58 protein-coding genes, 1 tRNA gene and 1 pseudogene (2 of these 60 running past the window's edge) are annotated in these 55,165 nt (G+C 55.1%); 29 read left to right on the plus strand and 31 right to left on the minus strand.

From position 1 onward, the window contains the following. The 3 genes from A3OW_RS0116820 to A3OW_RS29140 all read left to right on the plus strand — a co-directional run. Nucleotides 1–1,004: the 3' portion of a DUF3987 domain-containing protein gene (locus tag A3OW_RS0116820; protein WP_020564617.1), read on the plus strand. The gene continues 463 nt to the left of window position 1, outside the view; the window shows 1,004 of its 1,467 coding nt (coding positions 464–1,467); its start codon lies beyond the left edge, outside the window; it ends in the stop codon at nt 1,002–1,004. After that, nucleotides 997–1,422, plus strand: coding sequence for a hypothetical protein (locus A3OW_RS25340; RefSeq protein ID WP_020564618.1), 426 nt, complete (start codon nt 997–999; stop codon nt 1,420–1,422). Before A3OW_RS0116820 ends, A3OW_RS25340 begins: the two co-directional genes overlap by 8 nt. A 664-nt stretch (nt 1,423–2,086) precedes the next feature. Then, the gene (locus A3OW_RS29140; protein WP_083918238.1) at nt 2,087–2,398 is read left to right on the plus strand and encodes an HGGxSTG domain-containing protein; all 312 of its coding nucleotides are present in this window, start codon (nt 2,087–2,089) and stop codon (nt 2,396–2,398) included. Nucleotides 2,399–2,798: 400 nt separating this feature from the next. On the opposite strand, the gene A3OW_RS0116845 is transcribed toward A3OW_RS29140, so the two are convergent. The 6 genes from A3OW_RS0116845 to A3OW_RS0116870 all read right to left on the minus strand — a co-directional run bounded on the left by A3OW_RS0116845 (nt 2,799) and on the right by A3OW_RS0116870 (nt 7,355). Then, nucleotides 2,799–2,874, minus strand: a tRNA-Lys gene (locus A3OW_RS0116845). Nucleotides 2,875–3,384: 510 nt separating this feature from the next. Continuing rightward, nucleotides 3,385–5,487: an AAA family ATPase gene (locus tag A3OW_RS0116850; RefSeq protein WP_020564621.1), complete on the minus strand. Its 2,103-nt coding sequence runs from the start codon at nt 5,485–5,487 to the stop codon at nt 3,385–3,387. Between the two features lie 444 nt (nt 5,488–5,931). Beyond that, nucleotides 5,932–6,411: a GNAT family N-acetyltransferase gene (locus tag A3OW_RS0116855; protein ID WP_026223676.1), complete on the minus strand. Its 480-nt coding sequence runs from the start codon at nt 6,409–6,411 to the stop codon at nt 5,932–5,934. A 31-nt stretch (nt 6,412–6,442) separates the two neighbouring features. After that, entirely contained in the window at nt 6,443–6,721 is a 279-nt protein-coding gene (locus A3OW_RS25345; protein ID WP_020564623.1) for a DUF2442 domain-containing protein, read from the minus strand. A 9-nt stretch (nt 6,722–6,730) separates the two neighbouring features. Continuing rightward, nucleotides 6,731–7,015 carry a type II toxin-antitoxin system toxin DhiT gene (dhiT, locus tag A3OW_RS0116865; protein WP_020564624.1) on the minus strand — a complete coding sequence of 95 codons (285 nt, stop codon included), beginning with the start codon at nt 7,013–7,015 and terminating at the stop codon, nt 6,731–6,733. 58 nt (nt 7,016–7,073) lie between these two features. Then, the gene (locus A3OW_RS0116870) at nt 7,074–7,355 is read right to left on the minus strand and encodes an antibiotic biosynthesis monooxygenase (protein WP_020564625.1); all 282 of its coding nucleotides are present in this window, start codon (nt 7,353–7,355) and stop codon (nt 7,074–7,076) included. A gap of 510 nt (nt 7,356–7,865) precedes the next feature. On the opposite strand from A3OW_RS0116870, the gene A3OW_RS0116880 reads away from it, so the two are divergent. Beyond that, complete coding sequence (locus tag A3OW_RS0116880) at nt 7,866–8,774, plus strand: sulfotransferase domain-containing protein (protein ID WP_020564627.1); 909 nt, start codon at nt 7,866–7,868, stop codon at nt 8,772–8,774. 72 nt (nt 8,775–8,846) lie between these two features. On the opposite strand, the gene A3OW_RS0116885 is transcribed toward A3OW_RS0116880, so the two are convergent. Continuing rightward, entirely contained in the window at nt 8,847–9,611 is a 765-nt protein-coding gene (locus A3OW_RS0116885; protein WP_020564628.1) for a slipin family protein, read from the minus strand. After that, entirely contained in the window at nt 9,604–11,010 is a 1,407-nt protein-coding gene (locus A3OW_RS0116890; RefSeq protein ID WP_020564629.1) for an NfeD family protein, read from the minus strand. The genes A3OW_RS0116885 and A3OW_RS0116890 overlap by 8 nt, the downstream gene beginning before the upstream one ends. A 167-nt stretch (nt 11,011–11,177) precedes the next feature. Here A3OW_RS0116890 and A3OW_RS0116895 point away from each other — a divergent pair, with 167 nt between their 5' ends. Next, nucleotides 11,178–13,805: an MMPL family transporter gene (locus A3OW_RS0116895; protein WP_020564630.1), complete on the plus strand. Its 2,628-nt coding sequence runs from the start codon at nt 11,178–11,180 to the stop codon at nt 13,803–13,805. 190 nt (nt 13,806–13,995) lie between these two features. Here A3OW_RS0116895 and A3OW_RS0116900 read toward each other — a convergent pair whose 3' ends face one another. From A3OW_RS0116900 to A3OW_RS0116910, 3 genes are all read right to left on the minus strand, one after another. Beyond that, the gene (locus A3OW_RS0116900) at nt 13,996–14,274 is read right to left on the minus strand and encodes an Lpp/OprI family alanine-zipper lipoprotein (RefSeq protein ID WP_020564631.1); all 279 of its coding nucleotides are present in this window, start codon (nt 14,272–14,274) and stop codon (nt 13,996–13,998) included. A 386-nt stretch (nt 14,275–14,660) separates the two neighbouring features. After that, nucleotides 14,661–14,933, minus strand: a complete 273-nt coding sequence (locus A3OW_RS0116905; protein WP_026223678.1) for a BrnA antitoxin family protein — start codon at nt 14,931–14,933, stop codon at nt 14,661–14,663. Further along, entirely contained in the window at nt 14,908–15,186 is a 279-nt protein-coding gene (locus tag A3OW_RS0116910; RefSeq protein ID WP_020564633.1) for a BrnT family toxin, read from the minus strand. Before A3OW_RS0116910 ends, A3OW_RS0116905 begins: the two co-directional genes overlap by 26 nt. 129 nt (nt 15,187–15,315) lie before the next feature. On the opposite strand from A3OW_RS0116910, the pseudogene A3OW_RS29145 reads away from it, so the two are divergent. Beyond that, nucleotides 15,316–15,796 (plus strand): annotated as a pseudogene (locus tag A3OW_RS29145) (REP-associated tyrosine transposase). Between the two features lie 66 nt (nt 15,797–15,862). Here A3OW_RS29145 and rlmN read toward each other — a convergent pair. Continuing rightward, nucleotides 15,863–16,918, minus strand: a complete 1,056-nt coding sequence (gene rlmN, locus A3OW_RS0116920) for a 23S rRNA (adenine(2503)-C(2))-methyltransferase RlmN (protein WP_020564634.1) — start codon at nt 16,916–16,918, stop codon at nt 15,863–15,865. 298 nt (nt 16,919–17,216) lie between these two features. On the opposite strand from rlmN, the gene A3OW_RS27995 reads away from it, so the two are divergent. The 4 genes from A3OW_RS27995 to A3OW_RS29150 all read left to right on the plus strand — a co-directional run bounded on the left by A3OW_RS27995 (nt 17,217) and on the right by A3OW_RS29150 (nt 18,392). Beyond that, complete coding sequence (locus A3OW_RS27995) at nt 17,217–17,453, plus strand: hypothetical protein (protein WP_157385930.1); 237 nt, start codon at nt 17,217–17,219, stop codon at nt 17,451–17,453. Nucleotides 17,454–17,475: 22 nt separating this feature from the next. Next, on the plus strand, nt 17,476–17,808 hold the full coding sequence (locus A3OW_RS0116925) for a hypothetical protein (RefSeq protein WP_020564635.1): 333 nt from the start codon (nt 17,476–17,478) through the stop codon (nt 17,806–17,808). Nucleotides 17,809–17,956: 148 nt separating this feature from the next. Next, the gene (locus A3OW_RS0116930) at nt 17,957–18,178 is read left to right on the plus strand and encodes a type II toxin-antitoxin system HicB family antitoxin (protein WP_020564636.1); all 222 of its coding nucleotides are present in this window, start codon (nt 17,957–17,959) and stop codon (nt 18,176–18,178) included. After that, entirely contained in the window at nt 18,171–18,392 is a 222-nt protein-coding gene (locus A3OW_RS29150; protein WP_083918239.1) for a type II toxin-antitoxin system HicA family toxin, read from the plus strand. Before A3OW_RS0116930 ends, A3OW_RS29150 begins: the two co-directional genes overlap by 8 nt. Nucleotides 18,393–18,546: 154 nt before the next feature. On the opposite strand, the gene uvrD is transcribed toward A3OW_RS29150, so the two are convergent. Then, nucleotides 18,547–20,712: a DNA helicase II gene (gene uvrD, locus A3OW_RS0116935; protein ID WP_020564637.1), complete on the minus strand. Its 2,166-nt coding sequence runs from the start codon at nt 20,710–20,712 to the stop codon at nt 18,547–18,549. A gap of 112 nt (nt 20,713–20,824) precedes the next feature. On the opposite strand from uvrD, the gene A3OW_RS0116940 reads away from it, so the two are divergent. After that, nucleotides 20,825–21,064 (plus strand): YgaP family membrane protein, encoded by a 240-nt coding sequence (locus tag A3OW_RS0116940; RefSeq protein ID WP_020564638.1) that lies wholly within the window; start codon nt 20,825–20,827, stop codon nt 21,062–21,064. Nucleotides 21,065–21,120: 56 nt separating this feature from the next. On the opposite strand, the gene A3OW_RS0116945 is transcribed toward A3OW_RS0116940, so the two are convergent. Further along, nucleotides 21,121–21,558 (minus strand): FxsA family protein, encoded by a 438-nt coding sequence (locus A3OW_RS0116945; protein ID WP_020564639.1) that lies wholly within the window; start codon nt 21,556–21,558, stop codon nt 21,121–21,123. A gap of 98 nt (nt 21,559–21,656) precedes the next feature. On the opposite strand from A3OW_RS0116945, the gene cutA reads away from it, so the two are divergent. From cutA to A3OW_RS0116960, 3 genes are read left to right on the plus strand one after another with little or no spacing between them, the layout of a single operon-like run. After that, the gene (gene cutA, locus A3OW_RS0116950; protein ID WP_020564640.1) at nt 21,657–21,983 is read left to right on the plus strand and encodes a divalent-cation tolerance protein CutA; all 327 of its coding nucleotides are present in this window, start codon (nt 21,657–21,659) and stop codon (nt 21,981–21,983) included. Next, nucleotides 21,965–24,190 carry a protein-disulfide reductase DsbD gene (gene dsbD, locus A3OW_RS0116955; RefSeq protein ID WP_020564641.1) on the plus strand — a complete coding sequence of 742 codons (2,226 nt, stop codon included), beginning with the start codon at nt 21,965–21,967 and terminating at the stop codon, nt 24,188–24,190. The genes cutA and dsbD overlap by 19 nt, the downstream gene beginning before the upstream one ends. After that, nucleotides 24,187–24,699 (plus strand): TlpA family protein disulfide reductase, encoded by a 513-nt coding sequence (locus A3OW_RS0116960; protein WP_020564642.1) that lies wholly within the window; start codon nt 24,187–24,189, stop codon nt 24,697–24,699. The genes dsbD and A3OW_RS0116960 overlap by 4 nt, the downstream gene beginning before the upstream one ends. Here A3OW_RS0116960 and A3OW_RS0116965 read toward each other — a convergent pair. Next, nucleotides 24,680–25,372, minus strand: a complete 693-nt coding sequence (locus tag A3OW_RS0116965) for a response regulator (RefSeq protein ID WP_020564643.1) — start codon at nt 25,370–25,372, stop codon at nt 24,680–24,682. The two genes, A3OW_RS0116960 and A3OW_RS0116965, sit on opposite strands and share 20 nt — an antisense overlap. Next, nucleotides 25,369–26,730, minus strand: a complete 1,362-nt coding sequence (locus tag A3OW_RS0116970; RefSeq protein WP_020564644.1) for a sensor histidine kinase — start codon at nt 26,728–26,730, stop codon at nt 25,369–25,371. Before A3OW_RS0116970 ends, A3OW_RS0116965 begins: the two co-directional genes overlap by 4 nt. A gap of 224 nt (nt 26,731–26,954) precedes the next feature. On the opposite strand from A3OW_RS0116970, the gene A3OW_RS0116975 reads away from it, so the two are divergent. The 3 genes from A3OW_RS0116975 to A3OW_RS0116985 are packed head-to-tail and all read left to right on the plus strand — an operon-like array spanning nt 26,955 to nt 28,478. Next, complete coding sequence (locus A3OW_RS0116975; RefSeq protein WP_020564645.1) at nt 26,955–27,422, plus strand: cupin domain-containing protein; 468 nt, start codon at nt 26,955–26,957, stop codon at nt 27,420–27,422. After that, nucleotides 27,419–27,928 carry a DUF2380 domain-containing protein gene (locus tag A3OW_RS0116980; protein ID WP_020564646.1) on the plus strand — a complete coding sequence of 170 codons (510 nt, stop codon included), beginning with the start codon at nt 27,419–27,421 and terminating at the stop codon, nt 27,926–27,928. The genes A3OW_RS0116975 and A3OW_RS0116980 overlap by 4 nt, the downstream gene beginning before the upstream one ends. Nucleotides 27,929–27,986: 58 nt before the next feature. After that, nucleotides 27,987–28,478, plus strand: coding sequence for an inorganic diphosphatase (locus A3OW_RS0116985; RefSeq protein WP_020564647.1), 492 nt, complete (start codon nt 27,987–27,989; stop codon nt 28,476–28,478). Nucleotides 28,479–28,501: 23 nt separating this feature from the next. Here the strand turns inward: A3OW_RS0116985 and A3OW_RS0116990 are convergent, their stop codons facing one another. Continuing rightward, nucleotides 28,502–29,701: a PA0069 family radical SAM protein gene (locus tag A3OW_RS0116990; RefSeq protein ID WP_232422397.1), complete on the minus strand. Its 1,200-nt coding sequence runs from the start codon at nt 29,699–29,701 to the stop codon at nt 28,502–28,504. A gap of 264 nt (nt 29,702–29,965) precedes the next feature. Then, nucleotides 29,966–30,622: a cAMP-activated global transcriptional regulator CRP gene (crp, locus tag A3OW_RS0116995; protein ID WP_020564649.1), complete on the minus strand. Its 657-nt coding sequence runs from the start codon at nt 30,620–30,622 to the stop codon at nt 29,966–29,968. Nucleotides 30,623–30,761: 139 nt separating this feature from the next. On the opposite strand from crp, the gene A3OW_RS0117000 reads away from it, so the two are divergent. After that, nucleotides 30,762–31,181 (plus strand): OsmC family protein, encoded by a 420-nt coding sequence (locus A3OW_RS0117000; protein ID WP_020564650.1) that lies wholly within the window; start codon nt 30,762–30,764, stop codon nt 31,179–31,181. Nucleotides 31,182–31,185: 4 nt separating this feature from the next. Continuing rightward, nucleotides 31,186–31,992, plus strand: coding sequence for an adenosylmethionine decarboxylase (gene speD, locus A3OW_RS0117005; RefSeq protein ID WP_020564651.1), 807 nt, complete (start codon nt 31,186–31,188; stop codon nt 31,990–31,992). A gap of 202 nt (nt 31,993–32,194) precedes the next feature. On the opposite strand, the gene A3OW_RS0117010 is transcribed toward speD, so the two are convergent. From A3OW_RS0117010 to dnaA, 10 genes are all read right to left on the minus strand, one after another. Continuing rightward, complete coding sequence (locus A3OW_RS0117010; RefSeq protein ID WP_033411776.1) at nt 32,195–33,130, minus strand: glycerophosphodiester phosphodiesterase; 936 nt, start codon at nt 33,128–33,130, stop codon at nt 32,195–32,197. Nucleotides 33,131–33,184: 54 nt separating this feature from the next. Further along, nucleotides 33,185–33,838, minus strand: coding sequence for a c-type cytochrome (locus A3OW_RS0117015; RefSeq protein ID WP_033412783.1), 654 nt, complete (start codon nt 33,836–33,838; stop codon nt 33,185–33,187). A gap of 2 nt (nt 33,839–33,840) precedes the next feature. Continuing rightward, the gene (locus A3OW_RS0117020; RefSeq protein ID WP_020564654.1) at nt 33,841–35,466 is read right to left on the minus strand and encodes a b(o/a)3-type cytochrome-c oxidase subunit 1; all 1,626 of its coding nucleotides are present in this window, start codon (nt 35,464–35,466) and stop codon (nt 33,841–33,843) included. Next, complete coding sequence (locus A3OW_RS0117025; protein WP_020564655.1) at nt 35,459–36,061, minus strand: cupredoxin domain-containing protein; 603 nt, start codon at nt 36,059–36,061, stop codon at nt 35,459–35,461. Before A3OW_RS0117025 ends, A3OW_RS0117020 begins: the two co-directional genes overlap by 8 nt. Nucleotides 36,062–36,070: 9 nt before the next feature. After that, nucleotides 36,071–36,223 carry a hypothetical protein gene (locus A3OW_RS28335; RefSeq protein ID WP_020564656.1) on the minus strand — a complete coding sequence of 51 codons (153 nt, stop codon included), beginning with the start codon at nt 36,221–36,223 and terminating at the stop codon, nt 36,071–36,073. A 226-nt stretch (nt 36,224–36,449) separates the two neighbouring features. Then, the gene (locus A3OW_RS26080) at nt 36,450–36,605 is read right to left on the minus strand and encodes a DUF2442 domain-containing protein (protein ID WP_332309815.1); all 156 of its coding nucleotides are present in this window, start codon (nt 36,603–36,605) and stop codon (nt 36,450–36,452) included. A gap of 193 nt (nt 36,606–36,798) precedes the next feature. Further along, nucleotides 36,799–39,231, minus strand: coding sequence for a DNA topoisomerase (ATP-hydrolyzing) subunit B (gene gyrB / locus A3OW_RS0117040; RefSeq protein ID WP_020564658.1), 2,433 nt, complete (start codon nt 39,229–39,231; stop codon nt 36,799–36,801). Between the two features lie 46 nt (nt 39,232–39,277). After that, nucleotides 39,278–40,354: a DNA replication/repair protein RecF gene (recF, locus tag A3OW_RS0117045; protein WP_020564659.1), complete on the minus strand. Its 1,077-nt coding sequence runs from the start codon at nt 40,352–40,354 to the stop codon at nt 39,278–39,280. Between the two features lie 10 nt (nt 40,355–40,364). Continuing rightward, nucleotides 40,365–41,465 (minus strand): DNA polymerase III subunit beta, encoded by a 1,101-nt coding sequence (gene dnaN / locus A3OW_RS0117050; protein ID WP_020564660.1) that lies wholly within the window; start codon nt 41,463–41,465, stop codon nt 40,365–40,367. Between the two features lie 92 nt (nt 41,466–41,557). Then, complete coding sequence (gene dnaA, locus A3OW_RS0117055) at nt 41,558–42,874, minus strand: chromosomal replication initiator protein DnaA (protein ID WP_020564661.1); 1,317 nt, start codon at nt 42,872–42,874, stop codon at nt 41,558–41,560. A 167-nt stretch (nt 42,875–43,041) separates the two neighbouring features. On the opposite strand from dnaA, the gene rpmH reads away from it, so the two are divergent. From rpmH to A3OW_RS25370, 8 genes are all read left to right on the plus strand, one after another. Next, nucleotides 43,042–43,176 carry a 50S ribosomal protein L34 gene (gene rpmH / locus A3OW_RS0117060; RefSeq protein ID WP_020564662.1) on the plus strand — a complete coding sequence of 45 codons (135 nt, stop codon included), beginning with the start codon at nt 43,042–43,044 and terminating at the stop codon, nt 43,174–43,176. 11 nt (nt 43,177–43,187) lie between these two features. After that, on the plus strand, nt 43,188–43,556 hold the full coding sequence (gene rnpA / locus A3OW_RS0117065; protein ID WP_026223681.1) for a ribonuclease P protein component: 369 nt from the start codon (nt 43,188–43,190) through the stop codon (nt 43,554–43,556). Further along, nucleotides 43,538–43,771 (plus strand): membrane protein insertion efficiency factor YidD, encoded by a 234-nt coding sequence (gene yidD, locus A3OW_RS27320; RefSeq protein ID WP_083918240.1) that lies wholly within the window; start codon nt 43,538–43,540, stop codon nt 43,769–43,771. Before rnpA ends, yidD begins: the two co-directional genes overlap by 19 nt. Then, the gene (yidC, locus tag A3OW_RS0117070) at nt 43,764–45,485 is read left to right on the plus strand and encodes a membrane protein insertase YidC (protein WP_026223682.1); all 1,722 of its coding nucleotides are present in this window, start codon (nt 43,764–43,766) and stop codon (nt 45,483–45,485) included. The genes yidD and yidC overlap by 8 nt, the downstream gene beginning before the upstream one ends. A gap of 9 nt (nt 45,486–45,494) precedes the next feature. Continuing rightward, nucleotides 45,495–46,841, plus strand: a complete 1,347-nt coding sequence (mnmE, locus tag A3OW_RS0117075) for a tRNA uridine-5-carboxymethylaminomethyl(34) synthesis GTPase MnmE (protein ID WP_020564665.1) — start codon at nt 45,495–45,497, stop codon at nt 46,839–46,841. A gap of 292 nt (nt 46,842–47,133) precedes the next feature. Then, nucleotides 47,134–47,661 (plus strand): hypothetical protein, encoded by a 528-nt coding sequence (locus tag A3OW_RS25365; protein ID WP_157385932.1) that lies wholly within the window; start codon nt 47,134–47,136, stop codon nt 47,659–47,661. A 63-nt stretch (nt 47,662–47,724) separates the two neighbouring features. After that, nucleotides 47,725–48,141, plus strand: coding sequence for a hypothetical protein (locus A3OW_RS0117085; protein ID WP_157385933.1), 417 nt, complete (start codon nt 47,725–47,727; stop codon nt 48,139–48,141). Nucleotides 48,142–48,395: 254 nt separating this feature from the next. After that, nucleotides 48,396–48,734: a hypothetical protein gene (locus A3OW_RS25370; protein WP_157385934.1), complete on the plus strand. Its 339-nt coding sequence runs from the start codon at nt 48,396–48,398 to the stop codon at nt 48,732–48,734. Between the two features lie 98 nt (nt 48,735–48,832). Here the strand turns inward: A3OW_RS25370 and A3OW_RS0117095 are convergent, their stop codons facing one another. Genes A3OW_RS0117095 through A3OW_RS0117105 form a run of 3 tightly spaced genes read right to left on the minus strand, consistent with a single transcriptional unit; the run spans nt 48,833 to nt 52,747 of the window. Then, on the minus strand, nt 48,833–51,292 hold the full coding sequence (locus tag A3OW_RS0117095; RefSeq protein ID WP_020564669.1) for a spermine/spermidine synthase domain-containing protein: 2,460 nt from the start codon (nt 51,290–51,292) through the stop codon (nt 48,833–48,835). After that, nucleotides 51,289–52,032 carry a protein-L-isoaspartate(D-aspartate) O-methyltransferase gene (locus A3OW_RS0117100; RefSeq protein WP_020564670.1) on the minus strand — a complete coding sequence of 248 codons (744 nt, stop codon included), beginning with the start codon at nt 52,030–52,032 and terminating at the stop codon, nt 51,289–51,291. The genes A3OW_RS0117095 and A3OW_RS0117100 overlap by 4 nt, the downstream gene beginning before the upstream one ends. Nucleotides 52,033–52,084: 52 nt before the next feature. Beyond that, nucleotides 52,085–52,747: a protein-L-isoaspartate(D-aspartate) O-methyltransferase gene (locus tag A3OW_RS0117105; protein ID WP_020564671.1), complete on the minus strand. Its 663-nt coding sequence runs from the start codon at nt 52,745–52,747 to the stop codon at nt 52,085–52,087. Nucleotides 52,748–53,083: 336 nt separating this feature from the next. On the opposite strand from A3OW_RS0117105, the gene gap reads away from it, so the two are divergent. Together gap and pyk are read left to right on the plus strand one after the other, a co-directional pair. Then, on the plus strand, nt 53,084–54,097 hold the full coding sequence (gene gap / locus A3OW_RS0117110; RefSeq protein ID WP_020564672.1) for a type I glyceraldehyde-3-phosphate dehydrogenase: 1,014 nt from the start codon (nt 53,084–53,086) through the stop codon (nt 54,095–54,097). A 15-nt stretch (nt 54,098–54,112) separates the two neighbouring features. Continuing rightward, nucleotides 54,113–55,165, plus strand: the 5' portion of a protein-coding gene (gene pyk, locus A3OW_RS0117115; protein ID WP_020564673.1) for a pyruvate kinase. 393 nt of this gene lie beyond the right edge of the window; 1,053 of the gene's 1,446 nt are visible here — the first part of the coding sequence; the start codon lies at nt 54,113–54,115; the stop codon falls past the right edge of the window.

Raw genomic sequence — 55,165 nt, forward strand, 5'->3', positions numbered from 1 at the left:
AACCCCTGAAGGAACAGACAANCGAGCGGGAACCCTATCTACTCGCTTCCGATGCTACGGTTCAAGGCATCATCAAGGGCTTCCTGACCGGCTGGCCGAGCCAGGGCATCTTCACCGCCGAGGGCGCCACGATGTTATGCGGCTGGGGCATGGCCGCCGAGCAGAGAGCCAACACATCGGCGAATCTGAACAAGCTATGGGATGGGGAAGCGGTGTCGGTTCAGCGCGGCATGAGCGGGCGAATTCAGCTTTATAACCGCCGTTTTTGCGCTCACTGGATGATCCAACCGGATGTCGCACAAGAAGCGTTAACTGACCCGGCTTTATCCAGTATCGGACTCTGGCCGAGGTTCATGGTGAGCTGGCCGGAGCCCTTGCCGCCAAGGAGATACCGCCGTTACGAATTCTGGAATGACCCCTACGTTAAAGCGTTCTGGGACCGGTGCAAGGCCATGCTTCGAGCACAAGTCATTACCGACGACGGCGAATGTGGCGAGTTCCGCACGATCCGCCTGAGCGATGAGGCGCGACAGCTCTTAGTCGAAACGTTCGAGCGGATGGAACAGGCCCGTGACCCGGCAAACCCACTGCATTGCATCAAGCCATTTGCGGTCCGACTGTGTGAGCTGGCTTGCCGGAATGCCGGCGTCCTGGCCGCCTATGCGGATGAGAACATCATCAGCGCCGAACGGATGAAAAACGGAATCGCGCTGGCCGGGTATTCGCTCGACACCTGGCGCGGCATCTTCGGGCAGCGGGAGGATTTGACTCATGATCGATGGGCGCGGGAACTCTATGCCTGGCTGCTAAAGCGGCCGAATCGACGCGCCAGCGAGACCGACATTCTGAAAACGGCGACGCCCAAGCACTTACGGAACAAGCACAAGCGAGATACCGCCTTATCGATCTTGCGTGAGTGCAGCCTGATTCAGAAAGCCGTCGATGTGGTGAACGGAGAAGTCCGAATTGCTTCCGCCGAATGGGAGGTAATGCCCAATGCTTGACGGCATCCTTGATGACATTCTGGGCGATTCGCCCAAACGGGGCGAAATTCGCCCCGATTCGCCCTTTTTTCGCCCGGCTCAAACCCGCGTCAATACTGGGCTTTCGCCCGATTCGCCTAATTCGCCTAATTCGCCTACCACCCATGACAAAACCGCCATCCTGGCCTGGCTTCATTTCATTGGCGAAACCGATCAAGCCATGATTGACGACGTGCTCGACTATTGCGCCGGCAACCCGGATGCCCTGGCCTATTACCTGGAGCGGGCCGAAGAAGTACCATTGCCGGACGACCGACATCATTGTCGTGAATGCCGGAACCTGAACAGCCGGGGCTACTGCATCCGGCAGCGGTTCCGGCCGGTGGACGACCTACCGCGGCGCTGTGAAGACTTCAATGATTCAAGGATTCAACAATGACGCATTTTGAAAAGCATACACTCCCACAATATGACGTTCGCCTTTCCCGCGGGCCGAACCATCTGCAAGTCCTGAAAATCTGCTATGTATGCCGGAAAGGATTCTGCAAACGCAAAGGCCGGGCGAAAGCCTTGGAAGTCGCCAACGCGCCGGGGCGATGGGTTTGCATCCAATGTGCGAAGAAACACCCCGGGCAAATTATAAACCCTGAGTTTATAATACCCACCGTAAAGCCGCTTAGGAGGGCGTAAAAATGGCGAATCAATATCCCGTAGAGATTGACGGTGTAACCGGCGAAGTCGAGCCTATACCCCATCAGAAAGGCCAGCGTTACCGATGCAAGCTGGGAGATATTGATCGTGGCATTGTGAACGCTGGAACTCAGTACAAGCAAGGGCTGGCGGCTCATCGTGAGCAACAGGACAGACTTTAGGAGATATAAAAGCGTTACAAACCGTGCTCTGACGGTTATTTGTTGAGACAGGAATTGTCACAACTGATCTTAGATAAGACAAGGATTGAGTCAGAAATTGTCACACTGGGAGATATTGAGTGTGACATCGTGAGCGCTGGAGTTCAATACAAGCAAGAGCTGGCGGCTCAGCGCCAAACGTAGCAAAGCCCATGTATACGGCAACATTACAGCAACATTCGAGAAAATAGAGTGAGTACGCAGGAACAACGCAAACGCCTTAAAGCCTATTACAAAAGAAGCTCTGCCGCATTCGAGGAATGGCGGGAACGAGGTTATCAATATCCCCCGCCGAAGAGTGAGCCATTGCCGCCCGATTTAGTCGGCTTGCAATGTGGCGCAAAAACCAGAGCCGGGACACCTTGCAAACTCAAAGCCATTTACGCCAATGGCCGGTGCAAATGGCATGGCGGCGAAAGTACGGGCCCCAAGACCCCGGAAGGTAAACGGCGCTCAGCAATGAATGGATTCTGTCCCAAGAAAAAGCGAAGCCATACAGACTGATAAAATACGAATTTCAAATGAAAAAATCAAGGCCGGGGCAACCCGGCTTTTTTGTGCCTGGCGGTTTTATCGGCATTGCAGTGATGTGTTACTTTCAGGAAACAATACCCATATCAAGAATCATGCCGTCCTGTAATGCACGAATGGCGCGGATTTCAGAGAGTTGGCATGGAATCATGCTAGGGAATTGATTGTGTTCCGAATAGGAAACAATCGACCGGGCCACTGCACGAGGGAATGCCGGAAACGGTAGGTTTTTCGGGAGCGGGATCGATGGCGGCAATTTGGGCGGGGAAATCCAAATTTTTTAAAAATGCGTAGCACCGGCGTAGCACCGGAAACCGTGAAAGAAAAAGAGATTAACAGCGGTCGTGTAAGTCTTTGAAAATAAGAGGAAATTTGGTGGGGGGTCAGGGACTCGAACCCTGGACCTATGGATTAAGAGTCCACTGCTCTACCAACTGAGCTAACCCCCCCGTTATGAAAATCGATTAAGAGCTCGATTAAAATAATAAGATCAAATTTTATAGGATTTTAAAGGTAAAGCCAACCCTAATGGCATAAAATGAACGAAAGCAGAAAAAACACTTGCCGATCTTGGGCAGAACCAGGAGCTGTGTATAAAGATATCGAATAAAAAATCCGAACTCGGTCCGATCCTATCAAAAGTAAGTTTAAATGCGAATTAAGAGCATGGCGCCCGTACATAGGGAGCCTTAAACTGTTGAGAAAGATGCGGCTCCCCTCATGAGCAGATTCCCTATGCATTGACAGGATCATCTCGACATTAGCAAATACTATCAACAAAACCTCTGGACGCATTGCCAACGGACGAACGCTTACGCCGATCTGAGTTTTAGCGACGAAGAAGCCAATACAGGGAACGGCAACCGAGCGCCGTGAGCGGCCAGTTTGCAGTCCGAACCAGGGTCAGCGAAATAGACTCCGTCAGCCTTTGAGCGAATTTTTATGTGACGCGGCAAGAGTCAAGCCCTGTTGACCTCAGCCTCAATCCGAAATTCCTGACCAATACAACAGGCCGCCTCGAAGTTGCGGATCTCGAGCAGCGCTTCACTCAGGCTCATTTCATCGGCTTCAAGGAGCTTCTCTACCAGATGCTCGGTCAGCGGCTTCAGTCGGGCCAGCACGGCCTTGGTTTCGCCGTACAGACGTTCGCTCTGCGCTTCCATGATGCTCCGCGTTTCCTCGTCCACTTCAGGGCTTTCGCGGGACAGCGCACCGAAGTTAAGGCGGGTCTTGCGGTACATGCCCATCTCGCCGACGGCGTGGTGCAGCAGTTTCGTCACGCGGGTGATGTCGTTGTGCGCGCCGTTGGTCGTGCCTTCCTCGCCAAAGAACAGTTCCTCGTTGGCCATTCCGCCCAGCAGCACGCGCACGTCGTGTTCGATGTCGCCCTTGGTCTTGAGCAGGTTGATTCCCTGCTTGTGAAAGACAAAGCCCAAGGCGTTGGTGCGCGGGTTGGCCTTGAGCGAAATCTTGATGGTCTTCATGTCGTCCAAGATCTGCTCCCAGTTGTCGTGGGTCAGTTGGCGTTCGTGCGTGAGATCCACCAGGAAGTGGCCCCATTCGTGCACGGCGATGATGCGGCGGTCGCGCTCGCGTTCCTTCGTGGCGTTGGTGTTGACGTTGCCCACCAGCACGCGCTCGGCGGCCTGCATCAGGGTATCGGCGCCGATCATCCCGCCCGTCTGCACGGCCGTGATGCCCGCCTGGTTGACGATGGTTTCCAGGTCGGCCGGGCTGCGGCCTTCGGTCACCTCCACCAGATGGCGCAGGTCCAGGCCGGGCAGCACTTTGTCGGCTCGCTGGCTCAGATAGTGACCGAAGATAGCCAGCCGCTCTGTCCGGTTGGGCATGCGGAAATCCACCTTCATTTGGAAGCGGCGCAGCATGGCCTCGTCCATCTCCATGGTTTCGCTGTTGAAGTTGCTGGCCACGATCCAGATGATCTCGGCTTCGTTCTGGCTGCGCACCCCATCCAGCACGGACAGCAACGTGTTGGCGGTGTCGTCGTCAAATTTGCGGCGGCCGCCGCGCTTCATGAACAGATCCTGTGCCTCGTCCAGGAAGACGATGCAGCGCTTGCGCCGCTTGGCCATGGCCACGATGCGGCTGAGCGTGTTCGAACCGCCGGCTACGAAGCCCGTTTCCAGGTTGGCGGCGGAATGGAACAGGATGGGCAGCCGCAGTTCCTTGGCCAGGTAGCTGGCCAGTTTGGTCTTGCCGGTACCCGCCGGGCCGCTGAACATCACGTTGAAGGGCTTGAATATGCCGTACTCGGCGTATTCCGTGCGGCGCTCATAGTGATCCTTGATCTGCGCCACCTCGGCCTTGACGTCGTCCATGCCCACCAGGTCGTCGATGGAGCCGTGCACTTGTGACGGCTCGATGAACGTGAGCGACTTGTGCTGGCTCTTGAACTGGAAGTACAGGAAGCCCAGCACGCCGAGCGTCAGCGCGCCCGATATCACGCCGCTGACGCCGGCCTTCCAGTTGTCTTTCTCGATCTGCGGGCGGGCACTGGCAAAGCGCTGGTCCAGAAGTTCGAACAATTCAAGGCTGCCGGGACTGAGCTCTCCGCGCGGGATGAAGGCAAGCTTGCTGCCCCACGACGCAGTGACGGCCTTGTCGGCGAAGATCTTGGCCTCCATGTCGCTTGGGTAATACGCATGCAGTTTGCCCTGCGATTCGACCAGGATGATGCGCTCCGATACATCCCACAGCAACGGTTCGAAGACCACGGTGATGCGCTCGACCGGGTTCGTTTCCAGGAAGCTCAATACCGAACCGGTACCGAACACCACAGGCTGCTTGCCGTCGATTGCCCCTGCCTCCCCGCGTGCCGACATGGTCTTGATCTGCTCCGCCATGGCGGCCTGCTTCTGCATGAGCATGAACGAATAGATGCTGGTGGCCGGGATCAGTAGGGCAACGGCCAATACCGTCAGCTTGACGGCCATTGATTGAATCACAAACCAGTCCTGTAGACGGCCGGCAGCCTTCTTGACGGCGAGCTTAAAACGCCTTGTGGCCGGAGCCGCATCGCTGGGTTTCAACAAATTAGACATGAAAGTTTCTCAACGCGATCGCTGATCATGTTCCGGAGGGAGCATGATCATACTGAACAAAAACCCAATTAGACCTTGATTTAAGTTCGAGGTTCCGTTTGCTTGATGTGAGCCCGGAAAAGCCGGACCCTAAAAAGAAGAAGAAACGTTGGCGGGCGGTAAACAGGATTGCTTCACGATCAGTGCAAACAGGGAGCGTGGCATCACGGGAAATCTTCGTACTGCTCCTATTGCGGATCTTCTTAAATTCTCTTTCGGGAAGTTTTTGAGGCGGCAATTATTCTGACAGAGGGGACTCTTGAGTGCTTCCCATGCTGCGTCTGCTGAGGGAGGCCAGCAGGTGTTACAACCAAAAGTATTAGATGTTGTGTTCATGGTCATTTTCTCTTGTCACTCAACACAAAGGTAAGGGGCGCGTAGCGAAGCGTCCCATTGAACGACGTGTTAGATGACATGTTCCTTTGCCATTGGAATCTCGATTTCATATCCACTTTCCGAGATAGTTGAGCCACATGGCCTAAAGCCCTGCCGCGCATAGAAATCACGGGCGGTGATTGTGCTTAACGTCGTGAGTCTTTGAATTCCCCATTCAAGGGCTTGCATCTCCAACGCCTCCAAAATGCTTCGCCCAACGCCCCGACCCAAGTATTCGGGAATGACGTAACAGAGAAGAACCTCGCCAGCTCGGCTTAGGCTCCCAACCCCAGCCACTATGTCTGAATTGCAAGCACGAGCAATTATGAAATATGCCGCAGGATTTTCAATCCAAATAGCTACGTTCTCCGGAGTCTTATTCTTCAGCCAATTCTCGACGAAGCCCTCAATATGAGAGTAATCGGAACCACAAACTTCCGCTATTGATCGTCTCAAAGCTACGCATACAGCTGGCGCATCTGCCAATTTTGCCCTTACCACTTCGATCATTACTGTGCTCTGCATAAGTGACATCTAACGATTAGCTCAGCAGCGTAGCATTAGCGGAGTCTTCTGGAGCGCTTTGTTGGGCATTTTGAATATCCCAGATAATGGTATCTGAACTGAAATCTTGTTCATGTGGCCATGCAATGCCATGACGTATAGGACGCACCAGGCGAAAATATGATTCATTAGCAAGCTCTTTAAATGCACTCCCTCCTAAGTAAGGCTTGACATCAAAGATGCCGGAAATACCGCTAGTTGTCTGAATCTCAATTCGATAATTATCGAGGGGAATAGCTTTTACAATCTTGTCCACGGAAAACTCCTATCGCAATGGGTCTATTTTGAAGACGGGTTCGCCAGCAACGGCCAGCTTCCAATCTGCCATTAAATCTTCTCGGTGTATTTCTATCCAAGCTTGTACCAATTTCATTTTTGCTGACGGCAAGCTGCCTCCGAGAACAGAACCATCCTCAATGGCTATGGTAGCTTCGTATTCCCCATGCTCAGCATGAATATGGGGAACGCTATGTTTCTTATTGTCATAGAAATACATCAAGATTAGGATTCCGTAGAACATCGAAATTGTAGGCATACTAAACTCTTTCATTTGTTTGTCCAACGTTAAGTTGAGGGGCGGGCGGCTTTTTGCGCGTCCCTCTCTAGTGCTATAGCACACCACGCTCTATCTCTTGCAGATAAATGAAGTCTGGCGCTTTTACACCAGCCTTTTTCCGGATTTCTACCAGTTCAGGAGACTCGAAGAAACGTCTGGCATTGTCCAGCGAGGACCATTCCGAGAAATGGACGATATTATTTGCATCATTGTCGTAGCGCAGCAATTGGTAACTGATTTCCCCTGCACGTTTTCTAATGTCCGCTGCTTGGTCAAAAATTGCCTTCCATGCCGGATAAGCTTCGACCTCATGAATGATTAAAACATGTTGCATGCGAGTGCCTTTGTGAATAGCCCTAACAAGTAATTATATTTTCTGCATATCTTCCCGTACCGGATGATATACGGTTTTCTATCTTGATGATAGTCAGGCGTGTACAACCAATCGGCCGGTCAAATTTTTGTTGTAAGGGACAGATAGGGGGCGAACTCAGCCTGCCGATGTTGGATTCCAAAGAGACTGATGTAGAATGCGGTCAGACCCAATCCCATTTTACTCATTGTCCGTTTTTTCCGGGAAGGGATGGCCTAGCAATCGAAGTAAGGAGCGGGCAAAGGCTGAGCTCTGCTCGCGCTCTTTTAGGATAGGGCTGGAACTCATTTTCTCGCCCAAGACCTGCCGGGGTTTTAAAGACCTGGCAGGTCTTTGTTGGCCATGCGGAAAATGTTTTTGACCGCATTCTTAGCCGATATTTTGTCAGTCTCCGCGGATCTGAAATGAAGGGCGTTTGAATGGGTTTGGGCTGGCCCGATCGCTAAAACTTTTCCATAAATAAGGATGCCCATGAACAAGACCATCCAGTGGCCCAAGAAGAGGCGCGAACTCCACAACCATCACTTCGATTCCACCGTTTGGAACGATTTCGAGTTCCGCAACGACGACGTCGTCATTGCCACCTACGGCAAATCCGGAACGACCTGGATGCAGCAGATCGTCGGCCAATTGATCTTCGGCGGTCGTCCCGAACTTCAGGTGGCCGAGTTGTCTCCGTGGCTCGATCTCAGGGTGCCCCCGAAAGCGGAGAAACTGGCCGCCGTTGCGGCGCAAAGCCACCGGCGCTTTCTGAAGACGCATTTGCCGGTCGATGCGCTGGTGTTTTCACCCAAGGCCAAATACATCTACATCGGACGCGACGGGCGCGACGTGGTCTGGAGCCTGTACAACCATCATGCGAACGCCAACCAAGCCTGGTTCGATGCGCTGAACGAAACGCCCGGCCGGGTGGGGCCTCCGATCGAGCCGGCCGATCCCGACATCCTGCGTTATTGGCGCGGCTGGCTCGACCGGGACGGTCATCCTTTCTGGCCGTTCTGGCATCATATCCGCAGTTGGTGGGAAATCCGGCAGCTTCCGAACGTGCTGCTGGTGCATTTTGCCGACCTGAAGCGGGACGGGCCGGTGCAGATGCGCCGGATCGCCGACTTTCTGGACATCACAGTCGACGAATTGAAATGGCCGGCCATCGTCGACTACTGTTCGTTCGACTGGATGAAACGGCATGCGCCGCAATGCGCGCCTTTGGGCGGTGTATTCTGGGACGGCGGCGCGGAGGTTTTCATCAACAAAGGCACCAACGGCCGCTGGCGGGAGGTGCTGGGCGAAGACGACACGCGCGCCTACGAAGCACGGGCCGTCGCCGAGCTGGGCGAGGACTGTGCGCGCTGGCTGGCTTCGGGCGGCGAAGTTCGCTGAAGCTCGCTGAAGCTCGCCGGTTCGGACACGGTAACCACTCCCTTAGGACCGACCGATTCCGGGCAAAGCGATTCATTCTTTCGGCACGAGCCGGCGCTTGCCGGGGAACTCGTGCAGCATGTCGATCGGCAGCGGGAACACGATCGTCGATGACCGCTCCCCGGCGATTTCAGTCAAGGTCTGCAAATAGCGAAGCTGAATCGCCTGCGGTTGGCGGGCCAGAATTTCGGCCGCCTGCGATAGTTTTTCCGAAGCCTGCATCTCGCCTTCGGCGTGGATGATCTTGGCGCGGCGGGTCCGTTCCGCTTCCGCCTGTTTGGCGATCGCTCGGATCATGCTCTCGTCCAGATCGACGTGTTTGATTTCGACGTTGGCGACCTTGATCCCCCAGGCGTCGGTCTGCTGATCGAGTATCGTCTGTATGTCGATGTTCAGCTTGTCGCGCTCCGCCAGCATTTCGTCCAGTTCGTGCTGGCCGAGCACCGAGCGCAGCGTCGTTTGCGCCAGTTGGCTGGTGGCTTCGAAAAAATTTTTCACCTGGATGATGGCCTTGTCCGGATCGATGACCCGGAAGTAAACGACCGCGTTGACCTTGACCGAAACATTGTCGCGCGAAATGACGTCCTGAGGCGGCACGTCCATTACGATGGTGCGCAGATCGACCCTTTCCATCTGCTGGATCAGAGGGATGACCAGGATCAGGCCCGGACCTTTGATTTTGTAATAACGCCCGAGCATGAAGATCACGCCGCGCTCGTATTCGAGCAGGATTCTGAAGGCGCTGGCCAATAATAAAAACACGAGCGCGCCGAAGACGATACCGAAATATTCAAACATGGCTTTTCTCCTTATCCGCAAAGGCGGTCACCCGCAGCGTCAGGCCATCCCTGCCGACGACCCGGATGCGTTGATTCTTGTGCAGGGTTTCGGCCGCGTGCGCCTGCCAGATTTCGCTATGCACGCGGACCAGACCGGTGCCGGTGAAATCTTCGATCACGGTTCCGCTCTGGCCGAGCAGTTCTTCCGCACCGGTAACGACCTTGTGCCGCCGCGACCGGATCGCCATGCCCAGGATCACCATGAAAAAGACCGCACTGCTCAATGCGACCGCGCCGATCAGGGCCGGATGGATGCCGAAGCCCGGCGCGTCGGTATCGATCAGGATGATCGAGCCGATAATGAACGCGGTCAGTCCGCCGAAGCCGAGGATACCGAAGCCGGGCGCGAACGCTTCGGCGATCATCAAGGCCACTCCCAGCAGAATCAGCGCCATGCCGGCGTAATTGACCGGCAGGATCTGAAAACCGTATAAAGCCAGGAGCAGACAAATGCCTCCGATGGTTCCGGGAATGACGGTGCCGGGGTTGGAAAATTCGAAAATCAGGCCGTAAATGCCGGCGAGCATCAGGATGTAGGCGATGTTGGGATTCGTGATGACCGCCAGCAATTCGCTGCGCCAGTCCGGCCGGATCGGTTTGAGCAGGGCGTTTTTCGTATTCAGCATCGTCTCCCGCCCCGGCAGGCGGATTTTTCGCTGGTCGAGCTGCCGCAGCAGATCGGCCGTGTCGGCCGCCACGATATCGATGACGTTTTTCTTTAAGGCTTGTTCGGCGCTGAGGCTGACGGCCTCGCGGACCGCCTGTTCCGCCCAGTCGGCGTTTCTGCCGCGCATCTCGGCCAGGCTTCGGATATAGGCCACGGCGTCGTTGACCGCTTTTTGCGCCATCGCATTTTTCGGAGCCGGGGCTTCGTTGGAAGGAGCGGATGGATCCGGCTTCTTGCCGGGTTTTCTCTCCGGTTCGTCGGAACCGATGATCTGCACCGGCGTTGCGGCGCCCAGATTGGTGCCGGGCGTCATCGCGGCAATATGGCTGGCATAGAGGATGTAGGTGCCGGCGCTGGCCGCTCTGGCGCCTCCCGGGGTCACGTAAGCGATCACCGGAATCGGCGATGCGATGATTTTCTTGATAATCCGGCGCATCGACGTGTCCAGTCCGCCCGGCGTATCCAGGGTGATCAGAATGGCGTCGGCGCCGGATTCGACGGCTTTTTCCATGCTTCGCTCCAGGTAATCGCTGGTGGCGGGACCGATCGCGTCCTGGATCGCAAGCTGAACGATCACCGCCGGCGGCCGAGAAACCGCTCCGGCGTCCTCCGTCCGCGCGTGGCTCTGAACAACTGGCAGGAGTGCAAGCGAGAGAAGAACCGGCCAGCGTAAACGGATTGTCGTGAGCATAGTTTCAGGCCCTGGGCGCACCGGGACAAAGCCGAACTTTACGACTGCCCCGCGGGTCATTGAAAGAGGGTAATAGAATGACTCATTTTCCGCCGCCAGAGTTCCAAGTTCCGCTTGGCCGTGCCGGAAAGGCGGCCAGTGACCGAAAGCAAAGACATAGGTGACGCATGAAAAAAATTTCTGATGCAACCGGTTCTTTTTTCGCTGCCTTGACGGCCCCGCTGCTGCGTTTTCCCAAAACTTACGTTTTGCTGATGTGCGTGCTTTGTGGGCTGAGTCTTTATTACACCGTCCGCAATCTCGGGATCGATACGGACACGACCAAAATACTGTCCCAGGATCTGCCTTTTTTGCAGGACCGCGCCCGCTTTCTCGAGGCGTTTCCCCAGGACGATGCCTCGATTCTGGTAGTGGTCGACGCTCCGACTCCGGAAAAAGCCGCCCGGGCGCTTGCCTATCTGGCAGCGAAATTCAACGAGGGCAAAGACTATATCGAGTCCGTCCACGTTCCGGGGGAAGGCGAATTCTTCGATCGCCACGCCCTGCTTTATCTCGATCTTGACGACCTGAACGAACTGGCCGGGAAGATGGCCGAGGTGCAGCCGTTCGTCGGCACCCTGATGCGGGACAACAGCCTGAAAAACCTGCTGTCGATCGTGGGGCTGGCCGTCTCCGGAGAAGAGCGCGAGTTGCCGGTGGATCTGAAACCGCTGCTGGACAGGGTTCGGGAGGTCACCGAAACTTTTTTGGACGGAAAAAACCGGCAGTTGTCATGGCAACGCCTGATGTTGGGCGAGCAACCGGACCTGCTTGCCACTCAGCGTTTCATTCTGCTTAAGCCGGTACTGGATTTCAGCGCGTTGGTGCCCTCCGAAAAGGCGCTGCAGGACGTTCGGCGGCGGGTCGAAAAAGCCAAACAGGCGCTGCCCGGCGTCGGGATTCGGCTGACCGGCGAAGTCGTGCTGGAGCACGACGAACTCGTCAACGTCCAGGAGAGCACGAACGCGGCCACGATCGCGTCGATAATCCTGGTCTGTGTGGCTTTGCTGGCGGGGTTCCGCTCGTGGAAGCTGATGCTGGTCACGCTGGCCTCGATGCTGATGGGCTTGTCTCTCGCCCTGGGTTTTGCCACCTGGGCGGTCGGCCATCTCAACCTGATTTCGATCGCCTTTGCGGTGCTTTACATCGGCGTCGGCGACGACTATGCGATACAGCTCAATCTTCGCTACCGGGAGCTGCTGCAGCAACAACTTCCGCAACAAGAGGCGTTGCTCCGGGCGGTGCGCGACATCGGGCCGTCGATCGCTCTGTGCGCGATCACGACGTCCCTGGGATTTTTTTCCTTTATCCCGACCGATTACGTGGGCGTCGCGGAGCTGGGCGTCATTGCCGGCGGCGGCATCCTTATCGCCTTGTTCATTTCGATCACGGTGATACCGGCGCTGCTGAGACTGTTTCCGTTGCGTGCCGGCGAGCAATCGTTCGGTGGGTCCTTTCCGGCCTGGGTTTACGATTTTCCCATGCGTCATGCGCTGTTCATCAAGTGGACCGCGCTCGGCGTAACGCTTGCGGGCATCGGTCTTTTGACCCAGGTCCGGTTCGATTTCAACCCGCTCAATTTGCGCAATCCCGAAAGCGAGTCCGTGGCGACGTTTCGCGAACTGTTGAAGACCAAAACAAGTTCTCCGATGACGCTGTCGATCTTGGCGGACGGCCGGGAGGAAGCGCAAACCGTAGCGCAGCGGCTGGAAAAATTGAAAACGGTGGAAGAGACGGTCACCATTTTCGATTTCATCCCGACGCAGCAGGAGCCCAAGCTGGAGGTGATTCAGGAGCTGGCTCTGGTGATGGGCTTGCGTTTTGGCGAATTTCCGCCGCCGATGCCGGACAGCATTGAAAACCATCGGGCGGCGCTGACCCAATTCATCGATACCGCCAACCGGCATCTGAAAAAGAATCCGGGCAGCGATTTGGCCGAGCCGTTGCAGCGGCTGCAAAAAGTACTGAGCCGTCTTTTGACCTTCATCGAATCGAAACCTCCGGACGATCAGGAAGCCTTGCTCAATCGATTGCAGCGGAATTTGTTGGGCGCCCTGCCTTGGAGCATGAACAAGTTATGGAAAGGATTCGAGGCCGATCGGGTGACGCTGGAGGGGTTGCCGAAAGAGCTGTCCGAACGCTGGCTCAGTAAAGACGGAATCTACCGGATTCAGGCGTTTCCGAGCAAGGATCTCAACGAGCGCGACAACCTGAAGGCGTTCGTGAAGGAAGTCCGCAAGATTGCGCCCCACGCGACCGACCTGCCGGTGATTTATCTGGAATCGGCAGATGCTGTGGTCCGCTCGTTTCTTCAGGCATTGCTGTTCACGCTGGCGGCCATCGTAACGGTCTTGTCGATCGTGACGCGCAGCATAAAAGACACTTTGTTGATTCTGTTGCCGCTCCTGATGACGGCGATACTGACCGGGGCCGCCACGGTCGTGCTCGATACGCCGTTCAATTTCGCCAACATCATTGTGATACCGCTGCTGTTGGGCCTCGGCGTCGACAGCGGCATCTACATCGTCAGCCGCCTTCGGGCTTTGCCCGACCAGCAGCAAAACGTATTGCGGACCAGCACCGCCAGAGGCGTCGTGTTCAGTTGTCTGACCACGGTGGGCAGCCTGGTCAGCATGGCGTTTACTTCGCATCCGGGACTGGCGAGCATGGGGCTGCTGCTGTCCGTGGGCTTGACGCTGGTGATCGTCTGCACGATCGTCGTGCTTCCGGCTTATGCGTATAAAGTACGCGGCTGACGAGGTCTTGTCTGTCCACGTCTGGAGTTTTCCGCCGACGCGTGGGATCAATGATGAAGATGGTATCGAAAGGCCTGGAGAAACTCCGATTCATTCCCTTTCTCTGCGGGAGAGAAGAAGCGATTAATTCAGAATTTCTCCAGGAACTGCCTGCCAGGCGGTTTTCCGCCCTTGATAGGCCAACAAGCGTTTATTTCATCATCGACCGCTTGAATTTTTGATTCAATTTGCTGTTGGTGTCTTCGGACAGTTCAGCCGCCCTATTGGCTGCGGCTTCCGCCGCTTCCGCCTTGGCCGCCGCATCGGCCGCTGCCGTTTGCGCGCTGGCGGCATCGGCCGATGCCTGCTTGACGGAGGTATTCAGACCGTCAACCTGGGATTGTAAATTTTCAACATCCGAAGTCGTCGCGCATGCCGCAACCAGGCTGAAAGCCGATGCAATCGTTGCCAGTTTGATCATTTTTTTCATAGTATTTTCCTTGCTGAAGATGATTAATAAAAACTTTTTAATGTTTGTCGCTGCCGGTTCCTATTCTTACCGACTTGTCTTATCGAATCATTAAGAGCCCTATTCCGGTGATTTCCCTAGGTCAATTTTGACGCTCTTGATACAGCCATTAGGATAGTGGCCGGGCTTAACCAATAAATGTTAACCCTTATCAATAACTCGGTGATGCAATGCTTGAGTTATTCGGTGTATTTTCTTCGTAAAACCTTAATGAGAGCTGAATCCGGTGCTTATCATAAAAGACAACTTGATTTTCTGCTGACGGAAAGGAATAACCGATCAACGCCGATTCGCATAGCCATTCGGGCTATTATTCCAGCGATTTCGTTGAGTTTCAATTTATGCGACTATTGCGGCCTATGCTCCTTCAGCCATTCCTTCAGCGCTTCGTTCATGCGTCTTTGCCAGCCTTTACCGGTGGCTTTGAAAGCCGCCAGCACCTCGGCGTCGAAACGCACCGTGGTGGATATCTTGGTCGGCGCTTTCTGCTTGCCGCGTCCGCGCAGGACGCTTTTCAACTCTTCGGGCAGCCCGGAAAACGGCACGGCTTTTTTAAAGTCATCCCGGGTCAATTCACGGACTTCGCCGTCCGAATCAGTTAAGGGTGATGGGTTTGCCATATCTTTTAGCCTCTCTGTGATTGGCTTTGCGAAAACTGATGACACGGATGCCGCCGGCAATAAACACAAAGCACAGAACGTGCAATCTGCCGTCCAAATAGCCTACGCCGATGCGGCGGACTTCGGCGTAATCGCGCTGGTCGTCTGTCATAAAAACAGCGGTTTCGAAGTCGAAATCGGCCGCCCGTTCAAAACTCAGCCCGCGTTCGCGGATGTTTTTTAAGTTTTTGGCAGGGTCGAATTCGATGATCATCTGCAAATCGTAGTAACAATTTAATGATGGGTCAACTATTAAATTGCTACTGCAATGCGACAGGGCACGTAGGGCGCCAATAGGCGAAGCCGTATTGCGCCGAAAGAAATTCCATTCCATACTCTCCCAATGCCAAGCTATCGGCGCGTATGGTATCCGGGAGGAACTTGCTTTTTTACCGTTAATTTACTGGAGCGAAGAGACAATGATCTTCTCGTTCGCCATATTCATTTGTTACGAGAAACTATTCGTCCGGTCAAACAAAGCCATCCATTCAAAATTCATGGATGGGTTGTCTTGCCGAATCCTATGCATTGTGTCATCGAATTGCCGAAAGACGATGTGGATTTCCCGTTGCGATGGCGATTAATAAAGATGGGATTTTCAAAATCGTTACCTAAGGAGGAATACCGGTCAAGTGTTAGACTGCGGCGAGGCGAACGAGGGTCGATATCGGGAACATTTAATCACCGATGATGCCGATGACCAGGCCCATAGGGATTATGTTCATATAAACCCGGTGAAACACGGTTTGGTTGCCAGGGTAGCCGACTGGCCGTATTCCACCTTTCATCGTTTGGTCGAGGAAAATGTTTATCCGTTGAATTGAGCAGGAGGAACGGAAACGGTATTAGGTTTATAAGGATTAATTCTCATTCGTTGCAATACCCGTTGGTTATTGCGCCCTACGGACCTGATTATTGGAATTGAGTTGTCCGCAGGCGGCTAATACGTCATCGCCTTTGACACCCCTTATCAAAGTCGGGATTTTAAACCCATCCAAAACTTCCTTGAAATTTTCAACCTGATCCAAATCCGGCCGCTTGTAACGTGATCCCGGGAATGAATTAAAAGGAATTAAATTGATATACGCGCTTTTGCCGGCCAGCATCATCCCCAGTTTTTTAGCATCATCCGGAGAGTCGTTAAAATCCTTTATCAAAATATATTCATAAGTAACAAATTGCTTTTTATTTAAAGGTATCTTGTCAATATGGGCCAACACCTCGTCGAGAGGATATTTTTTGTTGATAGGAATCAGTTCATTTCGCTTTTCCTCAAACGGCGAATGAAGAGATAGCGCAAGGTTCACGCCGGGAATTTCCTGACTCCATCTTTTAAGCCCGGGAATATAACCCGCCGTTGAGACAGTAATTTTTTGAACGCCAATTGAAGTTCCGTGTTGAGACAAAAAGATTTCACACGCTTTTTTAACCGCATCAAAATTATGTAAAGGCTCGCCTTGTCCCATAAAAACAATATTTAAAATCCTCTCTTCTCCGGGCCTATGGGTTGCCAGCCAACGCCAAGCCTGTAGAAATTGCCCGACAATTTCACTCGTAGCCAAATTTCTTTTAAGCCCTTGCTCTCCGGTAAAGCAAAAAGAACACTTCATCGCGCAGCCAACCTGGGATGAGAGGCAAATAGAATATTTATTGCTAAACGGAATAAGGACGGTTTCAACCTTGTGATTGTCTTTGAGCTTAAAAAGAAATTTTACCGATCGATCTTTTTGCGACTCATGAACAATCTCGATTTCGGGTAGAGTAAAGTCAAAATTTTTTTCAAAAAAAGCCAATGCGGATTTAGAAATTTTATTATGGCACTGAGTGTTTTCTTTTTTCTTGTAATACCAGTTAAAAAGGACGGTCGCTACCGAGGAGTTTAAGTTATTTTGATTTACGACCGCCTCTAAATCGGAATAATTGAGATCATAAAAAGATTGTTTCAAACGTTTCTCCTGTTGATACCGGCTTTTTGCCGATATCGATTCGTTTTAATAGTAGGGGACTCGAATTTTATTCCAACCCGGCTTAATTTTCATGCAACAATCGTCCTTCGAGCAGTAAGGGCTTGGATAATTACCGCGAATGATACCCTCTGGGACACAAGTAGGCTTTCTTCGGCAGCCCATCCTTATATCTTGATTCAGGTTTTATCTGCTGAGTACGAGTGTTAAAATCGAATGCGTTTCTTGCCGAAGAGATGAACAAGATAATTTTTAGGCTTGAGTTTTTAGGAATTGACCTATGAAAAGAACATTTGCTCAGAGTGTATTATCAACGCAGAAAAGAAGACAAAGTTATTTTTATTGTAGAAATCTTATTGCTGGGGGATGTGGTCTTTTTGCTTATGTAAAGCTTAGCGCATCCCTGGGTATGACTATCGGAGCAATAGTCGGATTTACGGCAATGATTGCCTCTTACTTAACAATAGCTCCCCTCATAGCTTTATTGCTTTGCTTATTTGAGCAAATGCTTTCATAGCAAATAACCAGATAATTGAATTATGACAATAATAATATTCATCATCAGCGCATTCATTTCATTAAAAATCTTAGGGGCAATAGTTAGAAAAGTACAAAGGGACTCACGAAGGAAGTTTTTAGTAAAAAAGTATGAGAATGCTCATATTGCCGAGAAAATTTTAGATGGCTATATCTGGCAAGGGCAAACGTCCGAGCAACTGTTTGATTCACGTGGAGGTCCTAATGACATCGAAAGAAAAGTACTTAAGTCAAAAACCAAGGAAACATGGAAATATCATCAGGTTAGAAAAGGCCAGTTTAGGATCCGAATTTTTTTAGAAAACGACATTGTTGTCGGGTGGGAAGAAAAATAGAACCATATTGCGCCGAAGGAAATTCCATACCATACTCTCCCAATGCCAAACTATCGCGTAAGTTCGACAAGGGATAATTGGCTCATACAAGTAACAAGCCTTGGTTAGCGGAACCGAGAAATGACGATTAGACATTGGAGTAGATATTATGCAGAAGCAATTTACAGCGTTTATTGAGCGCGAAGGGGATGGCTATGTATCGCTTTGCCCGGAGCTCGATATCGCCAGTCAGGGCGATACCATCGAAGAATCCCGCGAGAATCTTCGGGAAGCATTAGAACTGTTTTTCGAAACAGCCTCTCCCGAGGAGATTCAGGCGCGCTTGCATGAGGAAGTCTATGTGACCCGACTGGAGATTGCCGTTGGGTAAGCTCGGTGTTCTCTCCGGGAATCAAGTTTGTGCGATCCTCGCGCGCCATGGGTTTCTTGAGGTGCGGCGACGCGGCAGCCATATCGTGATGCAGAGGCACCTGTCTGATGCAACGGTTACCGTACCGGTTCCAAACCATGCCGAAGTGCGGATTGGCACACTTCAATCCATCATCCGCCAGTCCGGGATACCCAGAAGCGAGTTCGAATCTTGAGCGTTGGCCCACGGCGCTCCAGCTAGTAGCACGGATGGAGCTTTGCGGAATCCGGGGCAATCGGGACTTCGATTATCCCGGATTCCACTGCGTTTCATTCGGGCTACTTACTGCCGAATAAGACGAGAGAGGTTAAGAACAACCCGCCAGAAACTCACAAAACTTCCAATTGCGCATACGCCAGCATCAGCCATTTGGTGCCGGTGTTCCTGAAATTGATCTGCGCTCTTTCCTGCGCGCCTTCGCCTTCGATTTGCAGCACGACGCCCTCGCCGAATTTGGCGTGGCTGACCCGCTGCCCCAGCCGGTACCGGCTTTCCGCGGCGGGCGTTTTCGGATTTGCCGGCGCGGCCGCGACAGGGCGGCTGAAGGTGCCGCGCATCCGGACTTCCTGAAGGCATTCGGCGGGAATTTCGCGCAGAAAGCGAGAGGGCCTGGGGTAGCTGTCGCGTCCGTACAAGCGCCGGGATTCGGCGTAAGTCAGATACAAGCTGCGCATCGCCCGGGTCATGCCGACGTAGCACAGGCGGCGTTCTTCTTCGAGGCGGCCCGGATCCTCGACCGATTGCAGCGACGGAAACAGGCCTTCTTCCAGGCCGACCATAAACACCAGCTTGAATTCCAGTCCTTTCGCCGAATGCAGCGTCATCAACTGCACGCAGTCGTCGAAATCCTCGCCCTGCATCTCGCCCGCTTCCAGCGCCGCATGCGCCAGAAAGAGCTCCAGCTCGCCCAGGTTTTCTTCGTTGTCGGCGTTGTAATCGAACAGGCGCGCGGCGTTCACCAGCTCTTCCAGGTTTTCGACCTTTTCTTCGCCGTTTTCCGCCTTGTCCTTGCGGTACAGGTCGAGCAGGCCGCTTGTTTCGACGGCCTTCCGGACTTTTTCGTAAAGCTCCAGTCCTTCGGAGTCCTCGCCGAGGCGCTCGATCAACGCCATGAATCCGGCCAGCGCGTTGCCGGCCCGGGCGGAAATCCGTCCTTGCCGGATCATCGTGTCCGCCGCCTGCCACAGCGAAACACTCCGGTCGCGGGCGAGCAGGCGAATCTCGTCCACCGTTTTGGCACCGATGCCCCGGGCCGGCGTATTGACCACGCGCTCGAAGGAAACGTCGTCGTGACGGTTGGCGATCAGCCGGAGATACGCCAGCGCGTTTTTGATCTCCGCCCGGTCGAAGAAGCGCAGGCCGCCGTAGACCCGGTAAGGAATGCCCGAAGCCACCAGCTTTTCCTCGAACTGGCGCGACTGCGCGTTGGAGCGGTACAGGATGGCCGCGTCGCTGCGCAGGCCGCCTTCGTTGATCCAGGCTTTGATCCTTTCGACGACGAAATAGGCTTCGTCCAGTTCGTTGAAGGCGGCATAGACCGAAATCGGCTCGCCTTCGCCGGACTCGGTCCAAAGTTCCTTGCCGAGCCGGCCGTCGTTGTGGGCAATGACCTCGTTGGCGGCTTTCAGAATGTTGCCGGTCGAACGGTAATTCTGTTCCAGTTTGATCAGTTGATGCGTCGGATAATGTTTCTGGAAGCTGTAAATGTTTTCGATCTTGGCGCCGCGCCAGCCGTAAATGGACTGATCGTCGTCGCCGACGACGAACAGATTGTCCAGTCCTTCGGTCAACAAGCGGAGCCAGGCATACTGGATGGTGTTGGTGTCCTGAAACTCGTCGACGTGCACGTGCCGGAACCGCTGCCGGTAAAACGCCAGCACCTCGGGATTGTCGCGCAACAGCTCGTGCGCCCTGAGCAGCAGTTCGGCGAAATCGACCAGGCCGGAACGCTCGCAGAGCTCTTCGTAGGCCCGGTAAATCGCAATCATCTGGCGGGCAAAGAGATCGCCTGTGTCCGGCAGGTGCCGGGCCCGGACGCCTTCGTCCTTTTGCGCGTTGATGTACCATTGCACCTGTTTCGGCGGCCACCGGGCCTCGTCCAGGTTCATGCCGCTCAACAGGCGTTTGATGACTCTGAGCTGGTCGGCCGAATCCATGACCTGAAAGGTGGGCGGCAATCTCGCCTGTTCGGCATGACGCCTGAGCAGGCGATGGGCGAGGCCGTGAAACGTGCCGATCCACATGGCGTTAGCCGGGATCTTCAGCAGTTCTTCGATTCGGCTGCGCATTTCCCGCGCCGCCTTGTTGGTGAAGGTCACTGCCAGGATGCTGTGCGGGGACAGCCCTTCCACCCGGATCTGCCAGGCGATGCGGTGAACCAGGACGCGGGTCTTGCCGCTGCCGGCCCCGGCCAGAACCAGAAGCGGCTGCGAAGGCGCGGTGACGGCCTGGCGCTGCTCCGCGTTGAGAGGTTCGATAATCGAGGTAATGTCCATTATTTTATCGCTTGCAGATTTCGTGCATCTGTGTATATTTGCTCAGTTTGGGTAACGGCAAATTGAAATGAGGTTTTGCCGAATAATAATCAATGCACATAGAGGAATGAAGATGAAGTTCGATTATAAACGTATGTTCAAGTATGAAAACAATGTCGGGGGCAAGGAAAAGCAATACCGTATCTACGGCGGCTCGGCCATGGTGGTCATTTCCGTTTTCACCGCTTCGATTTTCTTTTTGCTGGTGGGTTCCATCCTGATCGCCACCGGATTTTTCGGCTTCTGCCCGATCAATGCGGGTCTTTGCCGAAGCACCGGCGATGTGCCCGGCGGCGAGGCGCCGTCGGCTTGATCGGGCAAGGCTCGGGGCAGGGGTTGTTGCCGCCTTGAGCCTTCGTCTTTCGCCGGTCAGTCCTCCTTTCGAAACTCTCCTTCCAGGACGTCTTTTTCGGCAGGCCACGGCTTTGGCATGGGGCCGTCCATTCGAGTAACGACATTCTCAATGATATAGCGGGCTATTTTTTTGCGCAATTGAGGAACCAGGCAGGCAAAGCCGAGCAGGTCGGTAATGAATCCCGGCGTCAGCAAGAGCGCGCCTCCGGCCAGAATGATTGGGCCTTCGATCATTTCATAAGCGGGCACGATGCCTTGAGCGAGGCTCGCCTGGAAGCGCTGAAAGGTCGCAAGGCCCTGCTGCTTCAATAGCCAGGCGCCGAGCGCGGCGGTAAAAACCACCAGGAAAACGGTCGGCGCTGCGCCGATGACGCCGCCGACCGCAATCAGCAAGTAGATTTCCAGAAAAGGGACAATCAGGACCAGAAGAAACAACCATTGAAAAATTTTCATCGAACCACTCTGTTTCAAAATACTGTCCACACAATATAAAGGCAATTTGGGTCAAATTCTAGGATAATATCGCTCCGGGAATTCCATACCTCTTAAATATGTCAAAAGCTGTTCAAATTATTCTGTGCACCTGTCCCGATCAAGAAACGGCCGAAAACATCGCGCGTCTGCTGATTGAAAGGAATCTGGCCGCGTGCGTGAACATTTTGCCCGGACTGACTTCTTATTACCGATGGCAGGGGCAGATCGAATCGGCGCAAGAGCTTCTGCTGTTGATAAAATCGAGTGGCGCCCGCTATTCGGCGGTGGAAGCGGCCATTCTCGAGAATCACCCTTACGAGCTGCCGGAAATCGTCGCCGTTCCCGTCGAGCAAGGTTTACCCGATTATCTGCATTGGATTGATTCATGTTTATCCGCAAACTGATTTTATTCTGTTTACTCCAACTTGTCGCTCATCCGCTCCTCGCTCAGACTCAGGACGAACTGCTGCCGCCCGAACAGGCTTTCAAGCTGACGGCGAAAGCGCTGCCTGGGAATCGGCTCGAATTCGACTGGAAAGTGGCCGAAGGCTATTCCCTCTACCGCAACAACATGCATTTCGAGTCGAAAACCGACGGCATCCAATTGGCCTCACCGGTTTTTCCCGCCGGTAAAATCAAGCACGACGACATTCTGGGCGATATCGTCCATTATCGGGATCAATTGACCGTTCCGGTCGGGTTTACCGGCGGCAACGGCGTTTCGTCCATGCAGGTGCAGGTCCGCTATCAGGGCTGCGCCGACTGGGGCGTCTGCTATCCGCCTCAGAAAAAGACGATGGAGATCGGCCTGGCCGGAAACGTCTCGGCCGCGAGCGTCAATCCTTTAACCCAACTGGTGCAAGGCATTTCGGGCCTGTTGCCGAAATCCGCCGACGACGCTTTGTTGCCGCCGGACCGGGCTTTTCAATTTTTTGCTTCGGTCAAGGACGGCAATACGCTGCACGTGAACTGGCTGATCGCGGACGGTTATTATCTCTATCGGGATAAAACCGAGCTGGCCCCGGTGAACTCGGGAGCCGTCCGGTTGGGCGGGTTTTCGGTTCCCCGGGGCGAGCCCAAAGAGGATCCCGAGTTCGGCCAGGTGGAAGTCTTTCACAACGAGTTGAGCTTCGACGTGCCTCTTGTCCGGAAGGACAAGGGGCCGGCCACCCTTTCCTTGCAGGCCAAATTCCAGGGCTGCGCCGACCGGGGCGTCTGCTATCCGCCGATGGAAAAGACGGTGGCTCTGGAATTGCCTGCGGTGACCGAGGTTTCGGCCTCCGGCGGCTTCGAGCCGACGGAAGCGGCGGTTTCCGAACAGGACCGGATCGTCCGGTCGCTGCGGCAGGACAGCCTGGGCATGACGCTGCTCAGCTTTTTCGGATTCGGGCTGCTGTTGTCGTTTACTCCCTGCATTTTTCCGATGATTCCGATCCTGTCCGGAATCATTGTCGGGCACCGTCACATCACCACGCTTCGGGCCTTTTTGCTTTCCTTGAGCTATGTCGTGGCCTCGGCTTTAACCTATACGGTTTTCGGCATCCTCGCCGCGCTGTTCGGCAGCAATCTGCAAACCACGTTCCAGCAGCCGTGGATCATCGGTCTGTTCAGTGCGGTATTCGTCGGCTTGTCGCTGTCGATGTTCGGCTTCTATCATCTGGAATTGCCGAAGTCGTGGCAGCTCAAATTGCATAATTCCGGAGAGAGGCATCGCGACGGGTCGCTGATGGGCGCGGCCATCATGGGCGCCCTGTCGTCCCTCATCGTCGGCCCCTGCGTGGCCGCGCCGCTGGCGGCCGCGCTGATTTACATCGGCCAGACCGGCGATGCTGTGCTGGGCGGCAGCGCCTTGTTCACGATGGGCCTGGGCATGGGCGTGCCGTTGTTGCTGCTCGGCGCTTCGGCGGGAAAACTGCTGCCCAGGGCCGGCGACTGGCTGAACTCGACCAAGGCGGTGTTCGGGGTGATCATGCTGGCCGTTGCGGTCTGGATGCTCGGCCGCATTCTGCCGCCGGCGGTCACGATGCTGCTGTGGGCCGCCTTGCTGATCGTTCCGGCCGTTTATCTGAGCGCGCTCGATCCTTTGCCGCACGGCAGCTCCGGCTGGCGCAAGCTGTGGAAGGGGACCGGCCTGATGATGCTGGCCTACGGCCTGTTGTTGTTGATCGGCTTCAGCGGCGGCAACACCAATCCGCTGCAGCCGCTTCAGGGCATCGCCGTCGGCAAGGCGGCCCCGGTCGAAGCGGGCCTGCCCTTCGAACCGGTCGCCAGTCTTGTCGAGCTGGAATCCAGGCTCCGGCAGGCCGGCGCCGAGCATCGGGTCGTCATGCTGGATTTTTACGCGGACTGGTGCATCTCCTGCAAGGAAATGGAAGCCTATACCTTTACCGACCCGAAAGTGAAATCGGCCCTGGCCGGAATGCTGCTGCTGCGGGCGGACGTGACCCGGAATTCGGATGAGGACAAAGCGTTGCTGGCCCGGTTCAATCTGATCGGCCCTCCCGCGATTCTGTTTTTCGGCGAAGGGGGGCATGAAAAATCCTCGCTGCGCGTTATCGGCTACCAGGACAGCGAAACCTTTATCAAATCATTGCAACGGGTAAAATCATGAAACGAACCTTCCTGATCTTGGGAGTTGCCCTGGCGGCGCTGGTCTTGGGCGTTGTTTCCCGGCAACTGTTGACTCCACTTTTTTCGGCGCCGTCCTCGTCGCTGCCCGAGTTCGGCTTTCCCGATCTGTCGGACCGGCAACGCAGCGTGTCCGAATGGCGGGGCAAGGTTCTGGTGCTGAATTTCTGGGCGACCTGGTGTCCGCCGTGCCGCGAAGAGATGCCGGAACTGATCGCGCTGCAAAAGCAATATTCGGAAAAAGGCCTGCAAGTCGTCGGCATTGCCATAGAGGACAAGGAGCCGGTCAGCGAATTTCTCGACTTCGTCGACATGAATTACCCGATTCTGATCGCCGGCGATGCCGGGCTCCCTCTGGCCCGGCAACTGGGCAATACGATGGGCGCGGTCCCTTATACGCTGGTGGTCGACCGGCAGGGACGGATCGTCTACAGCCAGCCGGGGCAAGTCACTAAAGACAAGATGCAGCCAATCATCGAGCCGTTGTTGTAACCGAGCCGCCGTCGCCCGACAACTCCAGAAGATCGATCACGTTCAGCCGGATCGCCAGCCGGGTCAGTTCGATGTCGCTGGCCACGCCGAGCTTGCGTTTGATCAGATAGTGGCAGTTGCATACCGTTTTCGGGCTGATGTTCAGCGTCCGGGCGATGTCGTCCGGGGTTCGGGCTTCGACCAGAAGACGCAATATCTCGAATTCTCTTATCGTCAGCGACTCCAGCGCCAGGTGGCTTCCGCCCAGTTTTTCCAGTGCCAGCGCCTGGGCGATGTCGGGGCTCAGCACAGGACGGCCCGCATGGACGTCCCGGATCGCGCGCAGCAGCATCTCCGGCGGGCTGCTTTTGGTGACATAGCCCAGGGCGCCGGCGCGGCCGGCCTGCACGGCGAAACCGGGATTCTGGTGCATGCTGAACACCAGAATTTTTGCCTCGGCGCACCGCTGTTTGATGCGGCGGATAAGTTCCAGTCCTCCGGCGCCGGGCAGGGACAAGTCGGTAATCACCAGGTCCGGAGTGCATTGCTTGAACTGCCGGTAAGCCTGGGCACCCTCCGCCGCTTCCGCGACCACTTCCAAATCCGGCTGTTTCGCCAGCAAGGCGCGATAGCCTTCCCTGACGATCGCATGATCGTCCACCAGCAGGATTCGGATCAGAGAGGCCGGCGTCATGACGGCGCGTTACTCCCTGGCCGAACCGGCAACTCCACGGCGACAATCAAACCGTGAGGTTCTGCGATGGCCAGCGTCAGGCTCCCCTGCAACGCGTCGACTCGTTCGCGGAGGCCGAGCAGGCCGATGCCGGAGCTTTCGGCGAAAGGCAGACGGGAGGCGATGCCGTCGTCCCGGATCGTTAACGTGACTTTGTCTTCGGTAACCGCGAGCGCCACCTCGGCATTCGCCGCTCTCGAGTGTTTGGCGATGTTGGTCAGGCATTCCTGAACAATCCGGAACAGCGTGATGGCCAGATGTTCGGACAATACCGCGCAGTCGCCGGCCATGGACAGACGGTACCGGGTTTTGCTCTTGCTCCGCGCATTCCATCCCGTGATCAAACTGTTCAGGCTGACGGCCAGTCCCAGCTCGTCCAGCTCGGCGGGCCGCAAACGCCCAAGCAGGCCACGCACGCTGTCCATCATGTGACGGCTGATTCGAGCGACGTGATCGGCTTCCGCAACCAGGACCGGACACTCCCGCTGTGCGGTATGGGCAATGGAGGCGGCGACCGCGTTGATCGCCGCCAGGCATTGCCCGAACTCGTCGTGGAGTTCGCGCGCCAGATGCCGGCGCTCTTCTTCCTGCAGACGAAGCAACTGAACCGCGAGTTTCCGCCGGTCGTCGAGAAGCCGCTGCTGGACGGCCGCCAGTTGATTGATGGCTTCGGCGGTTTGCTTCCATTCCCGCAGCTCGAACGATGGCAGCCGATAGGCCAGATTGCCTTGTTCCATGGTTTCCAGTCCGTCGACAATGATTCCGGCCGGCCGCAGGGCGCGGCTGACGCTCAGCCAGACCAGCACGGACACGGCAGAGACCGTGATGGCGGAAAGCCCGAGCAGACTGCCGATATTGGCCCAGGCCTGAGCGACCTCCGCCTCGACGGTGGAAGAAACCGTCAGCAGCCCGTAAGTGCGATGATTGAAAACGATGGGCCGGTCTACCCGGAAACCGGAATGGAACAGCCATAGATAGGTCGTCTCGAAGCCTTTCGGCCAGGAGCGGGGAGAGGGCCGGGCACCGTTGCACAAGCTGCGGATATTTCCGCCGGCCGAAGCCGCAAAGCGGACACAAATTCCCGGCGTGCCGGCGGTTTCTTTCCAGAGCGAAAAATCCGGAAACCGACTGACGGGCCCGAAGCCCGCGTTGATGCCCAAAAGCTGAATTTCCAGTTGCCGGCCCAACGACTCGGCCGCAGTCTGCAAGGTCTCCCGGATTTGCCGGTCGTTCCGGTACAGCACATAGGCAGAAGTGGCTAACAGACACGCCAGGGCGACCGCAACGATACGGTACAGCAAATGGAGTTGTAGATTCATAATCGGGCTGTTGGGCTCATCATCGGCGATGGCGTCATTCTAAGAGAGCATTCCTCTTCTGAAAAGCGGCTTGCATCAACTCGGGCAAATTGCCCGTGTTTCGGAGGCAAATGTCTGCTTACGGCCCGGCCTTCTTTTCCTACACTGGACCCGTCTCCGGCCGACCCGGCACGAGAGACGGCTCAAATTCGAACAGGACAACTCTGAATATAAAGGTGAAACCAATGACTCATTCTATTTTCGGCAACGCGGACATTCAATGGCAAGCGCTGGACGGTATCGATCATTTGCAGTATTCGATTCTGAACGTCGACCGGCCAAACCGGATCATCGACGTGATTTTCAAGCTGGCCGCCGGCCGACAGATTGTTTTGCACCGGCACAAAGCGCTGAATCATACGCTGGTGATTCAGGGCGAACATCGTCTTTTCGAGGCCGACGGCAAATTGAAGGAAATCAGGGCGGTCGGCAGTTTTACGTCGACTCCGCCCAGCGACGAACCGCATCGGGAAGGAGGCGGCGACGAGGACGCCATCGTTTTTTTCAGCATTCGGGGCAGCGACGGAGTGCTCTACGAGATTCTGGACGACGACCTGAACGTGATTTCGTCGTTGGGCATGCAGGATTTCATCGATTTGTATCGAGCGCAGCCCGTTCGGAGCGGATGCCTGTCTCTGGAGAAAACGTCATGAATCGGCAATCATGGGCTTCCTTCGTTTTATTTCTTTCTTTGACGGCCAGTAGCCTGGGACAGGCTGGAGAACGCATCGCCGTCCTGAATTTTGAACTGAACGACTTGACTTTACTGCCGAATACGCCGCAGGAGCTACGGCGCACCGCATCGATCCGGCCGTTGCTGGAATTGGCATTGCGCGAAGCGGGAGATTTCGAAATCCTCCGTGTCGATGATTCGGACCAGGCCGCAGCCAATGCCGGTTTCGGTTATCTGTTTCGTTATCCCGAGTTTGCGGCCAGTCTCGGCGAGAAAGTCGGCGCGGACTGGGTGATTGTCGGGCAGCACAGCAAACCCGGTTTTTTGTTTTCTTATCTGCTGGCGAATTTGATTCATGTAAAAGACCGGACGATTGCGGTAAGCTATGCGATCGAGCTGAAAGGCCGCCACGAAAAGGTGACCCGAAAAGGAGTAGAATCGTTGGCCGGGCAGATTCGGGAAGCGCTCGCTCAATCGGCGCACTGACTTGACCTTTTTTCTCAGGCTTATTGCCTCACGTTATAACCAAACCTATCGCTGACAAGTGACCGAATCCAATACCACCGGCATTAAACCGCCGGAAAACCCATACGAAAAAGCGCCTCTGGTGGAGGTCGTCGTCGAGGTGCCGCGCGGCAGTTTCCTGAAGCGGGGTTCCGCCGGCGCGCTCGATTATGTGTCGCCGGTTCCCTGCCCTTTCAATTATGGCTCGGTCCCGGCATTTACCGGTCTGGACGGCGATCTGCTGGATGCGGTCGTGCTGGGCCCCAGGCTGCCCCGGGGAGCGAGGGTTCAAGTTCGTGCCTGGGGAGCGGTCGAGCTGATCGATGCCGGACGGCGCGACGACAAGCTGATCTGCGGTTGTGTTCCCGTTCCGCCCTGGAAACGCCGGTTGATTCTTCTGTTTTTTATCGTTTACGCGAAAGCCAAAAGTCTGATCAATCTGGTGAAAGGCAACCAAGGCCGGAACAGTTGCGAAGGCTGGCGCGAGGCTGCGAGCGCATTGGCAAAGGCAAGCCCTCGCCCTAATTCATAAATAGGGTATGCAGTACGGTGATTTCAATTGAATAAATCGAGCTGGACGGCGTTTTGCAACGGCGGCCTGAACAAGCCCGTATTGAAGGGTGGGGAACCGGGAAAAGCCAGCCGCTTCATCGCCAGACGGTAGCGCTGTCTGAGCATGTCGGCGTAGTGGCCGCTGCCGCTCATTCTGACTCCGAAGGCGGAATCGTAGGCCTTGCCGCCGCGGGCTTCGTAAATGCGGTGCAGGATGCGTTCGGCTTTGAGCGGCTCGTGCAGCAAGAGCCATTCCTGAAACAGATCCTTGAGTTCCAGCGGCAGACGCAACAGGACATACCCTGCATCGACCGCGCCCTGATGGCGCGCTTGAGTCAAAATGGCTTCCAGCTCCTCGTCGTTCAGCATCGGAATCAGCGGAGCCAGCAGAACCGTGGCCGGTACGCCGGCGTCGGTCAGGGCGGCCAGCGTTTGCAGCCGCCGGCGCGGAGCCGCGGCCCGCGGCTCCAGTTTGCGCGCCAGGTCCGGCTTCAGGGTGGTGATCGATACGGCGACTTGTGCCAGACCGTGCGCCGCCATTTCCGACAGAATGTCCAGATCCCGTTCGATCAACGACGATTTGGTGACGATGGATACCGGATGACGAGTTTCGTGCAGTATTTCCAGCAGCCGGCGCGTCAAGCCCAGCTTTCGCTCCACCGGCTGGTAGGCGTCGGTATTGATGCCCAGCGCAACCGGCGCAGCTCTGTAGTTCCTGGCGCTCAATTCGTCCTTGAGACGCTGCGGCGCGTCGGGTTTGTAAAACAGCTTGGTTTCGAAATCGAGCCCCGACGACAAGCCCAGATAAGCATGCGTCGGACGTGCGAAGCAATAGACGCAGCCGTGTTCGCAGCCCCGGTAGGGATTGATCGAGCGGTCAAACGGAACGTCCGGCGAACGGTTGTAAGTGATGACGGTTCTGGCCGTGTCGGCGGACAAGGTCGTGGCTAACCGTTCGGGCGGATCTTCGGAATTATGCCAGCCGTCGTCGAAACTCTCGCGGGTTTCGGCCTCGAAACGGCCGCTGCGGTTGCTGGACGCGCCGCGTCCTTTCCTGAATTGCGGCGGCTGTTGGAAGAAAGGTTCGTCGTTCATCTTGTTGTTTGAGCCTTCGAGCGCCGGTTGGACGAGAAAAGCGCTCGGCTGGTCTCCGCTTGGCAAGGATCGATGGCTAATGGTAGCGTTGACGGTGGCATAAGACAAGATTTTCCACGAAAAGCCTTAACGGTCCGTCGGTTTCGTGTTGCGCGGGGCGTTTTTCTGTCGCGTGTAGAAGCAATATACCTGCCTCTATCCCTCAACAATTTATGAAGGCCGAAAAAATTCTAGAAGAGGCGGGGGGAGAACGAACCGGCGCGAATCGGCGGGTTCGAATAGAGACGGGACTGTCTTTCGGCATGAACGCCGGAACGAACTGCGATAACCGGCTTTCTTGCGGAGATTCGCCGGGCGGGCTTCGAATGCGGCTCAGCGCGTACCGAAAACCACAATGGTTTTGCCGTGCGCGGTAATCATTTTTTTATCTTCCAGCTCCTTCAGGACGCGCCCGGCCATTTCTCTGGAACAACCTACCAGTCGTCCGATTTCCTGGCGCGTTATGTGCAGTTGCATGCCGTCGGGATGGGTCATGGCGTCGGGCTCCTTGCAAAGGTCCAGCAGCGTGCGGGCGATGCGCCCTTCCACGTCCAGAAAGGCCAGATCGCCGAAATTGCGGCTGGTGTGCAGCAGGCGATCGGACAACTGCGACCCTAACATAAAAAGTAAGTCCGGCGCGAATTCCAGCAATTCCCTTTTCAGCAGTTGCCGAAAGCGGTCATAGCCGATTTCGGCCAGATGGCAGGCCGTGCGGGTTTTAACGTTGACTTTTCTTACTTCGGCGGCTTTGAACACGCCTATTTCGCCGATGAATTGATTTTTATTGAGATAAGCCAGAATGAGTTCCTGATTGCCTTCCTTGTCCGCCATACCGATACTCACCGATCCGTCGATGATGTAATAGAGCCTGTCTCCGGTGTCTCCCGGCCGGATGACGGTTGCTTTGGCTGGATATTTTTTTTTATGACAGAACTGTAAAAACGCAGTCAAGGCGTCTTTGTTAACTTCGGGTTGAGCAGTTTGTTTCATAAAGAAGCATCCAAGTTATCCATGGGGTGGAATGTTCCATCGACTGGATTAAATTTTAGCAAAAAAATCAATTCGATGCTCTGTCAATACGAATTTCTATGATAATCTATGCCTCATTTTTTTACTGGGGAAGAAATTCATGCGAGCAACAGTCAAATGGGTCGACGGCGTGATGTTCGTCGGCGAGTCGGGTAGCGGCCACGCGGTCGTTATGGACGGCCCTCCCGACCACGGCGGACGCAACATGGGGATTCGCCCGATGGAAATGCTTTTACTGGGAGTAGGCGGTTGTTCGTCGTTTGACGTGGTGCAGATTTTACAGAAAGGCAGAAACGATCTCGTGAAATGCGTTACCGAAATAACCGCCGAACGAGTCGATGCCGTGCCCAGCGTTTTCAGCAAGATTCATCTGCACTTTATTGTTAGCGGCCGTAATTTAAAGGCTTCTGCAGTTGAAAGAGCGGTAAAATTATCCGCTGAGAAATATTGTTCCGCATCCATCATGCTGAGCAAGGCGGCGGTGGACATCACCCACGATTTTGAAGTTATCGAGGTTTAATGAATTGAACAAATTAAAATTACACGGCTTTAACAATCTCACGAAGTCGTTAAGTTTTAACATCTATGATGTATGTTACGCCCCTGCCGAGCAACAGCAGGCCTATATCGATTATATCGACGAAGCTTATAATGCGGACCGTCTGACCCAGATCCTGAAGGACGTGGCTGACATTATCGGCGCTCAAATCTTAAATATCGCCCATCAGGATTACGAGCCTCAAGGCGCCAGCGTGACCATGCTGATTTCGGAAGGCGACGTGGCCCCCACGCAGCACATGCACAGTCAGACTCCCGGCCCTTTGCCGGATACGGTGCTGGCTCATCTGGATAAAAGCCACATCACCGTCCATACCTATCCGGAAAGCCATCCGGACAACGGCATCAGCACGTTCAGGGCCGATATCGACGTGTCGACCTGCGGCCGCATTTCGCCGCTGAAAGCGCTGAACTATCTGATTCACAGCTTCGAATCGGATATCGTCATTATGGACTATAAGGTGCGCGGTTTTACCCGGGACATCACCGGAAAGAAACACTACATCGATCACAACATTACCTCCATTCAAAACTATATCGCCAGGGATACCCAGGAAAGGTATCAGATGATCGACGTGAACGTGTATCAGGAAAATATCTTTCACACCAAAATGATGCTCAAGGAAACCGAGCTGGAAAATTATCTGTTCGTCAAGGAAAGCAATCTGACCGATTTGCAAAAAGACGAGATCGAAAAGAATCTGCGCAAGGAAGTGACCGAGATTTTTTACGGACACAACTACCGCCGGAAAAAAATCAAAGTGGCGGAATAATCCGGAAGTTCCGCATCGATTGCAGACGGTCCGCCTTCGGTAGGCCGGCCGTCTGCCCTTGTTCATCTATGGCGACTGAGCTTGAGCGAAGGTCGTTCTGTTTGTCCGAGGCACATCAATAAACCCCTTCAGAAAGAAGATTTCCGAATTGCCGTGTAATTAATGACTGAGCAGTTCGGTTAGGGCGTCCGCCACTATCCTTTCAAATCCTCTGAGTTTTTTCCGCCGCTTCCTGCAATACTTCCGCGACACGGTTTGGAAAGTCCGAGATCAGGCCGGTGATTCCGGCCTCCAGGAGTTGCCGCATTTGTTTTTTGTCGTTGCAGGTCCAGACGTTGACGCGGCGCCCCGATGCAAGCACGTCGGCCCATCCGGCGGGGTCCGGCTCGCCTTCCAGCGATCCGAGGCCCACGCTGTCGGTGCTCGGATGATAGGCGTCGGCATCGATCCGTTGCAGGTACTCTCGGGGGGAAGCCAGGCGGTCTCCGGTCAATACGGCGGTGGCGATGAGAGGGCTGAGCCGGCGCACGACGACCAATTGCGCATGATCGAACGAAGAAATCAGCACCCGGTTTTCCATCGCCATCGTTTCGACCAGACGGACGACCGCTTCGGCCAAACCGGGATACATGCGCGGGAGGGTTTTAAGTTCGACGTTGACCATCAGCCCCGCCTCTTGCGCAAACTCCAGGGTTTCTTTCAAAGTCGGCAGTTTGATTTGGCCGGAGGCATAATAAGCCAATTCTTCTGTGCTTACGTACCGGTCAAGCTCTTCCTGCGTCACGCCGTGCAAGGGATAGTCGCGGCGGTGGGCAGGAAGCGCCAGTTGTCCGGCATACCAACTGCCGGCGTCGAGCTCGTTCAATTCGTTCCAGGTGAAATCCGAGACATAGTAGGAACTGCGTTCCGGGAATTTCGTTTTAACGTCGGTGCAGCGCCCCAACTGGTCGTCGTGATGCACGACCAGTTCTCCGTCCTTCGACCTGTGCACGTCGATTTCAATCATCGGACAACCGAAGCTGACCGCTTTGGCAAAAGCGGCCAGGGTGTTTTCCGGGGCATACGCGCGCGCGCCGCGATGCGCGATATTCAAGACGCCGGCGCCGCGCATTGGGTCTGTGCCTCTAAGCGGATTCATGGAGAGCATCGGAAGCAGTTTCCGGTCGGATGATCGAAAAGAGCCGCATCGACATTATCTGGACAATTGCTGATAATATTGCGCCAGTTCCCGGATTTCCGCCTCGCTCAACTGTTGGCTGATCAGACGCATCCGGCTGTAAACGTCGTTATGGCGCGTTCCGTTTTTATAAGCGTTCAGCGTGGCGGCAAAATAGTCGGCCTGCTGTCCGGCCAGCGCCGGGATGTCCATTTTCTCGCCTTCTCCGTTTCGTCCGTGGCAGACAAAGCATGAAGGCACCGTCCGCTTGCCGTCGCCTTGATTGACCAATTGTTCCGCGGTTTTTAGCGATTCTTTTCCGGCTTTATTTTTCGGTGCCGGCAAACTTCCGAACCAGATGGCCAGATCGGCCATGTCCTGGTCGCTCAAGCCGGCGGCGAGCGGAGCCATCATGTCGTCCGCGCGGGAGCCGGTTTTGTAATCCTGCAATTGCTTGTAGGTATAGGTCGGCAGTTGTCCGGCTAGCGACGGAGTGTTCGGCATCGCGCTGATCCCCTGCTCGCCGTGGCAGCCGGCGCAAGTTGTCGATAGTTCTTTTCCCTTGACTCCATTGCCGTTCCTGACGAAGCTCAGCAGTTCGGGCGTCCAGGCCACCTGCGAAGAAGGCGCCGCCAGTGCGGAATTCGCGGCGGCAAGGCTCAGCAATATCATTTGTATCATTGTCTTCATCATCAATATCCCCATGCGCTCGAGCCGAAAGTCTCTATAAAGAAGAATTGCAGAATGGGGACGCCGAAGCTGACCGCCATCAGGACGGCAATGACTTTGTTCCAGAATCCGAAATCATTCAGAAAATGGGGCACCCGAGTGACCGGCTGGAACGGTTCGGCGTATTCGATCGTTTCTTCGAAGATTTCATTGCCCGGATTCAGTTGGGTTTTGGCCAGATTGTAGACGAACAGGCAGGCCGAAGACAGCAGCACGAGGCCGCCGAAAATCATCGCCAGTTCGAAAAAATCCCAGGCCAGCGTGAGCGGGCTGTTGTATTCGATTCTGGAGATGCGTCTCGGCTGACCCAGCAAGCCCAACACGTGCCAGGGCGTGGTCAGAATGGCCATGCCGAGGAACCAGGTCCACAATTGCACCAGGGCGACGTCTTTCGAAAATAACGGCTTGCCGGACAGGATAGGCCACAAGTAGTAAGCAATCGCCATGTACATGATGATGACGGTGCCGGCAAATATCAGATGAAAATGGCCAGGCACCCAGGCGGTATTGTGAATCATCGCGTTCATCGCATAGCTGGCGTTGATCAGTCCGCCGAAACCGCCCAGTATCAGCATCAGCAGCGCCAGAATGATCGCTAGCACCATTGTGTTGCGCCAGGGCAGCGCCCCGATCCAGCCGAACAGACCTTTGCCGCCCCGGAGCCTTCCAGCCATCTCCAGCGAGGCGATCACACTGAACGCGGTTACGAAGGTCGGCAGCGTGACCATCAAGGTGCCGATGCCGTGCAGCAGCTTCCAGCCCTTGGCCTGCTCGGGATCCATGTACAAATGGTGGAAACCGATCGGCAGGCTGAACACCACCAGAACCACGAACGCGGCCCTGGCCATTTCGTCACTGAACAAATAACTGCCCGCCTGCTTCGGTACGAATACATAAAAGGCGGTATAAGCCGGAATCAGCCAGAAATAGACGATCGGGTGCAGCGTCCAGGAAAACAGGGTACGCGCGAGCCCGGGATCGATCGTATCCATCCAGCCGAGCGCCCAGGGGATCAACTGAAAGAGGACTTCCATGGCGACGCCGGCGCTGGTCCACAACCAAAGAAAAACATTGGCGACGGTGGCGAACATCGCCAGAGGCATCGGCTTTTCTGGGTTGGCCTGCTTCCACTGCCGCGCCATCATGATCATCACGACGCACCAGAACCAGGAACCGACCACCAGCAGCGTGGCGCCGATGTAGAACAGCCAGTGCGCCTGCACCGGCGGATAAAAGGTGTACAGCACCGAAGCCAAGCCGCTCAGCAGCGGTATCGCCGCCAGCACGGTGCCCAACAAGGCGACGCCGAATCCGGCCCAGGCCAGCTTGATGTTCCAGACCGGTTGCTTCAGGCTGGTCGCCGCGATGTAGTAGCTGAACCCCATGATGAAGAAGGTGGTCAGCACGAATGCCATCAGGACGCCGTGGGTGCTGACCGAAGCGAAATACACCGGCGGCGATTCGATCATCGGCAGAAAGCCGCTGCGTTCCAGCACCTGATAGGCGCCGAGGAAGCAGGCCACGAGAAAGGCCCCGAACGCCACCCACAGATGGTAGAGCGCCAGTTTTTTTTCTACAGCATCATTCATGGGTGTTTCCTCCTTTGGAATCGACGGCGGCCGGCGCGCTCCAGCGTTCTTTGGCGACGACCGAAACATTGCTCCACATATGATCGTGGCCCATGCCGCAGTACTCGTTGCACAGCAACGGATATTCGCCGGGTTTCGGCAGGGTAGTGGTAACTTCCGCGACATAGCCCGGTACGATCATCGTGCTCAGGTTGGTCATCGGCATGTGCACGCCGTGAAGGACGTCCATACTGACCCAACGGAAGGTGATGGGCGTATCGGCAGGAACCGTGATGTGTTTGGGGAAGAAGCCGTAACGGCCTGCAACCATGCGCACGGTGAGCTTGCCGCCTGCGTCCGCCTGAACCCCCAGATTGTCTTCGGCGAATTCCTTGCTGAGATGCAGCCGGGCGGAGTCGACGGTTTCCACCTTGCCGGGAGGATTGATGCCGTGCACGAACGCATCGACGGCGATAATGCCGGAAAACAGAAGGATCATCAGCACGACCACGACGATCCAGCGTCGCTCCAGGGGATCGATGTGAAGGGTGCGAAGCTCCGCGGCGGCCTCCTTCAGGTTCGCGGCAAGTTTTTGTTTGCAAGAGTCGATATTCATGGCCGCCCCTTACTGGATCGCGCCGCGGGGAATGAATACCCCGTAATAGATAAATAGCCAGGCGGCCACCATGCTCAGGCTGACGATAATCATCAACGCCCAGGTGCCCACGGGCGAACCGGTGATGATTTTCTGGCGTTCCTCTTCGCTTAACGGCTCCATACTTTGCCCCCTTTCTCAGTTCATGTAATTTGTTGTTAGGTATGGCCAACGGCTTGATTGTGAATGATTGCGCGAGCGTTGGCTTGCTGCGTTTCTCCCGCAATAATTGTAGGTGATTTACTGGAAATTAACTAATAAAAGATAAGGAATGTCAATTCAATTATCTTGTAAGAACGCGGGGGGCGTACGCATTTGGTAGCGCCGGAAGTATCCACTGGAGCGCCGGTTAGGGCAATGCCTTCTTACAGTGATCGTAAACAAACTCAGGATCCAGGTCGACTCCTGCTTCCCATTCAATCGTATCGAAGACAACTGCAACCTTTTCAAAAGAGCGATAATCTTTAATTCGATTAAAAACGCCAAAATTCAAATATGGCTTCATATCCAATACGCCGCTTTCGCCGTTACTAAAGCTTATGTCAAGCAAGTAATCATCCCGGGGAATACAGTTTTTACTGATGGATACATCATTAGGTCGATTTCTGCCTGTTTAAGCTTGCGTGTGACATCCATCGACCTTTCGACTCATAAACGATGAGGTTTTTCGTTAACTTAGAAAGTCGGCAACAAACAATCTAAACATCCAGATTCGCCACATCCAGCGCGTTCTTGACGATAAAATCCCTACGCGGCTCGACTACGTCGCCCATCAGCGTCGTGAAGATTTCGTCGGCGGCGATGGCGTCTTCGATCTTGACTTGCAGCAGGCGGCGGTTGTTGGCGTCCAGCGTGGTTTCCCAGAGCTGTTCCGGATTCATTTCGCCCAGCCCTTTGTAGCGCTGGATGTGCTGACCTTTCTTGGTCTCCTTCATCATCCAGTCGAAGGCTTCCTTGAAGTTGGCGACCGGTTGCTGTCTCTCGCCCATTTGCAGATAGGAGTTTTCATTGAACATATCCGCCGTCTGTCTGGCGTAATGGGCGATTTCCTGGTAATCCTTGCTGTTGAAAAAACTGGCCGGCAATACGAAGATTTTGGTATTGCCGTGCTCTCTCTTGCTGATACTGACAGAGAAGTCGTGGCTTGTTTTGTAGTCCAGCTCGATTGAAAAGAGGACTTTTTTGTGTTTTCCGGCCAGTTGCTCGCGGATTCCGGCCAGCCAGTCCGAAAGCGGCTGCCGGTCCTGCTTCATTTCCTCGGTCAGCACGGGCGAAGTCATCAGTTGTTCCAGGAAAGTGTCGTCGTAGCGGCGGCCCAAGCGTTTGACGATGTTGACGACGTCGGTGTAGTGCCTGGCCAGTTTCTCCAGGCCCTGGCCTTGTATCGGAGGCAGTCCCGCATCGGTAAAAAGCTGCGCCTTGTCGAGCGCCAGTTGAATCAAGTATTCGTTTAGGGCGCTGTCGTCCTTGACGTAATGCTCCTGTTTGCCTTTCTTCACTTTATACAGCGGCGGCTGGGCAATGTAGATATAGCCCTTTTCGACGATTTCGGGCAGTTGCCGGTAAAAAAACGTCAGCAACAACGTGCGGATGTGCGAGCCGTCGACGTCGGCGTCGGTCATGATGATGATGCGGTGGTAACGCAGCTTGTTCAGGTTGTATTCGTCCTTGCCGATGCCGCAGCCCAGGGCGGTAATCAGCGTGCCGACTTCTTCGGAAGAAAGCATTTTGTCGAAGCGAGCTTTTTCGACGTTGAGAATTTTACCTTTCAGCGGCAAAATGGCTTGGGTCCTGCGGTCGCGGCCCTGTTTGGCCGAGCCGCCCGCGGAATCCCCTTCGACGAGGAACAGTTCGGACAAGGCCGGGTCTTTTTCCTGGCAGTCGGCCAACTTTCCGGGCAATCCGGCGATATCGAGGGTGGTCTTGCGCCGCGTCATTTCGCGGGCCCGCCGCGCCGCTTCCCGTGCCCGGGCCGCATCGATCACCTTGGATACGACGATTTTGGCGATTTGCGGCCTTTCCAGCAGAAACTCCTGGAATTTTTCGGTCATCGCCGACTCCACCAGAGGCTTGACTTCCGAAGAGACCAGTTTGTCCTTGGTCTGGGAAGAGAATTTTGGATCCGGCACTTTGACCGACAGAACCGCGGTCAAGCCTTCCCTGGCGTCGTCGCCGCTGGGCGATACTTTCTCTTTTTTCGCCAGGCCGCTGGATTCGATGTACTGGTTGAGCGTCCGGGTGAGCGCGCTTCGGAATCCGGCCAGATGGCTGCCGCCGTCGCGTTGCGGAATGTTGTTGGTATAGCAGAATACGTTTTCCTGGTACGAATCGTTCCATTGCATGGCGACTTCGACGGCGACGCCTTCTTTTTCCGAAATGAAATGAAACACTTCAGGAAACAGCGGCGTTTTGTTTTTGTTCAGATGTTCCACGAAAGCGGAAATGCCGCCTTCAAATTCGAAGACGTCCGATTTTCCGCTTCTTTCGTCTTCAAGGCTAATGCGCACGCCGGAATTCAGGAAGGACAGTTCGCGTAATCGTTTCGATAGAATGTCGTAATGAAACTCGACGTCGGTAAAGGTTTTGGGGCTGGGTTTGAAGTTGATCAACGTGCCCGAGCCCTCGGCAGGCCCTACGTCCGCCAGCGGAGCGGCGGGTTCGCCCATGACGTATTTTTGTTTGTGAAGGCGCCCGTTCTTGCGGATCTCCAGGTTCAGCTCTTCGGACAAGGCGTTGACGACCGAAACGCCGACGCCGTGAAGGCCGCCCGAGACTTTATAAGCATTGGCGTCGAATTTTCCGCCGGCATGCAGCACGGTCATGATTACTTCGGCGGCCGAACGGCCTTCTTCCTCGTGAATGTCGACGGGAATGCCGCGGCCGTCGTCCGCTACGGTGACCGAGCCGTTGTTATGGATCACCACCTTGACTTCTTTGCAGTAGCCGGCGAGCGCTTCATCGATGGAGTTGTCCACCACTTCGAATACCATGTGATGCAGTCCGGTACCGTCGTCGGTGTCGCCGATATACATGCCTGGACGCTTTCTGACCGCGTCCAGTCCTTTTAATACCTGAATGTTGGAGCTGTCGTATTGATCTTTACTTTTCTCTTGTTCGATCTCATTACTCATGTGTGTTCCTGTTGGCTGATGCTTTGTCGATGTTCCACGTGGAACATCAAACCGGGGTTATGTTTCCATGTTCCACATGGAACATTTTGTAATCCTTCAAGGCCGTCAAATCGCCGAATTCGTTGACTTCAGTGGCCGTGATAAAAACCTGGCAATTCATCGCGGATAAATGCTCCAATAGCCTGGCTCGATTGAACGCGTCCAACTCGGCCGCAAAGTCGTCGATGAGAATGCAGCCGGGGTCTCCGGATTCATTGGCCAGCAGCCTTACCTGGGCCAGCTTCAGGCTGATTACCAGTAATTTTAGCTGGCCGCGCGAGATAATATCTTTCGCCGGCTTGTCGTTGATTAGAATCTGCAGATCGGCTCTGTGCGGGCCGCTCTGAGTAAAGCCGTAGCGGAGGTCCTTTTCAATATCGTTTTTGAGCGTCTGCGATAAATCTTCAGCAGGATCCCAGCCGGCAGCCAGCTTTAAGTCAATGCCTTCGATTGCGAGGAAATGATTGAAAATCTCGATAAAAACGGGCTTGAGTTGGAGCAGATAGTTCCGGCGACATTCCTGTACTATTGTACCGTAATAAGCCAGCTCTTTATCCCAGATGTGGATGTGCTGCGGATTTTTCGATTTGATCAGGGAGTTTCGTTGCAGCAGGGCTTTTTTATAATTTCGCCAGGCGGGCAAAAAAGCCCGGTCATGGTTGAAGACGCCCCAGTCGAGGAATTCTCTGCGGACTTGTGGACCGGCTTCGAGCAGTTCGTAGCTTTTCGGATAAATCAATTGCAGAGGCAGGGCGTAAGCCAGGCCGGCTCGGTTGGGTGCGGACTGGTGATTGATGCGGCAACTGAACGTTTTGTAATCCATCCGCACTCCCAGGTGCAGAGGCGCTTCCTGCACGGTAACGCCTTGCGCGGTGACGATCAGATGATCATGGCCAAAATGGATGACGGATTTGGGCGAGGCGGACCGGAAGGATTTGGCGCGGCCCAGGATGAATAAGGCTTCGAGGAACGCGCTTTTGCCGCTGGCATTTTCTCCATAAATAAAGTTTATTCGAGGAGACGGTGTAAGAGTCGCATGTTGGATATTTCTGACGGAGCGAATATCCAGCTTTAACAAAGTCATCGCCGGAGTGCTACAGCCTCATCGGCATGACGATGAATTTGTAGGCGAGCTCTTCGGGTTCATTGATAAAGCAACTGCTGGCGTTGGCTGCTACGGTCAGCACGGCCTGCTCCGAGTCGAGATTGGTCACAGCGTCGAGCAAGTATTGCGCATTGAAGGAGATGGTCAGCGGTTCGCCGCTGTAGTCGATGTTCAGCTCCTCTTCCGCCTCGTCCTGTTCCGGATTGTGCGCGCTGATCCTGATGCTTTCCGGCAGAATGTCCAGCGTTACTCCTTTGTATTTTTCATTCGACAGGATCGCAACCCGGGTTAAGGCTTCCTTTAGCGGCTGCTTTTGAATTTGAATGGGCGTGAAAAAGGATTGCTGGAATACTTTGCCAAAGTCCGGATATTTTGAATCGACCAGCTTGGCGGAAAACACCAGATGATCGATATAAATCTTGATGTTGTTTCCCGAAAACTGAACCTTCAAGTCGGCGTCCGGGTTGTCCAGCAAGCGGGCCAGTTCGATGACGCCTTTTCTGGGAAGGATGATTCGGGCTTCGATGCCGGTCGGCTGATCGAGAAGATCTTCATAAATGGCCAGCCGATGGCCGTCCGAAGCCACGAGCCGGAGTTTGGAGTTGGAAATATGGAGCAGCAGGCCGTTCAGATAGTAGCGAACGTCCTGGTTGGCCATGCAGAACATGGTCTTGTCCAGCGCTTTTCTGAATTTTCCCGCGTTGACGGAAAACTGCTGATCCAGTGCCGATTCGGAGAATTCGGGATAATTATCGGCCGGCAGGCAGGTCAGGGAAAACCGGCTGCGGTGAGAAAGAATTTTCATTTTATCGCCTTGCTGTTCGATCCTGATTTCTGCGCCATTCGGCAAAAGCCGGCAAATGTCGAGAAACTTTCTTGCCGGCACGGTAATGGCGCCGGGCGAGGCGGTTTCAATGTCGATTTTGGCGACCAGTTGAATCTCGAGATCGGTTCCCGTCAAAATCAATTGATCGGCTTCGATCACCATCAGTACGTTGGAGAGAATCGGCATCGTCTGCCTTTTTTCGATCACGCTGACGATTTGTTGCAGAGGCGGCAGGAGGACATCCCTAGTAATATTAAATTTCATAACTCAATCAGGCTAAATGACATAAATTGGACCGCGCGGGCCGATATCGGTTGTTTCTCACCGGGTAACTGCCATGGCTGGCTGTAACTCGATTAATGAGACAGAGTCCGCAGCAAATTGGAATAATCTTCCGCCATCTTGGGATCGGCTTCCTTGAGTTCCTGGATTCTTTTGCAGGCATTGATGACGGTGGTATGGTCGCGCCCGCCGAAGGCTTCGCCGATTTCAGGCAGACTGTGCGACGTCAGCTCCCTGGCCAGGCTCATTGCGATCTGGCGCGGACGGGTAATGGACTGCCGCCGGTTTTTTGCGGAAAGATCGGCCACTCGTATCTTGAAATATTCGGCCACGGTTTTTTGTATGTTGTCGATGTTGACCAGTTTGTCCTGCAGCGAGATCAGGTCGTGCAGGGCCTCTTTGGTAAAATCGATGTTAATTTTCTGCCCGGTAAACTGGGAGTTGGCAATAACCCGCCGCAGCGCGCCTTCCAGGTCGCGGACATTGGAAGGGATTCTTCGGGCAATGAAAAAGGCCACTTCCTGAGGCAGGTCGACATTCACCAGAGCCGCTTTCTTCATTAAAATGGCGGCCCGGGTCTCCATGTCCGGCGGTTCGATAGAAACGGGCAATCCCCAGCCGAATCGCGATTTCAACCGGTCCTCAAGGCCGACGATTTCCTTGGGGTATTTGTCGCAGGTCAGAACCACCTGGTGCTTCTTTTCCAGTAAAGTATTAAAGGTATGAAAGAACTCTTCCTGAGAGCGTTCCTTGCCGGCAAAGAACTGGATGTCGTCGATCAGGAGAACATCCACGCCGCGGTAGAATTCCTTGAAACTGTTGATGGCGTTTTGCTGAAGGGCTTTCACCATGTCCTGGACGAATTTTTCGGAATGCAGATAAATAATCTTGGCGGCCGGATTTTTCTGCATGACCGCATTGCCGATCGCATGCATCAAGTGCGTCTTGCCCAGTCCGGAACTGCCGTAAATCAACAGCGGGTTATAGGCTTTGCCGATATTCTCGGCCACCTGAGTGGACGCGGCCCGCGCCAGTTGATTCGATTTACCTTCGACAAAGTTGTCGAAGGTAAAGGCTTTGTTCAAAAAGTTGGGTTGCGGCTTCTTGGCTTCGGGCGATTGAGCGATCTTGACCGGAGTCGGAGCAACCGATTTTTTGGTGCCGATCTCCAGATTCAATTCCAGAGCGCCGTTGGAAAACTCATGGATGGTTTCTTCTATTTTGGCAAAATGATGTTCCTTAACCCAATCCAGAACGAACCGGTTGGGCGCCAAGAGTTTGAGTTGGCCGTCACTTTCTATGGCTTGCAGAGGGCGAATCCAGGTGCTGAAATCCGAGCTGGAGATTTCGTTTTCAAGTTTAGAAAGGCAGTTATTCCAGATTGAGCTCATTACGGTATAAGATACTGAATTTTATGATTGAGTGCGTGCGCTTGGCTGATACTATACAGCAATAAAACAATGCACTACAGAATTGACAGTCTAATCGGTTTATTTTATCATCCCCAGTCTTTTTTATCTGTTTTTGTTAACTTTCAACGATCAGGCTTGTAAATACCATGAAAAGAACATATCAACCCAGCAAAATCAAACGTGCCAGAACTCACGGATTTCGCGCCAGAATGGCGACGGTCGGCGGCCGCAAGGTTTTGAGCGCCCGTAGAGCCAAAGGACGCGCCAAATTAACGGTTTAGTTTCTTATTGCGTGACGGCCCGCGATTTTGGTTTCCCCCCGCAGTTAAGATTGAAGAAGCCGGATGAATATAAAAAGGTTTTCGCCAGTCCTGTAAAATCCAGTGATCAGTATTTTACCCTTTTAGCCGTTCGGAATGAGTTCGATCATCCGAGGCTGGGCTTGGCGATTGCCAAAAAAAATATAAAAAAGGCAGTGAACAGGAACGTCATTAAACGGACTGTGCGGGAAAACTTTAGAATCCAGCAACGAAATTTGGGGGGTATGGACATTGTCGTTCTGGCACGCCGGGACGCTGTAGACGCTCCGCTGGAATTATTGAGAAAGTCACTGGACAGGCATTGGCTCAGGCTGATATCCCGATGCGCTTCACGCTCATAGCGATCATAAAGTGTTACAAATACTTTATCAGTCCCTTGCTTGGGGATCATTGTCGCTTCTATCCAAGCTGTTCGAGTTATTCCATAGAAGCTCTTCAGCGCCACGGCGCCCTTCCCGGCTTGTATCTGACTTTTAAAAGATTATTGAAATGCCATCCTTTTCATCCAGGCGGCATTGATCCTGTTCCAGAAAAATTTGGTAATAAAAATGGATAATATAAGGTTTATACTGATCGTCACTTTTGGCATGCTGGTGTTCATGCTTTACCAAGCATGGCAGCAAGATTACGGCCCCAAACCTCCGGTTGCCACGGTGGAACAGCCGGCGGTCGATCATTCGAAGGAGGACTTGCCTTCGGCGGCAAGCGCCACGCCTTCCGCCCCTGCAGCAACGGAAGGCCAGGCTCCGGCTCCTGCCGCAGCGGCAGCCAAAACGCCGGAGAGCAAAGCGATTACCGTGCGGACCGACGTGCTGGCCTTGCAGATTGATCTACAGGGCGGCAGCATTCAGAATCTGGACTTGCTGGCTTATCCGGTGGAGAAACCCAACACCTACGTCAACAGCCTGCGTAAAATGTTCGGCTTTTCGGAAGCGAAAACCGATCTTTCGCCTGTCCGTCTCTTTAACAGCAGCCAGGAAAAACTCTTCGTTGCCCAAAGCGGCCTGATCGCAGGATCGGGTTCTGCCGCCGCGGCCGACCATCACGCCCCTTTTACCTCGGGTCAGGAAACTTATACTTTGGCACCCGGCCAGGATACCCTGACGGTGCCTTTGACCTGGACCGACAGTAAGGGACTTGCCGTAACCAAACTTTATACGTTCAAGCGCGGCAGCTATGAAATCAAGCTGGATCAGAAAGTCGCCAACCAGTCAGCGGCTCCGTGGACAGGGAGACAGTACAGCCAACTGCTCAGAACGCCCGATATAGAAAAGCAGGGCAGCATGCTTGCAGGAGGAATGCGCGCCTACAACGGGGGCGTCGTCTATACCCAAAAGGAAAAATACCAGAAGATCAGCTTCGACGACATGGCCGAGGACAATCTGGATGCTACCAGCCAGGGTGGATGGGCGGCCTTCATTCAGCATTATTTTGCTTCGGCATGGATTCCTCCGGCCGATCAGGAAAATCATTTTTACACCAAGGCGCTTCCGGACCAACGGTTTGTGATCGGATCGTATTCGCCGGCGGTAACCGTGGCTCCGAATTCGGAGGCCACCTTGACGTCCCGGTTGTTCGCCGGACCGAAAATTCAGCCGGTCATGGAGCAGATTGCGCCGGGGCTCGAGCTGACGGTGGATTACAGCGTGCTGACTTTCATCGGCAAACCCATTTACTGGTTGCTGAATCAAATTCATAACCTGTTCGGCAACTGGGGCATTGCCATCATCGGCGTCACTCTGGTGATTAAGGCGCTGATGTTCCCGTTGACGCAAGCCAGCTTCAAATCGATGGCCAAAATGCGGAAAGTCCAGCCGCGCTTGAAAGAACTGCAGGAGCGATTCGCCGACGACCGTCCCCGCTTCAACCAGGAAATGATGGCGCTGTACAAAAAAGAGCAGGTGAATCCTTTGGGCGGCTGTTTGCCTTTACTGCTGCAGATTCCGGTCTTTATGTGCCTGTACTGGGTGCTCGGCGAAACCGTTGAATTCCGTCAGGCGCCTTTTGCGTTGTGGATTCAGGATTTGTCGGTAATGGATCCTTTCTACGTGCTGCCGCTGATCATGGGCGTCACGATGAAAATCCAGCAAGGGCTCAATCCGGCTCCGATCGATCCGGTTCAGGCGAAGGTGATCAAGATGTTCCCGATCATTTTCACCATCTTCTTCCTGTTCTTTCCGGCAGGTCTGGTTCTGTACTGGGTGGTCAACAATACCCTGTCCATCTTCCAGCAAATGTACATTTCAAAGAAAATAGAACAGTCCGCATAAAACACGCCAATGGTTATCGATACTCGAGACACCATTGCCGCCATCGCGACGCCGCCGGGCAACGGCGGCGTCGGTATCATCCGCCTGTCGGGCGCGCTAGTTTCCAGTATCGCTCAACAACTCCATAACAAACCCCTTGTGCCGAGGCTGGCGCAATACGCTTCCTTTCTCGATGGCGACGGCTGCGTGATCGATTCCGGCCTCAGCCTCTATTTTCCCGCTCCGGCTTCGTATACCGGCGAAGACGTGCTGGAAGTGCAGGCGCACGGCGGCTCCGTAGTGATGGACATGTTGCTGCGCCGAATTCTGGAATTGGGCGCTCGGCTGGCCCGCCCCGGCGAATTCACCGAGCGCGCCTTTCTCAACAACAAGCTGGACTTGGCTCAAGCCGAAGCCGTCGCCGACCTGATCGAAAGCAGCACCGAACAATCGGTCCGGTCCGCGCAAAAATCGATGCAGGGGCTGTTTTCCAGTCAAGTCAACGAGTTGGTTGCCGAGATTACCGAGCTTAGGACTTACGTCGAAGCGGCGATCGATTTTGTCGAGGAGGAAATCGATTTCTTGAGCGACGGCGTCGTCGAAAACCGCATAGTCAAACTGCTTCAGCGCATCGAGCGGATCCGGCAGACCGCCAAACAGGGCCGCTTATTGCGCGACGGAATGACCGTCGTGCTGGCGGGCCGGCCCAACGCCGGCAAGTCCAGTCTTCTGAACGCGCTGGCCGGCCACGAGGCCGCGATCGTGACCGACGTCGCCGGCACCACGCGCGACGTCCTGCGCGAGCGCATCCAGCTCGACGGCATGCCGCTGCACGTTATCGATACCGCAGGGCTTAGGGACAGCGACAACATCGTCGAACAGGAAGGCATTCGCCGCGCCCGCGAAGAAATCGGCAAGGCCGACCTGATCCTGCTGTTGATCGATGCCAGAGAGCCCGATGTCGAGCCCATCCTGGAAACCTTGCCCCCCGGAATACCGCTAACCGAGGTCTACAACAAGATCGACCTGACCAATCAGCCTCCCGCCCTGATCGAATCCGCGCGCGGCAGCCGAGTCTATCTCTCGGTTAAGACCGGTGCAGGCATGGCACTGTTAACGCAGCATCTCAAGCAGAGCGTCGGTTTCAACGAAGCCGCCGAAGATGTGTTCATCGCCCGCAGACGCCATCTCGAAGCACTCAGGCAGGGCCACGAGTTTGTCCAAAACGCCCTGCGCTTGTTGCAGGAAAGCCATGCCGGAGAACTGGTCGCCGAAGAATTGAGAATGGCTCAAAATGCCCTGGGCGAAATCACCGGTCAATTTACCTCCGACGATCTTCTTGGAAAAATATTTTCCAGTTTTTGTATCGGCAAGTAATTCCCCTCTTCCTCCCCGCTTTCCGATTATTAGAGGAATTATCACTCGGTCGCTGCCTATTAACCGGCCAATATCATTTCTTCATGAAAATTAGTAGACTGCGCTGAACTAAGTCGCGCTTGATCTTCTCAAATCATCGTTTCTGGGAAACGGAATGAACCAAGCCGGCGCGTTGAAGGCCGAGTGTCGACTTGGCCTTTTGGGTTTACTTCAGGTTTGCCTGAGTCGTTCGCTGACCGGTTGCGATCCGTTTTTCCTTTGTTTATGGGCTTCGATTTGACAAGGCAAGAAAATGAGATTTCTACGTCCCTCATCAGGGGGGTTAGAAGCGCTGATCATGCTGTCCGCTTGTACCACGCTTCCGACGGGGCCCGGCGTGCTGCTCTTGCCGGGACCTGGAAAAACTTTCGATCAGTTTCGGTTGGAGGACGCCTATTGCCGCCAGTATGCTTTCGGCCAAGTCGGCGGAGTGGCTCCGAGCCAGGCTGCCTCGGCTAGCGGAGTCGGTAGCGCGGTGGCCGGCACGGCCCTCGGCGCCGCGGCCGGAGCTGCTTTCGGAGGCGGCGAAGGCGCTGCCGTCGGAGCGGGCGGAGGACTTCTGGCGGGCAGCCTGATGGGAACGGAAGCCGCTCGCAGCTCGGGATATGAGGCTCAGGAGAGGTACGACATGAGCTATATTCAGTGCATGTATGCGCACGGAAATCGTGTTCCGGTTTCCGGAAACTTCGTGGATGAAAGCATGGCAAGTCCCAAAAACAGGAACGAGCCATATCATTCGCCTGCGCCGCCTGCGGTCTCCCCCCCTCTTCCGGCGCGCTAAGGCCGAGGTTTGTTCATGACTATGCGCATTGGACCATTTGCTCGCTTTTTCGATGGGAAGTCTATGAAACGCTTGACAGTTACCGCAGTCGTGCTGGCAGGAGTCCTGTTGCTGCAAGGTTGCGCCATTTATGCCCGTCCTTATGGCTACGGTTATTATGGCTGGAACTACTACGGCTATGCCCCTTATTACGGCTATGGCTGGGGCTATTGGCCATTTCGTTATTATTATCCTTATCCCTATTACTATTACGGATACAGACCGTATCGGCGTTACGACTACTGGTCGCCGCGCCCGCGTCCTGACTGGCAAGACAGTACGTGGGGAGGCCGATACGGCGGACGCCCGTCTTTCCCTGACCGGAGCGGAGGGCCGGGACCCGGCGGGCGAGGCAGCCTTTCTCCCGGAAGCAGTGGAAATATAGGAGGCGGCTTGGGGGGAGGCGGACGGCCGGGTCTGGGCGGCCGCAGCCGACGCTGATGTCGGCCCGGCTTGAAGCGAAAGGCCTGCCATTGGTCGATTGTTACCAGGATCCGTGCCGACCTCCCGGCGTTATTCCTTGTCGTATCGGGCGAGTCTTTCTTATTGCCTGTACGGTTTTCGCGTTATCGCCTGAAACGGAAGAGAGTCCGCAAAATCGGTTATGATTGATGTTATCCGGCAAATCCCGGGAGAGTGCCTCTATGCCTCAGTCGGCTTCAATCTTTGTCGAAATTTTAACGGAGACTACGATTATGATGCGGAATTTAAAATCACTGATGCTGCTGCCGCTCCTGGCTTCCTGTTCGGCTTCAATTCCTACCGGGCCGGGTGTTTTGGTGCTGCCCGGCGAGGGCAAGGATCTTGCCCTGTTCCATCGGGACGAAGAGGATTGCAGACAGTTTGCCAGAGAGCCTTTGACTTCTTCACCGGTCAAACCGCAATCCGATGAAGAGGGTCAGCGGCTCTACGACATCGGTTTTATTCAATGCATGTATCACAAAGGCCATCGCGTGCCATTGCCGGACGGCTTGACGTACGGTTCCTTGCAGGATGCGGGGGGGACTGCTCCGGGGGAAATGCCCAGGCCCTAGCGCCGGGCCTAACAAGGGAAAGAATCAGTCCGATAAAACGGAGCGGGGGTTCCAGAACGGATAACCCACCTGCCATACCCAAAGGACGGCCCCAGCCTTTAGGTGTTCAACTTGGGCGAATGGCGATCGACGGCGGACAGGCACAGACCGGCCAATAGATAAAGCCCTATTGCGGCCAGAATCAGGATATTGAAACCCCAGTGCATGGCGATAAGGGTCGCCAGCATCGTGCTGATGACCGAGGCGAAGCCGTTGACGCCCCAGGCCCAGGGAATCCAAGCCGGATTCAGCCGATGGATTCGGGTCAAACCCAGGGGAAAAGGCATCCCCATAAAAAATCCCAAAGGCGCCGTCAGCAGCATCGAAATCCCGGCATTGAACCAGGACGGCTGGTGCAGCAAATAGGCGGTGAGCGTTTCGAGAAGGCCAAGGTACAGCAAGGCGGTCACGGCAATGCCCAGGATCGGATACCAATGCCCGTTTTCATACCGGCCGCACCATGGAGACAGAAAACTGCCCACGCCTGCTGCGATTAAAAAAGTATTCAGGACGGCCGCGACCGAATACACGGGATGGTGCAGAAACAGGATGAATTTCTGGATGAAGGCGATTTCTATGAACAGAAACGCCAAACCCAGACAAAAAAAGTACGCCGACAGCCGTAACGAAGAACCCGAGCGGGGCTGGAAACCGAGTTTGTCCTGCCATTTCCACAAAGGCAGGCCGATGAACAACGCGCCGGCCAGAAAGGCTTGCAGCGCCCCGGCAATCAGCACGATGTAGCCGCTTTCCAGCAGCGAGAGGCCGCCTTGTCCGTACAGCGACGCGATTTCGGGTAGCGTGCTCCATTTGAAAAACTTGAAAAAATACGGTTTGTCGTCGGTCGCAGGATGGATGTCGAATTTATAGCCGCCCATGTAGGACTCACTCAACGGGCTCAACAACGCTTTCACGGCATGGTACGGCGTCGGCTCCGGGACCATATTGTAGAGGTTGGTTTCGGCTTCGGTCATGCCGGGATAATAATCGACGTCGAAACTGCGCGCTTCGCAGAAGGTTTTCAATGCGTCGATTTTCGCAGGAGTCACCACGCCGCTTTTGACCAGGAGCGTGCCGGTCTGCCAGCCGCGGATCAGGATCAAGCGGCGTTCCGGATCGGAGTGACCGGTATTTTTCAACGCCGCCACGGCCGTTGCGAACAATTTGAGATGATCGCGGGGCGGCATTTTGATCCAGCGGGTGATGGCCAGATAGCCTTGGGGCTTAAGGTGTTCGAGATAGCCCTGCAAGGCTTCGACGGTGTAGAGATAATTTTCGCTCAAGGCATACAAGCCGGCCGAGGAAGCGCCGAAAGCGTCCAGCAGAGAGATCTCGATCATGTCGAACGGCTCCCGCGATGCCGAGACGAAGCCGCGCGCTTCGCCGATGTGCCAGCGTATGTTGTCTGCGGAAAATAAGCCGCCGCTGAACGCGTTCTGCCGTTCGCGCAGATAGTCGAGCAACCGGCTGTTCAATTCCACCGCATCGACGGTTTTGATATCGAAAAAGCGCGCCTGCAACAGATCACTGCCGGTCCCCGCGCCCAAAATCAGCAAATGTTCCGGTTTACGCAAATGAAAAGGCAGGGCCGAGGTAGTCTGATCCAGATAGGAAAGACTGGCGGGATTGCCGTCGAAACGGGTGATGGCCGACATATTGTCGGCATCGATGAACAGCGCCCGTTGCGGAGGCAGCGTCACGTCGGCGTTCAGGCTGAGCCCCGGTGCGTGGCGCAGAGGAATCTCGTCATTCTCGGTGACATGGACGTAACCGATGGGACTGGAAAAGTGGTCGACGACTTTCGTGCCCGGAATGAGCAGTGCTTGCGGCAACTCCTTGTAAGGCGAAATATGCAGGGACTGCCACTGTTCAGGAACCCATAACAGGGCGCCTGCGGCCAGGAAACAGGCGACGAGCATCCACCGATCCGGTTTTGTGTCCAGGCAGTAAAACGGCATCAGCCCGAGGATCGCGGCGAGCGACAGAACGATGAGGGCGCGTTCCGGAGGAATTAAAAACAGCAAGCCGATAACGGCCAGGCTGCCGAGGCCGGCGCCCGTCAAGTCGGCGGCATAAATGCCGGAGATCCGCTCCGGGTAGCGGTATAATGCCAGACCAATCGCAGAGGCGGCGAAAAAGAATGGGATGGCCAATAGCAAATAAAGGAGAAACAACAGCGGCAACTGCTGCGGCGACCAGAATATTTCCGAAGGATTGAACGGAATGCGTTGCGCCAGCCAGAAGCAGCCGGGGGCGGAAACGCCGAAGCCAAGGACTGCCGCGGGAAATATCCGATCGAAACGGGAGACCAGTCGGCCCCGCAGCAACGCCAGAATGAGACCGCTGACGCCAAAGCCCAGCAGCGCCATGCTGATGATCATATAGGCGAAATGATGCCACTGAATGATCGAAAACAGCCGCATCAATAAGACTTCATAGGCGAGAGAAGACGCGGAGAGCAAAGCGACCGCAAACGACAGGGCAGCGGTTTTGATGGCGGTCGTTGCAAAGGACGTCAAGGATGCGTCCCGGTCAACGGCACGAAAGCCACCGGCAGCAATTGCCGGGTGATTATTTTGCCGTTCGGGTTCTTCTCCACCAGGACCAGTTGCTGTACGTTGAAGCGGTCGCCGACCGGAATCAGCATGCGCCCGCCCGGCTTCAACTGCTTGATCAGCGGAGGCGGAATATGGCTGGCGGCCGCGGTGACCAGAATCGCGTCGAAAGGCCCCGCTTCCGCCCAGCCGTCATAGCCGTCGCCCTGCCGGGCGTGCACGTTGTCGTAATGCAGGCGTTGCAGCCGATCCCCGGCCGATTGCGCCAGCGGTTCGACGATTTCGATAGTGTAGACGTCGGCGGCGATTTCGCCGAGGATCGCGGCCTGATACGCCGAGCCGGTGCCGATTTCGAGCACTTTGGAGGTTTTATCGACGTCGAGCAGGTCGGTCATGACGGCGACGATGTAGGGCTGCGAAATGGTTTGCCCATGGCCGATCGGCAGAGGCCGGTTTTCATAGGCGTAAGGCCGGTACTCGTCAGCGACGAACTCGTGCCTCGGGACTTTTTTCAAGGCTTCCAGAACGCGCGGATTCAACGCGCCGCGGCCGAGCATGACGGCCGTTTCCTTGACGCCGGCCCGGATTTCGTCAATCAGCGCCATGCGTTGCTTCAAATAGGCGTCTTCGGCATGCGCCTGGCTTGCCGGCAGGAAAATCGAAAAGACCAGCAGCAACAACAGATAAGAAACAGGCCTGAACATAATGATGAGTTCCAAAAAAATCGATGGGCCGAAGCTCCCCAAGAATTCCCGATTACAGGGGCTTGGGATGGTCGATCAAAGGCACGAACGCCACTTCAAGAATTTTGACTGGCCGATTTTTGCCTTCCGGACGTTTTTCCAGCAGCATCAGCTCCTGATGAGCATGAGGCAAGCCTACCGGAATGACCAGCCGGCCGCCGGGCTTTAATTGTTCGACCAGGGCGTCCGGAACGTAAGGCGCCGCCGCCGTCACGATGATGCCGTCGTATGGGGCGAACTCCGGCCAGCCTTCATAGCCGTTGCCGACACGGGTCTTGATATTGCCGTAATGCATTTCCTTGAAGCGCGCCTGCGCCTCTTCGCTGAGCGACTGAATGATTTCCACGCTGTAAACCTTCTCGGCCAGAAGCGATAAAATGGCCGTCTGATAGCCCGAGCCTGTGCCGATCTCAAGAACCGATGCGTGTTTGCCGATCTCTAAAAGATCGGTCATCAAGGCGACAATATAAGGCTGGGATATGGTCTGGCCGGAGCCGATCGGAAGCGGACCGTTGTTGAACGCGCGATTTACCTGGCTCAAAGGGACGAATTGGTCGCGCGGCACCCTGCCCATGGCGTCCATCACGCGGCCGGACAGTTTCTCCCTTCCGGTAAAAAGGCTGGTATAGGCGGTTTCCTGCTGGATATCGTCCAGCATGCTCTGTATATCGTTCATAGGCTTGTAGGTATTCCCGGGTTGACTAGGAAGAAGGAAAAAAAGCCGGTATGAGCCGCTCGGGAAAAGAGCGGAGAGCCCGATTATTCAAAAACAATCATCGGACATTTTCCCTCAAGGAAAAGTTGCTTTTTCGTGATCGAGGCGGCGGGCTTCCATTAAACCCAATCGTTCCTTCCGGGTTAATCCGGCTGCCGGGGCAAAAGGCCATGCGTTCAAACCGCCGCGTCAATAGACGGACGGTCATGTTTTTTGATATAGTGCGTTATTTTAGGGGAAGCTTCGGCTTGTCCCCGCTAAGTTTCGGTTTTCATATCATCACTCTGGAGAGACTCAATGGCAATTAAAATTGCAATCAATGGTTATGGCCGTATCGGCCGCAATGTGATTCGCGCCCTTTATGAATCCGGCCGCACCAATGAAATCAAAGTCGTTGCAATCAACGATCTGGGCGACAGCAAGACCAACGCGCACCTGACCCAGTACGACACCGTGCACGGCAAATTTCCTTTCGACGTAGCTGTCGACGGCGACTACATCGTGATCAACGGCGACCGGATCCGAGTTCTCTCCGAACGCGACCCCTCGAAATTGCCCTGGGGCGAGCTGGGCATCGACGTCGTGCATGAATGCACCGGCCTGTTCACCAGCAAGGCCAAAGCGTCCGCGCACCTCACCGCCGGCGCGAAAAAAGTAATCATCTCCGCTCCGGGCGGCAACGACGTCGATGCGACGATCGTTTACGGCGTCAACCACAACACGCTGAAAGCCTCCGACACGGTCATCTCGAATGCTTCCTGCACCACCAACTGCTTGGCGCCTCTGGTCAAGCCTCTGCATGATGCGATCGGCATCGAACACGGTTTGATGACCACGATCCACTCGTACACGAACGACCAGGTGCTGACCGACGTTTACCACAGCGACCTGCGCCGCGCGCGCTCGGCAACGCAATCGATGATTCCGACCAAAACCGGCGCCGCCGCCGCGGTAGGGCTGGTATTGCCGGAACTGAAAGGCAAACTGGACGGTTTCGCAATGCGCGTTCCGACCATCAACGTGTCGGTCGTCGATCTGGTGTTCAAAGCGAAGCGTCCGACCAGCAAGGAAGAAATCACGTCGGTTCTGACCGCCGCTTCCGAAGGCCCGCTGAAAGGCATCCTGGCGATTAACGATCTGCCGCTGGTGTCGAGCGACTTCAACCACAATCCGGCTTCCTCGATCTTCGAAGCGCCTTCCACTTACGTCGTCGACGGCGATTTCGTCAAGGTGCTGTCCTGGTACGACAACGAATGGGGCTTCTCGAACCGAATGCTGGATACCACCGTTGCCTTGGTCAACGCCAAATAAACTATTTATCATCGAATGTTAAGACGAACCAAAATTTTAGCGACCCTGGGACCGGCGACCGATAAACCCGGCGTGCTGGAAGGGTTATTCGACGCCGGCATCGACGTGGTGCGGATGAATTTTTCACACGGTTCCGCGGAAGATCACATCAATCGCGCGAACCGGGTCCGGGAACTGAGCAGGAAAACCGGCCGCCGCGTCGGCATTCTCGGAGACCTGCAAGGCCCCAAGATTCGCATCGAGCGCTTCAAGGACACCAAGGTTTTCATCAACGAAGGTCAGGACTTCGCGCTGGACATCAACATAGGCAAACTGGACGGCGACGAGACGCAGGTCGGCATCAGCTACGAGCCCTTGCCCCGCGAGGTCAAGCCCGGCAGCCGCCTGTTGCTGGATGACGGCCGCATCGTGCTCGACGTGGTGAACGTCGAACCGAACCTGCGCATCAACTGCAAGGTCGCCGTCGGCGGTTATCTGTCCAACAACAAAGGCATCAACCTGCTCGGTGGCGGCTTGTCGGCGGCGGCTTTGACCGACAAGGACAAGGAAGACATCAAGACGATCGCGAAGATCGGCTGCGATTTCGTCGCCGTGTCGTTCCCGCGTTGCGCGGAAGACCTGAACGAAGCGCGCCGCCTGCTCGAGGCCGAAGGCTCCCATGCCGGCATCGTCGCCAAAGTGGAGCGCGCCGAGGCGCTGGAGGTGATGGATGAAATCATTCTGGCTTCCGACGTCATCATGGTCGCCCGCGGCGATTTGGGCGTCGAAATCGGCGACGCCAATCTGCCGGCGGTGCAGAAGCATCTGATCAAGCGGACGAGGGAGCTCAACCGGGTCGCCATTACCGCGACGCAGATGATGGAATCGATGATCGACAATCCGATTCCGACGCGCGCCGAAGTTCTCGACGTCGCCAACGCCGTCTACGACGGCACCGACGCCATCATGCTGTCGGCGGAAACCGCTTCCGGCAAATACCCGATCAAGGCGGTCGAGGCCATGCACCGGATCTGTGTCGAAGCCGAAAAGCAGCCGAGCGTCCGCCAATCGGATCATCGCATCAAAATA

The organism is Methylosarcina fibrata AML-C10 (genome assembly GCF_000372865.1).
Taxonomy (GTDB): Bacteria; Pseudomonadota; Gammaproteobacteria; order Methylococcales; family Methylomonadaceae; genus Methylosarcina; species Methylosarcina fibrata.

Bases quoted from the DNA above. Each gene is read 5' to 3' on its own strand.
- A3OW_RS0116930 (WP_020564636.1), top strand. From the start codon at position 17,957: ATGCAGAAGCAATTTACAGCGTTTATTGAGCGCGAAGGGGATGGCTAT.
- A3OW_RS28335 (WP_020564656.1), bottom strand. From the start codon at position 36,223: ATGGAGCCGTTAAGCGAAGAGGAACGCCAGAAAATCATCACCGGTTCG.
- gyrB (WP_020564658.1), bottom strand. From the start codon at position 39,231: ATGAGTAATGAGATCGAACAAGAGAAAAGTAAAGATCAATACGACAGC.
- A3OW_RS0116940 (WP_020564638.1), top strand. From the start codon at position 20,825: ATGAAGTTCGATTATAAACGTATGTTCAAGTATGAAAACAATGTCGGG.
- A3OW_RS0116870 (WP_020564625.1), bottom strand. From the start codon at position 7,355: ATGCAACATGTTTTAATCATTCATGAGGTCGAAGCTTATCCGGCATGG.
- A3OW_RS0117000 (WP_020564650.1), top strand. From the start codon at position 30,762: ATGCGAGCAACAGTCAAATGGGTCGACGGCGTGATGTTCGTCGGCGAG.
- A3OW_RS0117085 (WP_157385933.1), top strand. From the start codon at position 47,725: ATGAAACGCTTGACAGTTACCGCAGTCGTGCTGGCAGGAGTCCTGTTG.
- A3OW_RS0116900 (WP_020564631.1), bottom strand. From the start codon at position 14,274: ATGAAAAAAATGATCAAACTGGCAACGATTGCATCGGCTTTCAGCCTG.
- dsbD (WP_020564641.1), top strand. From the start codon at position 21,965: ATGTTTATCCGCAAACTGATTTTATTCTGTTTACTCCAACTTGTCGCT.
- A3OW_RS0117015 (WP_033412783.1), bottom strand. From the start codon at position 33,838: ATGAAGACAATGATACAAATGATATTGCTGAGCCTTGCCGCCGCGAAT.
- uvrD (WP_020564637.1), bottom strand. From the start codon at position 20,712: ATGGACATTACCTCGATTATCGAACCTCTCAACGCGGAGCAGCGCCAG.
- A3OW_RS0116975 (WP_020564645.1), top strand. From the start codon at position 26,955: ATGACTCATTCTATTTTCGGCAACGCGGACATTCAATGGCAAGCGCTG.
- A3OW_RS0116960 (WP_020564642.1), top strand. From the start codon at position 24,187: ATGAAACGAACCTTCCTGATCTTGGGAGTTGCCCTGGCGGCGCTGGTC.
- A3OW_RS0116850 (WP_020564621.1), bottom strand. From the start codon at position 5,487: ATGTCTAATTTGTTGAAACCCAGCGATGCGGCTCCGGCCACAAGGCGT.
- cutA (WP_020564640.1), top strand. From the start codon at position 21,657: ATGTCAAAAGCTGTTCAAATTATTCTGTGCACCTGTCCCGATCAAGAA.
- A3OW_RS0116895 (WP_020564630.1), top strand. From the start codon at position 11,178: ATGAAAAAAATTTCTGATGCAACCGGTTCTTTTTTCGCTGCCTTGACG.
- A3OW_RS0116980 (WP_020564646.1), top strand. From the start codon at position 27,419: ATGAATCGGCAATCATGGGCTTCCTTCGTTTTATTTCTTTCTTTGACG.
- A3OW_RS0117100 (WP_020564670.1), bottom strand. From the start codon at position 52,032: ATGTTCAGGCCTGTTTCTTATCTGTTGTTGCTGCTGGTCTTTTCGATT.
- rpmH (WP_020564662.1), top strand. From the start codon at position 43,042: ATGAAAAGAACATATCAACCCAGCAAAATCAAACGTGCCAGAACTCAC.
- A3OW_RS0116905 (WP_026223678.1), bottom strand. From the start codon at position 14,933: ATGGCAAACCCATCACCCTTAACTGATTCGGACGGCGAAGTCCGTGAA.
- dhiT (WP_020564624.1), bottom strand. From the start codon at position 7,015: ATGAAAGAGTTTAGTATGCCTACAATTTCGATGTTCTACGGAATCCTA.
- A3OW_RS26080 (WP_332309815.1), bottom strand. From the start codon at position 36,605: ATGAAGCCATATTTGAATTTTGGCGTTTTTAATCGAATTAAAGATTAT.
- A3OW_RS0116885 (WP_020564628.1), bottom strand. From the start codon at position 9,611: ATGTTTGAATATTTCGGTATCGTCTTCGGCGCGCTCGTGTTTTTATTA.
- A3OW_RS25340 (WP_020564618.1), top strand. From the start codon at position 997: ATGCTTGACGGCATCCTTGATGACATTCTGGGCGATTCGCCCAAACGG.
- A3OW_RS27995 (WP_157385930.1), top strand. From the start codon at position 17,217: ATGAAAAGAACATTTGCTCAGAGTGTATTATCAACGCAGAAAAGAAGA.
- A3OW_RS0116945 (WP_020564639.1), bottom strand. From the start codon at position 21,558: ATGAAAATTTTTCAATGGTTGTTTCTTCTGGTCCTGATTGTCCCTTTT.
- A3OW_RS0117020 (WP_020564654.1), bottom strand. From the start codon at position 35,466: ATGAATGATGCTGTAGAAAAAAAACTGGCGCTCTACCATCTGTGGGTG.
- A3OW_RS0116965 (WP_020564643.1), bottom strand. From the start codon at position 25,372: ATGACGCCGGCCTCTCTGATCCGAATCCTGCTGGTGGACGATCATGCG.
- A3OW_RS0116855 (WP_026223676.1), bottom strand. From the start codon at position 6,411: ATGATCGAAGTGGTAAGGGCAAAATTGGCAGATGCGCCAGCTGTATGC.
- mnmE (WP_020564665.1), top strand. From the start codon at position 45,495: ATGGTTATCGATACTCGAGACACCATTGCCGCCATCGCGACGCCGCCG.
- A3OW_RS0116880 (WP_020564627.1), top strand. From the start codon at position 7,866: ATGAACAAGACCATCCAGTGGCCCAAGAAGAGGCGCGAACTCCACAAC.
- A3OW_RS0116925 (WP_020564635.1), top strand. From the start codon at position 17,476: ATGACAATAATAATATTCATCATCAGCGCATTCATTTCATTAAAAATC.
- gap (WP_020564672.1), top strand. From the start codon at position 53,084: ATGGCAATTAAAATTGCAATCAATGGTTATGGCCGTATCGGCCGCAAT.
- yidC (WP_026223682.1), top strand. From the start codon at position 43,764: ATGGATAATATAAGGTTTATACTGATCGTCACTTTTGGCATGCTGGTG.
- dnaN (WP_020564660.1), bottom strand. From the start codon at position 41,465: ATGAAATTTAATATTACTAGGGATGTCCTCCTGCCGCCTCTGCAACAA.
- dnaA (WP_020564661.1), bottom strand. From the start codon at position 42,874: ATGAGCTCAATCTGGAATAACTGCCTTTCTAAACTTGAAAACGAAATC.
- A3OW_RS25370 (WP_157385934.1), top strand. From the start codon at position 48,396: ATGATGCGGAATTTAAAATCACTGATGCTGCTGCCGCTCCTGGCTTCC.
- A3OW_RS25365 (WP_157385932.1), top strand. From the start codon at position 47,134: ATGAGATTTCTACGTCCCTCATCAGGGGGGTTAGAAGCGCTGATCATG.
- A3OW_RS0117010 (WP_033411776.1), bottom strand. From the start codon at position 33,130: ATGAATCCGCTTAGAGGCACAGACCCAATGCGCGGCGCCGGCGTCTTG.
- recF (WP_020564659.1), bottom strand. From the start codon at position 40,354: ATGACTTTGTTAAAGCTGGATATTCGCTCCGTCAGAAATATCCAACAT.
- A3OW_RS0116910 (WP_020564633.1), bottom strand. From the start codon at position 15,186: ATGATCATCGAATTCGACCCTGCCAAAAACTTAAAAAACATCCGCGAA.
- A3OW_RS0116970 (WP_020564644.1), bottom strand. From the start codon at position 26,730: ATGAATCTACAACTCCATTTGCTGTACCGTATCGTTGCGGTCGCCCTG.
- A3OW_RS0117105 (WP_020564671.1), bottom strand. From the start codon at position 52,747: ATGAACGATATACAGAGCATGCTGGACGATATCCAGCAGGAAACCGCC.
- yidD (WP_083918240.1), top strand. From the start codon at position 43,538: ATGCGCTTCACGCTCATAGCGATCATAAAGTGTTACAAATACTTTATC.
- crp (WP_020564649.1), bottom strand. From the start codon at position 30,622: ATGAAACAAACTGCTCAACCCGAAGTTAACAAAGACGCCTTGACTGCG.
- A3OW_RS0116890 (WP_020564629.1), bottom strand. From the start codon at position 11,010: ATGCTCACGACAATCCGTTTACGCTGGCCGGTTCTTCTCTCGCTTGCA.
- A3OW_RS0117025 (WP_020564655.1), bottom strand. From the start codon at position 36,061: ATGAATATCGACTCTTGCAAACAAAAACTTGCCGCGAACCTGAAGGAG.